General features: G+C 72.8%; 52 protein-coding genes and 1 pseudogene (1 of these 53 only partly in view). 36 read left to right on the top strand and 17 right to left on the bottom strand.

The window, feature by feature from the left end; all coding sequences use genetic code 11:
- Positions 1–80 precede the first annotated feature (80 nt).
- The 4 genes from dnaK to ACFVGS_RS04835 are packed head-to-tail and all read left to right on the top strand — an operon-like array spanning position 81 to position 4,229.
- Positions 81–1,934 (top strand): molecular chaperone DnaK, encoded by a 1,854-nt coding sequence (gene dnaK, locus ACFVGS_RS04850; RefSeq protein WP_384422468.1) that lies wholly within the window; start codon positions 81–83, stop codon positions 1,932–1,934.
- The gene (gene grpE / locus ACFVGS_RS04845; protein ID WP_384422470.1) at positions 1,934–2,560 is read left to right on the top strand and encodes a nucleotide exchange factor GrpE; all 627 of its coding nucleotides are present in this window, start codon (positions 1,934–1,936) and stop codon (positions 2,558–2,560) included. Before dnaK ends, grpE begins: the two co-directional genes overlap by 1 nt.
- 33 nt (positions 2,561–2,593) lie before the next feature.
- The gene (dnaJ, locus tag ACFVGS_RS04840; RefSeq protein WP_384422472.1) at positions 2,594–3,775 is read left to right on the top strand and encodes a molecular chaperone DnaJ; all 1,182 of its coding nucleotides are present in this window, start codon (positions 2,594–2,596) and stop codon (positions 3,773–3,775) included.
- 4 nt (positions 3,776–3,779) lie between these two features.
- Entirely contained in the window at positions 3,780–4,229 is a 450-nt protein-coding gene (locus tag ACFVGS_RS04835; RefSeq protein ID WP_384422474.1) for a heat shock protein transcriptional repressor HspR, read from the top strand.
- Between the two features lie 70 nt (positions 4,230–4,299).
- Here the strand turns inward: ACFVGS_RS04835 and ACFVGS_RS04830 are convergent, their stop codons facing one another.
- Complete coding sequence (locus ACFVGS_RS04830) at positions 4,300–5,322, bottom strand: helix-turn-helix transcriptional regulator (protein WP_384422476.1); 1,023 nt, start codon at positions 5,320–5,322, stop codon at positions 4,300–4,302.
- Positions 5,323–5,643: 321 nt separating this feature from the next.
- On the opposite strand from ACFVGS_RS04830, the gene ACFVGS_RS04825 reads away from it, so the two are divergent.
- Positions 5,644–5,979 (top strand): (2Fe-2S)-binding protein, encoded by a 336-nt coding sequence (locus ACFVGS_RS04825; protein ID WP_384422478.1) that lies wholly within the window; start codon positions 5,644–5,646, stop codon positions 5,977–5,979.
- Between the two features lie 175 nt (positions 5,980–6,154).
- Here ACFVGS_RS04825 and ACFVGS_RS04820 read toward each other — a convergent pair whose 3' ends face one another.
- The gene (locus ACFVGS_RS04820) at positions 6,155–6,568 is read right to left on the bottom strand and encodes a pyridoxamine 5'-phosphate oxidase family protein (RefSeq protein WP_384422480.1); all 414 of its coding nucleotides are present in this window, start codon (positions 6,566–6,568) and stop codon (positions 6,155–6,157) included.
- A 119-nt stretch (positions 6,569–6,687) separates the two neighbouring features.
- Here ACFVGS_RS04820 and clpB point away from each other — a divergent pair, with 119 nt between their 5' ends.
- A complete protein-coding gene (gene clpB / locus ACFVGS_RS04815) occupies positions 6,688–9,285 on the top strand; it encodes an ATP-dependent chaperone ClpB (RefSeq protein ID WP_384422482.1) in 2,598 nt (865 codons plus the stop codon).
- Between the two features lie 193 nt (positions 9,286–9,478).
- On the opposite strand, the gene ACFVGS_RS04810 is transcribed toward clpB, so the two are convergent.
- Positions 9,479–9,916: a hypothetical protein gene (locus ACFVGS_RS04810; protein WP_384422484.1), complete on the bottom strand. Its 438-nt coding sequence runs from the start codon at positions 9,914–9,916 to the stop codon at positions 9,479–9,481.
- 105 nt (positions 9,917–10,021) lie between these two features.
- Between ACFVGS_RS04810 and ACFVGS_RS04805 the strand changes: the two genes are divergently transcribed.
- Entirely contained in the window at positions 10,022–10,558 is a 537-nt protein-coding gene (locus ACFVGS_RS04805) for a YbjN domain-containing protein (RefSeq protein WP_384422486.1), read from the top strand.
- A 9-nt stretch (positions 10,559–10,567) separates the two neighbouring features.
- Here ACFVGS_RS04805 and ACFVGS_RS04800 read toward each other — a convergent pair whose 3' ends face one another.
- The 3 genes from ACFVGS_RS04800 to ACFVGS_RS04790 all read right to left on the bottom strand — a co-directional run bounded on the left by ACFVGS_RS04800 (position 10,568) and on the right by ACFVGS_RS04790 (position 14,881).
- Positions 10,568–11,620 carry a hypothetical protein gene (locus ACFVGS_RS04800; protein ID WP_384422487.1) on the bottom strand — a complete coding sequence of 351 codons (1,053 nt, stop codon included), beginning with the start codon at positions 11,618–11,620 and terminating at the stop codon, positions 10,568–10,570.
- Between the two features lie 222 nt (positions 11,621–11,842).
- The gene (locus ACFVGS_RS04795) at positions 11,843–13,591 is read right to left on the bottom strand and encodes an NlpC/P60 family protein (protein WP_385690371.1); all 1,749 of its coding nucleotides are present in this window, start codon (positions 13,589–13,591) and stop codon (positions 11,843–11,845) included.
- Positions 13,592–13,696: 105 nt separating this feature from the next.
- On the bottom strand, positions 13,697–14,881 hold the full coding sequence (locus tag ACFVGS_RS04790) for a pyridoxal phosphate-dependent aminotransferase (RefSeq protein ID WP_384422490.1): 1,185 nt from the start codon (positions 14,879–14,881) through the stop codon (positions 13,697–13,699).
- 160 nt (positions 14,882–15,041) lie between these two features.
- On the opposite strand from ACFVGS_RS04790, the gene ACFVGS_RS04785 reads away from it, so the two are divergent.
- From ACFVGS_RS04785 to ACFVGS_RS04705, 17 genes are all read left to right on the top strand, one after another.
- A complete protein-coding gene (locus ACFVGS_RS04785; RefSeq protein WP_384422492.1) occupies positions 15,042–15,251 on the top strand; it encodes a hypothetical protein in 210 nt (69 codons plus the stop codon).
- Between the two features lie 359 nt (positions 15,252–15,610).
- Positions 15,611–16,129, top strand: coding sequence for a DUF2617 family protein (locus tag ACFVGS_RS04780; protein ID WP_384422494.1), 519 nt, complete (start codon positions 15,611–15,613; stop codon positions 16,127–16,129).
- Between the two features lie 75 nt (positions 16,130–16,204).
- Positions 16,205–18,007: a spermidine synthase gene (locus ACFVGS_RS04775; RefSeq protein ID WP_385690366.1), complete on the top strand. Its 1,803-nt coding sequence runs from the start codon at positions 16,205–16,207 to the stop codon at positions 18,005–18,007.
- 143 nt (positions 18,008–18,150) lie between these two features.
- Entirely contained in the window at positions 18,151–19,101 is a 951-nt protein-coding gene (locus tag ACFVGS_RS04770) for an SRPBCC family protein (RefSeq protein WP_385690363.1), read from the top strand.
- 109 nt (positions 19,102–19,210) lie between these two features.
- Positions 19,211–20,002, top strand: coding sequence for an aldose 1-epimerase (locus ACFVGS_RS04765; RefSeq protein WP_384422500.1), 792 nt, complete (start codon positions 19,211–19,213; stop codon positions 20,000–20,002).
- Positions 20,003–20,027: 25 nt separating this feature from the next.
- Positions 20,028–20,567 carry an orotate phosphoribosyltransferase gene (gene pyrE, locus ACFVGS_RS04760; RefSeq protein WP_384422502.1) on the top strand — a complete coding sequence of 180 codons (540 nt, stop codon included), beginning with the start codon at positions 20,028–20,030 and terminating at the stop codon, positions 20,565–20,567.
- Positions 20,568–20,812: 245 nt separating this feature from the next.
- The gene (fbaA, locus tag ACFVGS_RS04755; RefSeq protein WP_384422504.1) at positions 20,813–21,835 is read left to right on the top strand and encodes a class II fructose-bisphosphate aldolase; all 1,023 of its coding nucleotides are present in this window, start codon (positions 20,813–20,815) and stop codon (positions 21,833–21,835) included.
- A 105-nt stretch (positions 21,836–21,940) separates the two neighbouring features.
- A complete protein-coding gene (locus ACFVGS_RS04750; RefSeq protein WP_384422508.1) occupies positions 21,941–23,098 on the top strand; it encodes a MalY/PatB family protein in 1,158 nt (385 codons plus the stop codon).
- A 101-nt stretch (positions 23,099–23,199) separates the two neighbouring features.
- Positions 23,200–24,777: an MFS transporter gene (locus ACFVGS_RS04745; protein ID WP_384422506.1), complete on the top strand. Its 1,578-nt coding sequence runs from the start codon at positions 23,200–23,202 to the stop codon at positions 24,775–24,777.
- A gap of 301 nt (positions 24,778–25,078) precedes the next feature.
- Positions 25,079–25,492 (top strand): DUF3151 domain-containing protein, encoded by a 414-nt coding sequence (locus tag ACFVGS_RS04740; RefSeq protein ID WP_384422322.1) that lies wholly within the window; start codon positions 25,079–25,081, stop codon positions 25,490–25,492.
- Positions 25,493–25,714: 222 nt separating this feature from the next.
- Complete coding sequence (locus ACFVGS_RS04735; RefSeq protein ID WP_384422320.1) at positions 25,715–26,575, top strand: DUF3152 domain-containing protein; 861 nt, start codon at positions 25,715–25,717, stop codon at positions 26,573–26,575.
- 108 nt (positions 26,576–26,683) lie between these two features.
- The gene (locus ACFVGS_RS04730; RefSeq protein ID WP_384422318.1) at positions 26,684–27,544 is read left to right on the top strand and encodes a tryptophan 2,3-dioxygenase family protein; all 861 of its coding nucleotides are present in this window, start codon (positions 26,684–26,686) and stop codon (positions 27,542–27,544) included.
- A complete protein-coding gene (kynU, locus tag ACFVGS_RS04725) occupies positions 27,537–28,745 on the top strand; it encodes a kynureninase (RefSeq protein ID WP_385690356.1) in 1,209 nt (402 codons plus the stop codon). Before ACFVGS_RS04730 ends, kynU begins: the two co-directional genes overlap by 8 nt.
- A gap of 109 nt (positions 28,746–28,854) precedes the next feature.
- Complete coding sequence (locus tag ACFVGS_RS04720; protein WP_384422314.1) at positions 28,855–29,724, top strand: alpha/beta hydrolase; 870 nt, start codon at positions 28,855–28,857, stop codon at positions 29,722–29,724.
- A 104-nt stretch (positions 29,725–29,828) separates the two neighbouring features.
- On the top strand, positions 29,829–31,190 hold the full coding sequence (locus ACFVGS_RS04715) for a sensor histidine kinase (RefSeq protein ID WP_384422312.1): 1,362 nt from the start codon (positions 29,829–29,831) through the stop codon (positions 31,188–31,190).
- The gene (locus ACFVGS_RS04710; RefSeq protein WP_384422310.1) at positions 31,187–31,852 is read left to right on the top strand and encodes a response regulator; all 666 of its coding nucleotides are present in this window, start codon (positions 31,187–31,189) and stop codon (positions 31,850–31,852) included. The genes ACFVGS_RS04715 and ACFVGS_RS04710 overlap by 4 nt, the downstream gene beginning before the upstream one ends.
- Before the next feature lie 48 nt (positions 31,853–31,900).
- A complete protein-coding gene (locus ACFVGS_RS04705; RefSeq protein ID WP_385690351.1) occupies positions 31,901–33,112 on the top strand; it encodes a cytochrome P450 in 1,212 nt (403 codons plus the stop codon).
- Positions 33,113–33,202: 90 nt separating this feature from the next.
- Here the strand turns inward: ACFVGS_RS04705 and ACFVGS_RS04700 are convergent, their stop codons facing one another.
- Positions 33,203–34,777, bottom strand: coding sequence for an ABC transporter permease (locus ACFVGS_RS04700; RefSeq protein ID WP_385690348.1), 1,575 nt, complete (start codon positions 34,775–34,777; stop codon positions 33,203–33,205).
- Complete coding sequence (locus tag ACFVGS_RS04695) at positions 34,774–35,718, bottom strand: ATP-binding cassette domain-containing protein (RefSeq protein ID WP_384422305.1); 945 nt, start codon at positions 35,716–35,718, stop codon at positions 34,774–34,776. Before ACFVGS_RS04695 ends, ACFVGS_RS04700 begins: the two co-directional genes overlap by 4 nt.
- A 72-nt stretch (positions 35,719–35,790) precedes the next feature.
- On the opposite strand from ACFVGS_RS04695, the gene ACFVGS_RS04690 reads away from it, so the two are divergent.
- Complete coding sequence (locus ACFVGS_RS04690) at positions 35,791–36,381, top strand: GbsR/MarR family transcriptional regulator (protein WP_384422328.1); 591 nt, start codon at positions 35,791–35,793, stop codon at positions 36,379–36,381.
- Here ACFVGS_RS04690 and ACFVGS_RS04685 read toward each other — a convergent pair.
- Both ACFVGS_RS04685 and ACFVGS_RS04680 read right to left on the bottom strand, forming a co-directional pair.
- Complete coding sequence (locus tag ACFVGS_RS04685) at positions 36,333–37,679, bottom strand: hypothetical protein (protein ID WP_385690344.1); 1,347 nt, start codon at positions 37,677–37,679, stop codon at positions 36,333–36,335. The genes ACFVGS_RS04690 and ACFVGS_RS04685 overlap by 49 nt on opposite strands.
- A 159-nt stretch (positions 37,680–37,838) precedes the next feature.
- A complete protein-coding gene (locus ACFVGS_RS04680) occupies positions 37,839–38,648 on the bottom strand; it encodes a diacylglycerol kinase (RefSeq protein ID WP_385690341.1) in 810 nt (269 codons plus the stop codon).
- 143 nt (positions 38,649–38,791) lie between these two features.
- Here ACFVGS_RS04680 and ACFVGS_RS04675 point away from each other — a divergent pair, with 143 nt between their 5' ends.
- Positions 38,792–40,075 (top strand): adenylosuccinate synthase, encoded by a 1,284-nt coding sequence (locus tag ACFVGS_RS04675; protein WP_384422299.1) that lies wholly within the window; start codon positions 38,792–38,794, stop codon positions 40,073–40,075.
- Positions 40,076–40,561: 486 nt separating this feature from the next.
- On the opposite strand, the gene ACFVGS_RS04670 is transcribed toward ACFVGS_RS04675, so the two are convergent.
- Positions 40,562–41,392 carry an oxidoreductase gene (locus tag ACFVGS_RS04670; protein ID WP_384422297.1) on the bottom strand — a complete coding sequence of 277 codons (831 nt, stop codon included), beginning with the start codon at positions 41,390–41,392 and terminating at the stop codon, positions 40,562–40,564.
- A gap of 112 nt (positions 41,393–41,504) precedes the next feature.
- On the opposite strand from ACFVGS_RS04670, the gene ACFVGS_RS04665 reads away from it, so the two are divergent.
- Positions 41,505–42,425, top strand: coding sequence for a LysR substrate-binding domain-containing protein (locus ACFVGS_RS04665; RefSeq protein ID WP_385690337.1), 921 nt, complete (start codon positions 41,505–41,507; stop codon positions 42,423–42,425).
- Between the two features lie 7 nt (positions 42,426–42,432).
- On the opposite strand, the gene ACFVGS_RS04660 is transcribed toward ACFVGS_RS04665, so the two are convergent.
- Both ACFVGS_RS04660 and ACFVGS_RS04655 read right to left on the bottom strand, forming a co-directional pair.
- On the bottom strand, positions 42,433–44,301 hold the full coding sequence (locus ACFVGS_RS04660) for a serine/threonine-protein kinase (protein WP_385690334.1): 1,869 nt from the start codon (positions 44,299–44,301) through the stop codon (positions 42,433–42,435).
- Between the two features lie 26 nt (positions 44,302–44,327).
- The gene (locus ACFVGS_RS04655; RefSeq protein ID WP_384422291.1) at positions 44,328–45,812 is read right to left on the bottom strand and encodes a substrate-binding domain-containing protein; all 1,485 of its coding nucleotides are present in this window, start codon (positions 45,810–45,812) and stop codon (positions 44,328–44,330) included.
- Positions 45,813–46,030: 218 nt separating this feature from the next.
- On the opposite strand from ACFVGS_RS04655, the gene ACFVGS_RS04650 reads away from it, so the two are divergent.
- Positions 46,031–46,984, top strand: a complete 954-nt coding sequence (locus ACFVGS_RS04650; protein ID WP_385690331.1) for an NADP-dependent oxidoreductase — start codon at positions 46,031–46,033, stop codon at positions 46,982–46,984.
- Positions 46,985–47,148: 164 nt separating this feature from the next.
- On the opposite strand, the gene ACFVGS_RS04645 is transcribed toward ACFVGS_RS04650, so the two are convergent.
- Complete coding sequence (locus ACFVGS_RS04645) at positions 47,149–47,628, bottom strand: MarR family transcriptional regulator (protein ID WP_385690328.1); 480 nt, start codon at positions 47,626–47,628, stop codon at positions 47,149–47,151.
- A gap of 159 nt (positions 47,629–47,787) precedes the next feature.
- Between ACFVGS_RS04645 and ACFVGS_RS04640 the strand changes: the two genes are divergently transcribed.
- A complete protein-coding gene (locus tag ACFVGS_RS04640) occupies positions 47,788–48,240 on the top strand; it encodes a MarR family winged helix-turn-helix transcriptional regulator (protein WP_385690626.1) in 453 nt (150 codons plus the stop codon).
- Between the two features lie 150 nt (positions 48,241–48,390).
- Here ACFVGS_RS04640 and ACFVGS_RS04635 read toward each other — a convergent pair.
- Positions 48,391–48,837: pseudogene (locus ACFVGS_RS04635) on the bottom strand (MarR family winged helix-turn-helix transcriptional regulator); the annotation flags it as partial.
- Entirely contained in the window at positions 48,834–49,436 is a 603-nt protein-coding gene (locus tag ACFVGS_RS04630; protein ID WP_384422285.1) for a DJ-1/PfpI family protein, read from the bottom strand. The pseudogene ACFVGS_RS04635 and the gene ACFVGS_RS04630, both read right to left, overlap by 4 nt.
- Positions 49,437–49,642: 206 nt before the next feature.
- Between ACFVGS_RS04630 and ACFVGS_RS04625 the strand changes: the two genes are divergently transcribed.
- The 3 genes from ACFVGS_RS04625 to ACFVGS_RS04615 all read left to right on the top strand — a co-directional run bounded on the left by ACFVGS_RS04625 (position 49,643) and on the right by ACFVGS_RS04615 (position 52,759).
- Positions 49,643–51,019 carry an aspartate aminotransferase family protein gene (locus tag ACFVGS_RS04625; RefSeq protein ID WP_384422282.1) on the top strand — a complete coding sequence of 459 codons (1,377 nt, stop codon included), beginning with the start codon at positions 49,643–49,645 and terminating at the stop codon, positions 51,017–51,019.
- A 245-nt stretch (positions 51,020–51,264) separates the two neighbouring features.
- A complete protein-coding gene (locus ACFVGS_RS04620) occupies positions 51,265–51,987 on the top strand; it encodes a GntR family transcriptional regulator (RefSeq protein ID WP_384422281.1) in 723 nt (240 codons plus the stop codon).
- A 118-nt stretch (positions 51,988–52,105) separates the two neighbouring features.
- Positions 52,106–52,759 (top strand): hypothetical protein, encoded by a 654-nt coding sequence (locus ACFVGS_RS04615; RefSeq protein ID WP_384422279.1) that lies wholly within the window; start codon positions 52,106–52,108, stop codon positions 52,757–52,759.
- Positions 52,760–52,835: 76 nt separating this feature from the next.
- Here ACFVGS_RS04615 and ACFVGS_RS04610 read toward each other — a convergent pair whose 3' ends face one another.
- Positions 52,836–53,564: an SLATT domain-containing protein gene (locus tag ACFVGS_RS04610; RefSeq protein WP_384422324.1), complete on the bottom strand. Its 729-nt coding sequence runs from the start codon at positions 53,562–53,564 to the stop codon at positions 52,836–52,838.
- A gap of 308 nt (positions 53,565–53,872) precedes the next feature.
- On the opposite strand from ACFVGS_RS04610, the gene ACFVGS_RS04605 reads away from it, so the two are divergent.
- The 4 genes from ACFVGS_RS04605 to ACFVGS_RS04590 form a co-directional block, all read left to right on the top strand.
- On the top strand, positions 53,873–54,208 hold the full coding sequence (locus ACFVGS_RS04605; protein WP_384422277.1) for a YbaB/EbfC family nucleoid-associated protein: 336 nt from the start codon (positions 53,873–53,875) through the stop codon (positions 54,206–54,208).
- 71 nt (positions 54,209–54,279) lie between these two features.
- The gene (recR, locus tag ACFVGS_RS04600; protein ID WP_384422275.1) at positions 54,280–54,879 is read left to right on the top strand and encodes a recombination mediator RecR; all 600 of its coding nucleotides are present in this window, start codon (positions 54,280–54,282) and stop codon (positions 54,877–54,879) included.
- Between the two features lie 47 nt (positions 54,880–54,926).
- Complete coding sequence (locus ACFVGS_RS04595; protein WP_384422273.1) at positions 54,927–55,592, top strand: DUF5063 domain-containing protein; 666 nt, start codon at positions 54,927–54,929, stop codon at positions 55,590–55,592.
- A gap of 363 nt (positions 55,593–55,955) precedes the next feature.
- Positions 55,956–56,440: the 5' portion of an aspartate kinase gene (locus ACFVGS_RS04590; RefSeq protein WP_384408867.1), read on the top strand. It continues 787 nt past the right edge of the window; only the first 485 of its 1,272 coding nucleotides appear in the window; the start codon lies at positions 55,956–55,958; the stop codon falls past the right edge of the window.

Here is a 56,440-nt window from a genome sequence, read left to right as displayed (position 1 = left end):
CTCAGGTCTGTTGACTCCCGTCCGGGCCTCGTGCATCCTTGAGTGAGTTCCACTCAAGTCAGTCAGCTGGAGGAATCGAAATGGCACGTGCGGTCGGCATCGACCTGGGCACGACTAACTCCGTCGTCAGCGTTCTGGAAGGCGGCGAGCCCACCGTCATCACCAACGCCGAGGGCGCCAGGACCACGCCGTCCGTCGTCGCCTTCGCCAAGAACGGCGAGGTGCTCGTCGGCGAGGTCGCCAAGCGCCAGGCGGTCACCAACGTCGACCGGACCATCCGGTCCGTGAAGCGCCACATGGGCACCGACTGGAAGATCGAGCTCGACGGGAAGAACTTCAACCCGCAGCAGATCTCCGCCTTCATCCTCCAGAAGCTGAAGCGCGACGCCGAGGCCTACCTGGGCGAGAAGGTGACCGACGCGGTCATCACCGTCCCGGCGTACTTCAACGACTCCGAGCGCCAGGCCACCAAGGAGGCCGGCGAGATCGCGGGCCTCAACGTCCTGCGCATCGTCAACGAGCCGACCGCCGCCGCCCTGGCGTACGGCCTCGACAAGGACGACCAGACCATCCTCGTCTTCGACCTCGGTGGCGGCACCTTCGACGTGTCCCTCCTGGAGATCGGCGACGGCGTCGTCGAGGTGAAGGCCACCAACGGTGACAACCACCTCGGTGGTGACGACTGGGACCAGCGTGTCGTCGACTACCTGGTGAAGCAGTTCGCCAACGGGCACGGCGTCGACCTGTCCAAGGACAAGATGGCGCTGCAGCGTCTGCGCGAGGCGGCGGAGAAGGCCAAGATCGAGCTGTCCTCCTCCACGGAGACCACGATCAACCTGCCCTACATCACGGCCTCCGCCGAGGGCCCGCTGCACCTGGACGAGAAGCTCACCCGCGCCCAGTTCCAGCAGCTGACCGCGGACCTCCTGGAGCGCTGCAAGACCCCGTTCCACAACGTCATCAAGGACGCCGGCATCCAGCTGTCCGAGATCGACCACGTGGTCCTCGTCGGCGGCTCGACCCGCATGCCGGCCGTCGCCGAGCTCGTCAAGGAGCTGACCGGCGGCAACGAGGCCAACAAGGGCGTGAACCCGGACGAGGTCGTCGCCATCGGCGCCGCCCTGCAGGCCGGTGTCCTCAAGGGCGAGGTCAAGGACGTCCTGCTCCTCGACGTCACCCCGCTGTCCCTCGGCATCGAGACCAAGGGCGGCATCATGACCAAGCTGATCGAGCGCAACACCACGATCCCGACCAAGCGCTCCGAGATCTTCACGACGGCCGAGGACAACCAGCCGTCCGTGCAGATCCAGGTCTACCAGGGCGAGCGCGAGATCGCGGCGTACAACAAGAAGCTCGGCATGTTCGAGCTGACCGGCCTTCCGCCGGCCCCGCGCGGCGTCCCGCAGATCGAGGTCGCCTTCGACATCGACGCCAACGGCATCATGCACGTGACCGCGAAGGACCTGGGCACGGGCAAGGAGCAGAAGATGACCGTCACCGGCGGCTCCTCGCTGCCGAAGGACGAGGTCAACCGGATGCGTGAGGAGGCCGAGCAGTACGCGGAGGAGGACCACCGCCGTCGCGAGGCCGCCGAGACCCGCAACCAGGGCGAGCAGCTCGTCTACCAGACCGAGAAGTTCCTCAAGGACAACGAGGACAAGGTCCCCGGTGACGTCAAGACCGAGGTCGAGGCCGCCGTCGCCGAGCTGAAGGAGAAGCTCAAGGGCGAGGACACCGCGGAGATCCGCACGGCCACCGAGAAGGTCGCCGCCGTCTCCCAGAAGCTCGGCCAGGCGATGTACGCCGACGCGCAGGCCGCGGGTGCCGCCCAGGGCGCCGCCGGCGCCGAGGGTGCCCACCAGGCCGGCGCCGACGACGACGTGGTCGACGCCGAGATCGTCGACGACGAGAAGCCGAAGGGTGGCGCTGCCTGATGTCGGAGGAGACCCCGGGCTTCGAGGAGAAGCCCGACGTCCCCGCCGACGGCACGCCCGAGGAGACCGAGGCCGCCGAGTCCGCCGCGAAGGCGGACGGGGCGGCCCCGGCCGGGGACGCTACGGACGTAGCCCTGCTGGCGCAGCTGGACCAGGCCCGTACCGCGCTCGCCGAGCGCACGGGCGACCTCCAGCGCCTCCAGGCCGAGTACCAGAACTACCGCCGCCGCGTGGAGCGGGACCGGGTCACGGTCAAGGAGATCGCCGTCGCGGGCCTCCTGACCGAGCTCCTTCCCGTGCTCGACGACATCGGCCGGGCCCGGGACCACGGCGAGCTCGTGGGCGGGTTCAAGTCGGTCGCCGAGTCGCTGGAGACCGTCGCCGCCAAGATGGGTCTGCAGCAGTTCGGCAAGGAGGGCGAGCCCTTCGACCCGACGATCCACGAGGCCCTGATGCACAGCTACGCGCCGGACGTCACCGAGACGACCTGCGTGGCGATCCTGCAGCCGGGGTACCGGATCGGCGACCGCACCATCCGCCCCGCCCGCGTGGCGGTCGCCGAGCCCCAGCCGGGTGCTCAGGGCAAGGCGGAGGAGTCGGATGACTCCGAGAAGGACAGCGAGTAAGAGCCGTACCCGCACGCGGGAGGAGGGACGTCGATGAGTACGAAGGACTTCGTCGAGAAGGACTACTACAAGGTTCTCGGCGTCCCCAAGGACGCCACCGACGCCGAGATCAAGAAGGCGTACCGGAAGCTCGCCCGCGAGAACCATCCGGACGCCAACAAGGGTGACACCAGGGCGGAGGAGCGCTTCAAGGAGATCTCCGAGGCGAACGACGTCCTCGGAGACCCGAAGAAGCGCAAGGAGTACGACGACGCCCGCGCCCTGTTCGGCAACGGAGGCTTCCGGGCCGGCGGCCCGGGTGCGGGCGGCTCGTTCAACTTCGACCTGGGCGACCTCTTCGGCGGCGCCCAGGGCGGGGCCGGTGGCGCCGGTGGCTTCGGCGGCGGTCTCGGCGACGTCTTCGGCGGACTGTTCAACCGGGGCGCGGGCGGTGCGGGCACCCGTACGCAGCCGCGCCGCGGCCAGGACATCGAGTCCGAGGTGACGCTCAGCTTCACCGAGGCCATCGAGGGCGCGACCGTGCCGCTGCGGATGTCCAGCCAGCAGCCCTGCAAGGCGTGTTCGGGCACCGGCGACAAGAACGGCACGCCCCGGGTGTGCCCGACCTGTGTCGGCACCGGGCAGGTCTCGCGCGGCAGCGGCGGCGGTTTCTCGCTGACCGACCCGTGCGTGGACTGCAAGGGCCGCGGCCTGATCGCCGAGAACCCGTGCGAGGTCTGCAAGGGCAGCGGCCGGGCCAAGTCCTCCCGCACCATGCAGGTCCGGATCCCCGCAGGCGTCTCCGACGGCCAGCGGATCCGGCTGCGCGGGAAGGGCGCGCCGGGCGAGCGCGGCGGGCCGAACGGCGACCTGTACGTGGTCGTGCACGTCGACGCCCACCCGGTGTTCGGCCGCAGGGACGACAACCTCACCGTCACGGTGCCCGTCACGTTCGACGAGGCGGCGCTCGGCGGCGAGATCAAGGTGCCCACCCTGGGCGGCCCGGCGGTCACGCTGAAGCTGCCCGCCGGCACGCCCAACGGGCGCACCATGCGCGCCCGGGGCAAGGGCGCGGTCCGCAAGGACGGAACCCGTGGCGACCTGCTGATCACGGTGGAGGTCGCGGTTCCGAAGGAGCTGGACGACAAGGCACGTGAGGCGCTGGAGACCTTCCGCGAGGCGACCGCGGGCGAGGACCCCAGGGCAGAGCTGTTCCAGGCCGCGAAGGGAGCTTGAGGAGATGGAAGGCCGCCGTCGTAATCCCTACCAGCTGACCGACGAGACCCCGGTGTACGTCATCTCGGTGGCGGCCCAGCTCTCCGGTCTGCACCCGCAGACGCTGCGTCAGTACGACCGTCTGGGTCTGGTCTCGCCGGACCGTACGGCGGGCCGTGGCCGCCGCTACTCGGCCCGGGACATCGAGTTGCTCCGTCAGGTGCAGCAGCTGTCCCAGGACGAGGGCATCAACCTGGCCGGTATCAAGCGCATCATCGAGCTGGAGAACCAGGTCGCGGCGCTGCAGGCCCGGGTGGCCGAGCTGTCGACCGCGGTCGAGGGCGCGGCGGCGGCGATGCGCCAGCGCGAGGCGCAGGTGCACGCCTCGTACCGGCGTGACCTGGTCCCGTACACCGATGTGCAGCAGGCGAGCGCCCTGGTGGTGTGGCGGCCGGGCCACAAGCGCGGCGAGTAGTCCCCTCCGGCTGACTCACGAGGCCCCCTCCGCTGCGGCGGAGGGGGCCTCGGCCGTGCTCGCGGCGCCGTCAGTCCTCGCGCTGGTCGTCCTGGTCCTGTTCGAGGATGCCGGACTGGGCGATGAGATAGCCGAGCTGGGCCCGGCTGCCGCTGCCGAGGGCGGCGGCGAGCTTGGCGATGTGGGCGCGGCAGGTGCGGACGTTCATGCCGAGGCGGCGGGCGATGGCCTCGTCGACGTGGCCCTCGACGAGGAGTTTCGCGATGGAGCGCTGGACGCCGCCTATGCCGTCCACGGAGGGCGTGTAGGGCACTTCCTCGTCCCAGGGGACGGCGTGCAGCCAGAACTGGTCGAAGACGCCGACGAGGTACTGCACGAGGCCTTCGTGGCGCAGTTCGAGCGCGACCTGGCGGTCGCTGCGGGCCGGCACGAAGGCGACCTTGCGGTCGACGATGATGAGGCGGTCGATGATCTCCTCGAGGGTGCGCAGCTCGAGCCCGTAGGGGGCCACGCGTTCCACGTAGGCCAGCGTCGCGGGGTGGTGCCGGGCGGTGTGCTGGTAGAGCGTGCGCATGCGGACGCCGCGGTCGAGCAGCGGCTCCATGCGGCGCAGGGCCTGTTCGAGGGTGTCGGGGCGGCGTCCGCTGCCGGGCTGGATGGTGAGCAGCTCTTCCGTGCAGGCGCTGATGACGTGGTCGAGCGTCGCGTTGATCGCGCCGAGGCCTTCGAGCACGGTGATCGCGCTGCCGGTGGAGGACTCCCGGGTGCTCATCGCCATGAACGGCTCGAACGTGTCGGCCAGGGCGATGGCATGCTGACGCCGGGTCTGGATCTCCTGCTCGATGGGGTGTATGAGCTGGTTGAGGGCGACGGACGGCGGCACCGGGTACAGCCACTCGACGTCGTCCGGGCCGGGGCGCAGAAGGGCCAGTTCGGTGAGGCACGGTGCGGCGTCGGCTTCGGCGCGGGCGAGGCGACCCGTGCGCAGGGCGTGTGCGTACAGCTCTTTGGCCACGTCGCACAGTTCACCGCGACTGTGGTTATGTCTGGATTCGCAGGATTCTCGCCTCATTTGCACCCCCCTCAGGGTCATGAATTACAGGAACATGATGCCCGGCGCGGCTGGTGTGGGGGGCGATCGTGGGCCATCGTTTTGGACGCGGGGGGGAGGTAGTGATCAAAAGAGGTGGAGATCGGCCATGACCAGGATGGTTCGTGCACTTGGCGCCATAGCCGTTGCGGCGGCTGCTCTTGGCGCACTCGCCCTGAACGGCGAGCCCTCGTGGGAGATCCCCCCGTCGCATTCCGTGGTGGCGGAGCCGAATGAGCCCTCGTGGGAGAGCACACCTGCGACCGTCGTCCTCGCATCTCCCGGTGAGCCGTCCTGGGAGTTCGCTCCGGCGGGCTCGGAAGCATGATCGTCCCGCCGGACGACCGGTCCTTCCGCCGGGAGATGGCTTCGGCCTACCGATCCGGGTGGCACTTCATCGATCTCGTCACGGCCATCCCCCACCGTGGTGACTCGTTGATGGTGACCCTCTTCGGAGAGCCGATCGTCGTCGCTCGTGAGCAGGACGAGGACGTCCGCGCCTACCGATGTCTTCGCCGCCCACGCGGCGCTCCTCAGCCCGTCCGCTGTGCCATCAGGTACGGCATGATCTTCGTCAATCTGGATCAGCGCGACCACCAGCTGGTCGAGTCCCCGCTGGTCGAGACCGAGACCATCACCGCCACCCCCCGCAGTGCCTGAACGATTCCCCCGTCGTTGTAGATCGTTCAGGTGCTTCCCCCACACAGCGGCGCCATCGCGGACCTGAAACGCGATGGCGCCGCTGTGCGTTCCCGTACGGTCCGGGCCGCTCCGGCCCCGGTCACCCGCGGGCCCCTCCGTGCGCCGGCCCCGGTCACGCGCGGGCCCTCCGGGCTCAGGCCCGGCCCATCGCCCGGGTGAGGGCGATCTCGATCACGACCCGGTCCGGGTTCGGCGTCGGGACCCGGTTGTAGCGGGCCGCGTAGCGGTCCACCGCGTCCGCGACCGCCTCCGCCTCGGTGCGGATCCGCGCCACGCCCTCCAGTGTGGCCCAGCGCCCCTTGTCGACCTGGCAGACCGCGACCCGCGCGCCGTCCGGGCCCGCCGCCAGGACGTTGGCGACCTTCCTGCTGTGCTTGTTGGTGATGACCCGGGCGATGCCCTTCTCGCCGCCCTCGGGGTCGTACGTGACGCCTACCGCCACCACGTGCGGGGTGCCGTCGGGGCGGGGCGTGGTCAGCGTGCACATGTGGTACTCGCGCCAGAAGGCGAGATACGAGTCGCTCGGCTTGCTCGGATCGATGGCCATGCCCCGGAAACTACTCCCGGAAGAAGTCGGGCCGATACCTTGAGCGGAATGGACTCAACTTTGTGTACGCTGGAGGAGTCATGAAGAAGGAGTCGTAGATCCGAGGAGGAGCCCCGCACGTGGACGCCGAACTGACCAACAGGAGCCGGGACGCGCTGAACGCGGCGAGCAGCCGCGCCGTGTCCCAGGGGCACGCCGACCTGACCCCCGCCCACCTGCTGCTCGCGCTGCTGGCCGGTCAGGACAACGAGAACATCACCGATCTGCTCGCCGCCGTCGACGCCGACCAGGCCGCCGTGCGCTCCGGCGCCGAGCGGCTGCTCGCCGCGCTGCCGAGCGTCACCGGGTCCACGGTCGCGCCCCCGCAGCCCAACCGCGAGCTGCTGGCCGTCATCGCCGACGCCGACGAGCGCGCGAAGAAGCTCGGTGACGAGTTCCTGTCCACCGAGCACCTCCTCATCGGCATCGCCGCCAAGGGCGGCCGGGCCGGCGAGCTGCTCGACGGCCAGGGCGCCACGGCCCGCCGCCTCCAGGACGCCTTCGAGAAGGCCCGTGGCACCCGCCGCGTCACCACCGCCGACCCGGAGGGCTCGTACAAGGCCCTGGAGAAGTTCGGCACGGACTTCACGGCCGCCGCCCGCGAGGGGAAGCTCGACCCGGTCATCGGCCGGGACCACGAGATCCGGCGCGTCGTCCAGGTCCTCTCCCGCCGCACCAAGAACAACCCGGTCCTCATCGGCGAGCCCGGCGTCGGCAAGACCGCCGTCGTCGAGGGCCTGGCCCAGCGGATCGTGAAGGGCGACGTGCCCGAGTCGCTGCGCGACAAGCGGCTGGTCTCCCTCGACCTCGGCGCGATGGTCGCCGGCGCCAAGTACCGCGGCGAGTTCGAGGAGCGGCTGAAGACCGTCCTCTCCGAGATCAAGGAGAGCGACGGGCAGATCATCACCTTCATCGACGAGCTCCACACCGTCGTCGGCGCGGGCGCCGGCGGCGACTCCGCCATGGACGCCGGCAACATGCTCAAGCCGATGCTGGCCCGCGGCGAGCTGCGCATGGTGGGCGCCACCACGCTCGACGAGTACCGCGAGCGGATCGAGAAGGACCCCGCCCTGGAGCGCCGCTTCCAGCAGGTCCTGGTCGCCGAGCCGTCCGTCGAGGACACCGTCGCCATCCTGCGCGGCCTGAAGGGGCGCTACGAGGCCCACCACAAGGTGCAGATCGCCGACTCCGCGCTCGTCGCCGCCGCGACCCTCTCCGACCGCTACATCACCTCGCGCTTCCTTCCCGACAAAGCCATCGACCTGGTCGACGAGGCCGCGTCCCGGCTGCGCATGGAGATCGACTCCTCGCCCCTGGAGATCGACGAGCTCCAGCGCACCGTCGACCGGCTGCGGATGGAGGAGCTCGCCCTCTCCAAGGAGACCGACGAGGCCAGCCGGCAGCGCCTGGAGAAGCTGCGCCGCGACCTCGCCGACCGCGAGGAGGAGCTGCGCGGCCTCACCGCCCGCTGGGAGAAGGAGAAGCAGTCCCTCAACCGGGTCGGCGAGCTGAAGGAGCAGCTCGACGAGCTGCGCGGCCGCGCCGAGCGCGCCCAGCGCGACGGCGACTTCGACACCGCGTCCAAGCTGCTCTACGGGGAGATCCCGGCCCTGGAGCGCGAGCTGGAGGCCGCGAGCGAGGCCGAGGCCCAGCAGGAGGCCTCGAAGGACACGATGGTCAAGGAGGAGGTCGGCCCGGACGACATCGCCGACGTCGTCGGCGCCTGGACCGGCATCCCCGCGGGCCGTCTCCTGGAGGGCGAGACGCAGAAGCTGCTGCGCATGGAGGACGAGCTGGGCCGCCGCCTGATCGGCCAGGGTGACGCCGTGCGGGCCGTCTCGGACGCGGTGCGCCGCACCCGCGCCGGAATCGCCGACCCGGACCGGCCCACCGGCTCCTTCCTCTTCCTCGGCCCCACCGGCGTCGGCAAGACCGAGCTCGCGAAGGCGCTTGCCGACTTCCTCTTCGACGACGAGCGGGCCATGGTCCGCATCGACATGTCGGAGTACGGGGAGAAGCACTCCGTCGCCCGCCTCGTCGGCGCGCCTCCCGGCTACGTCGGCTACGAGGAGGGCGGCCAGCTCACCGAGGCCGTCCGCCGCCGCCCGTACAGCGTCGTCCTCCTGGACGAGGTGGAGAAGGCCCACCCGGAGGTCTTCGACATCCTGCTCCAGGTCCTCGACGACGGCCGGCTCACCGACGGCCAGGGCCGCACGGTCGACTTCCGCAACACGATCCTGATCCTCACCTCCAACCTCGGCAGCCAGTTCCTGATGGAGCCGCTGACGAGCCCGGAGGAGAAGCGGCAGCAGGTCCTGGAGGTCGTCCGCGCGAGCTTCAAGCCCGAGTTCCTGAACCGGCTCGACGAGATCGTGGTCTTCTCCGCCCTGGAGCAGGACGAGCTGGCCCGGATCGCCCGGCTCCAGATCGACCGCCTGGCCCGCCGCCTCGCCGACCGCCGGCTCACCCTGGACGTCACGCCCGAGGCCCTGGCCTGGCTGGCGGAGGAGGGCAACGACCCGGCGTACGGCGCCCGGCCGCTGCGCCGGCTGATCCAGACCGCGATCGGCGACCGCCTCGCCAGGGAGATCCTGTCGGGCGAGGTCCGCGACGGGGACACGGTCAGGGTCGACCGGTTCCAGGACGGCCTGATCGTGGGCCGGGCCGAGTCCGAGTAGGGCCCGGACCGCAGCAGCCGGTCCGGCAGAAGCCGGACTGGCAGCAGCGGACGGGAGCAGCCCGACCGGCAGAAGCCGGACGGGAGCAGCCGGACCGCAGTGGTCGGACCGCAGAAGCCGGACGGGAGCAGCCGGACCGCAGCGGTCGGACCGCAGAAGCCGGACGGCAGCAGCCGACCGCAGCGGTCGGACCTCAGGAGTCGTGGGCGAAGACGCGGACCAGGGCGGTGCCACCGCCCTCGTCCGTCACGGTGACGCCCGCCTCGTACGCCTTCCCGGACACCGGGGCGAACTCGACGTGGTGGCGCCGCCCGCCCTCCGACACCGTGGCCGTCGGATAGGTCGCGGTCAGCCACCCCGCCACCTCGTCGGCGGGCATGCGGAACTCCGCCTCGACGTAGCTGTCCTGCCAGTGCGCGTACGTGCAGTGCGCGTCCCGGGCGCTGACGGGCAGCACGGCGTACGCGTACGCCAGCGCCTCGGCGCAGTCCACCGGCTGCGGCTTACCGGCCTCCGAGAACGAGTACGCGCCCCAGGCCGCGCACGACACCGGAAGCCCGCAGCACACGAACAGCCCAACCGTGATCCCGACCCACCAGCGCCGCGAGCGCTTCCTCTGCCTGGCCTCCATGGGGCGAGATCATGTCAGCCCGCAGCTGATCGCGCCGTGGGGACTTGCCACGCCCCGCCCGCCATGAGGGAGGATGGCGAGCATCCGTACGAAGGGAAGAACCCGGTGAGCATCGACCCGTCCTCGATTCCGAATTTCGGGGCCCAGCCCCAGCCTCAGGCCTCAGGACCGGCGGGCCCCGTCGTTCCCGACCAGGACCTCGTCAAGCAGCTCCTCGACCAGATGGAGCTGAAGTACGTCGTCGACGACGAGGGCGACCTCGCCGCCCCGTGGGAGGACTTCCGCACGTACTTCATGTTCCGCGGCGAGGCCGAGCAGCAGGTCTTCTCGGTGCGCACGTTCTACGACCGCCCGCACGCCGCGGACGACCGCGCCCGGATCCTCGACGCGATCGACGACTGGAACCGGCGCACCCTGTGGCCCAAGGTCTACACCCACCTGCACGAGGAGGAGGACGGCTCCGCCACCCTCCGTCTCATCGGTGAGGCCCAGATGCTGATCGGCACCGGTGTGTCGCTGGAGCACTTCGTGTCCTCCACCGTCAGCTGGGTCCGCGCCTCGATCGAGTTCGACAAGTGGATCGTCGAGCAGTTCGGCCTCGAGGCCCCGGAGGACAAGGAGCCCGGCGACTCCGCCGAGTAGTCCCCGGTCTCACAGGGCCATGCGTGCGAGCGTCAGCACGTACGGCGCGTAGGCGAAGGAGAGCCCGGCCAGGCCCGCGATCACCACGATCGCGGCGCCCGGCCGGGCTCTCGTCATCGCGCGGGCCAGCGGCAGCAGCAGCGGGAAGGCCGGCAGCAGGAAACGCGGCTTCGACTCGAAGAAGCCCGAGCCGCCGACGGTGATCAGGACCAGGACGGCGGTGTAGACGAGCACGGGCACCGGCGGGCGTTCCCCGGACAGCAGGAGCGCGAAGAGCAGCACGCCCGCCCCGGTGATCACCAGCGCCATCACGTAGCCGAACTCGGTCGGCCCGGTCACCATGCCGCGCACGAAGCGCAGCGCGCCGCGCCCGAGGTCGAAGCGGGAGGTCCAGCCGTCCTGGACGGCGAAGTAGCCGCCCAGGAGGTCGCCGCGCCGGGCGCCGACCCACAGCAGGTACGACAGCCAGCCGGCCGGCGCGAGCGCGGCGCCCGCCCACACCGGCCAGTCCGCCCGCCCGCGCCGCTGCCACAGCTCGAGCCCGGCCGCGGCCAGTACGGCGGCCGCGATGGCGACCCCGTTGGGCCGGGAGAGGCCCGCGAGCGCGGCGAGGGTGCCCGCCCACAGCCAGCGGCGGGTCAGCAGGGCGTACAGCGCCCAGGCCGCGAACGCGGTCATGAGCGGCTCGGTGTACGCCATGGACAGCACGATCGAGTGCGGCAGCAGGCCCCACAGCAGGACGGTGAGGATCGCGGCCGGCCGCCCGCACAGCCGCTCGGCGACCAGGTAGATCCCCCAGGCCGCGGCCCCGGCGGCGAGCCAGGACAGCAGCAGTCCGGCCGTCCCGTAGGCGACCGGCAGGACGGTGGCAACGGCCCGTACCAGCCCCGGGTAGAGCGGGAAGAACGCCAGGTCGGACTGGACGGCGCCGTCGGGCCAGAACAGGGTGCGCCCGTACCCGTGGGCGGCGATGCGCGTGTACCAGTCGGAGTCCCAGGACTTCGCGAGCAGCGCCCGCGGCGAGCGCCCGACGCGCCAGGCCCACAGGGCCAGCACCAGCATTCCGGTGAGCCGTGCGGCGGCGAAGAGCCCGAGGGCGGGCGCCGCCCGGTGCAGCGAGGCCCGCCAGCGGGGAACGCGCCGGGCGGACGCCGGGGCGGCGGCGGACGCCGGGCGGTCGAGAGTCTCGGCGGACAGGGGGCACCTCCGTGCACGCGAAAACCGGTCTTTACCCGACAAGTCGGTTTACCTGACCGGAGCCACGGCGCGGAGGGGGCGCGCCCGTCAGAAGCGGCGGATCACCCGCAGACTGCTCGTGTACAGATCGCTCGCCGACGCGTTGAGCACCGACTTGCCGCCCACGTCGCCGATGGTGGGGCCGTCGGGCGTCTTGCGGCTGGAGACGAACCGCTGACGGCCGTGCTGGTCGGCCCCGACGTAGATGCCGGTGTGCGAGACGGCGCCGTCCTCGTTGTCCCAGAAGAGCACGTCACCGATCCGCAGCCCGTCGAGCGGCGGCGCGGTGCCGGTCGCCCGGGCGACCACCACACCCGGGGCGGAGGCGGCCTGGTCCACCGACCTGCGGGGCAGGTAGCGGCGGGCCGGCTCGTCCGGGGCGATGCCCATCGGCACGCCCATCCAGTGGCCGTAGACCATCCGGACCAGGCCCGAGCAGTCGAGGTAGCGGCCGTGGCTCTTCAGCACGCCCGTCTCGCCGCTCGGGAAGGCCCAGCCGTCGATCCCCATGTACTCGTGGAAGTCCGCCCCCACCGCGTGCAGCCCGGTCACCGGGTCCGGCGCGCTGTAGCCGGCCGTGCCGAGCACCTGCGCGCCGCCCCGCGCCGGGTCGGTGACGGCGGGCGCGTTCGGCAGGAACATCGCCGCGTAGGCCAGGGCGTCCGGCGAGCTGTCGCCCGCCCAGGCCCGGACCCGCTGCTCCACGGCCGGCGTCCACGTGCCGTCGAAGGGCTCCGGAAGGACCCGCACCCAGGTGTCGTGCGTGATGACCGGCGGGTCGGTCCACGACGCCTCCTCGACGAGGAAGTCGTAGACCCGGGCCTCCACGCCCGTCTGCGCGCCGGGAGCCGCGTACGCCCGGACGCCGACGGCGCCCGCCCCGAGGGCCGTGTTCGCGTCGGGGTCACGCAGGCTGTGGACCCAGTCCGGCAGGTCCGCCTCGGCCACGCCGTGCTTCCACGCGCGGACGCGCAGCACGTTGCCGGTCTTCTCGGCCTGCACCCACCAGTGGTCGTACGCGGCGAAGCCGGTGCCGACCGTGACGGGCGCGCCCAGCACGCTCACGGCGTTGTCCAGCGCCTTCTCGAGGACGAGCTGCACCTCCCGGGCCGGGGTGACGACCAGGCGGGCGCGGTAGTGGGTGTCGAGGCTCGTCAGGGAGAAGGTGAGGGCCAGCGAGAGGGGCGCGCCGACGGGCACCTGGGTGAACGAGAAGCGGGCGCGGGCGCGGACGTCGCCGAGGTCCTTGTCGGAGAGGTAGGCGTGACGGCTGGAACCGGTGGCGGAGAGCGTCACGGCACCCCGGCCCCCGGTCACCTTGTAGTCCGCGACGTCGGCGTCGTCCGCGGAGCGGGGCCACCACGTGCCGCCGTTCGGGGACGTGCCCCAGCCGGCGGTGCCGTCGGTCAGTTCCCGGTCGAAGTGGTCCTCGACGCGCCGCTTCTGCTCGGTGAACCAGCGCCTCGGCCCGCGCACCGTGACCGTCCTCGCCCCGGTCGTGAGGGTCGCGAGCACACCCCTGCCGTCCGAGACCTCCAGGCCGCCGGCGATCGTACGGGTGGTCAGCGCCCCGGCCGGGTGCGCGGTGAAGTGCCAGGGATCGGTCGGGTCGATCAGCACCGGGACCCGGGCGCCGGGCACGGTCGGGGCGAACGGCTCGGCCCTCGGCAGCGCCGGGGGCGTCTCCGCCGCGGCGGCGGCCGGCGCGGCGGCCAGCGGCAGCGCGCCGCCCGCGGCCGCTCCGGCGAGGGCGAGGAGCGTCGATCTGCGGCTCGGCTGGAACGTCGGTACGGACATGCGTGGATACCCCCCACAGGAACGGCGCGTGATCGTTCGACCAGGCGAGGGGACCCTATCCGTGCCGTCCGCCGTACCGGATGCCCGGCCCGGCACCGGCCCCCGTCAGCCGGCCGTCAGCCCCTTCAGCCGCTCCACCGCCTCCTCGAGGACGTCGAACCTCTTGCAGAACGCGAAGCGGACGAAGGGCGCGCCCTCCTCGCGGTGGTCGTAGAAGACGGCGTTGGGGATGGCGACCACGCCCGCGCGTTCGGGGAGGGCGCGGCAGAAGGCGAAGCCGTCGGTCTCGCCGAGCGGGCGGATGTCGGTGGTGACGAAGTAGGTCCCGGCCGGGCGGTGGACGCCGAAGCCGGCCGCGGCCAGGCCCTCGCTCAGCAGGTCCCGCTTGGCCTGGAGCTCGGCGCGCAGGCCGTCGGTGTACGTGTCGGGGAGGCGCAGCGCCTCGGCGACCGCGTACTGGAAGGGGCCCGACGAGACGTAGGTGAGGAACTGCTTCGCCGAGCGGACGGCGCCGGTCAGCTCGGGCGTGGCGGTGATCCAGCCGACCTTCCAGCCGGTGAAGGAGTACGTCTTGCCGGCCGAGCCGATGGTCACGGTGCGCTCGCGCATGCCGGGCAGGCTCGCGATCGGCACGTGCTCGGCGCCGTCGAAGACCAGGTGCTCGTACACCTCGTCGGTGACGACCAGCAGGTCGCGCTCCTGGGCGAGTTCGGCGATCGCGGTCAGCTCGGCGCGGCCGAGCACGGTGCCGGTGGGATTGTGCGGGGTGTTGAGCAGGATCAGCCGGGTCCGCTCGGTGACCGCGGCCCGCAGCTCGTCCAGGTCGAGCGCGAAGGCGCCGTCGTGCGGGCGCAGCGTGACCGGGACCCGGGTGCCGCCGGCCATGGCGACGCAGGCGGCGTACGAGTCGTAGTACGGCTCCAGGGCGATCACCTCGTCGCCCGGTTCGACCAGCGCGAGCAGCGCGGCGGCGATGGCCTCGGTGGCGCCCGCGGTGACCAGGACCTCGCTGTCGGGGTCGTACGCGAGCCCGTAGCGGCGGAGCTGGTGCTCGGCGATCGCGGTGCGCAGCTCGGGCACGCCGGGGCCCGGCGGGTACTGGTTGCCGCGGCCCTCGCGCAGCGCGCGGACGGCGGCCTCGCGGATCTCCTCGGGGCCGTCGGTGTCGGGGAAGCCCTGGCCCAGGTTGATCGAACCGGTCCGGGTGGCGAGCGCGGACATCTCGGCGAAGATCGTGGTGCCGAACTCCGCGAGCCGTCGGTTGAGCAGCGGTCGTGTCATGCCCGCCATCCTCGGGCGAAGCTCTGGACTTGCTCAAGTGCGCTTTGGGCGCGGTCCGGGGCGGGCATCCCCCTCGCAGAGCCGACGGGGCTCACCGAGCTCACGGAGCCGGCGCGGCCGACGGGGCCGACGGGGCCGACGGGGCTCCTTCTCACCGACGGGGGACGACATGGAAGTTGTGGTGGTCATCGCACTGGTGATCCTGGTGATCATCGGTTTCTCGGCGGCGTCGGGCGGCGGATCGTCCCGCAGGCGCCGGCGGCGGCGTGGCGGCTGGGGCAGCGGGGACTCGACGGGTGGCGGCGGCTGCGGCTCCTCGTCCTGCGGCTCGTCCTCGTGCGGGGGCGGCGGCTGCGGCGGTGGTGGTGGCGGCGACTGAGCCGCGGAGCGCGGGGTACACGGGCAGGGACCGGGTGACGGCCGGGCGCGGACGGGCGGCCCGACGGGATGGTGTGCCGGGGCAACGGCCTTCGGTGACCGTTCCGTTGGGTGATTGTGGGAACCGCGCGATCGATTCCGACTGAACAGTTGAACCGTGGGGCCCCCGAGGGGATGGAAACCACGTCAAGTTGGGTAAAAACGCTGTGACCTACCCACGGTTCATGATTCCCTCGCTGTCGAGAACATCCAGCCCTCGGACCGTGTGTGGACCCGAGACGGCGATCCCCACTCCCGGTCGAAACCCTTCACCGGGACGCCCCCGGCCCACCCGTCAAACCGTGTTTGCGGAGCCGATCCATGCTCACGACCCTGAAGACCTCCTACACCGACACCCGCGCGGCCGACCTCGCCTGGGCGCTGGGGCGCGACCCGCTGCCCGCGCTCGCCGTGCTCGATCTCGAACTAGCCGGAGCCAAGCTGCAGTTGCGGCTGCTCGGCGCCTCCCATCAGGTCCTCCTCGAGGAGGAGGACCGCAGTTGCTCGGAGACCGTCGCCTGCATGCCCGGCAGCAGCACCCCGCTGCCGCTGGGCGTGTCGAAGCGGGTCGGCGAGTGGGAGTACGAGTTCGCGGCGCGCGTCGAGACCCTCACCCAGGGCTCGTTCGCGGGCCGCGCCCAGGAGTTGCTCGCGCTCGTCGCCGACCATCCGCACGGCCTCGCGGGGACCTTCCCCGGCTCGCCGCACGCCTTCACGGCGATGCTGGCGCAGCGCCACGAGGGTCAGGTGCGGTGGCGCACCTGGCACGCGTACCCGCAGGAAGGGCAGTTGGTGGTGACCCGGACCCAGATCGGGGCCCGTATGCCCGCTTCGCTCTGACGCGCCGTACACATGCCTCAGGTGCACTCGTGTGGGTGACAGGCGGCCATACGTGCGTGACGTAGCGTTACGAACATGATCGACCCGCCCGTGACCATGCCGCCGCCTCCCAAGCGGGCGGCTCGGTTGCCCGTGCGGCCGGGCGCGGTGCGGTACCCGGTCCTGGCGGTGGTCTTCGTGTGCGCCGCCTGCGGGCTGGTCTACGAGCTCGAACTGGTGGCGCTCGCCTCCTATTTGATCGGTGACTCGGTCACCCAGGCGTCCGTCGTGCTGTCCGTCATGGTCTTCGCGATGGGTGTCGGCTCACTGCTCGCCAAGCGGCTGCGCTGCCGCGCGGCGGTCGGCTTCGGACTGGTCGAGGGCGGTCTGGCGCTGATCGGCGGCTGCTCGGCGATGGTGTTGTACGCGGCCTTCGCCTGGCTCGGCGAGTCGCGCTACGTGCTGGTGGCGTTCTCGCTGGCCATCGGCGTGCTGATCGGGGCGGAGATCCCGCTGCTCATGTCCCTCATCCAGCGCGCGGAGTCGGCCCGCGGGCAGAGCGGGGCGGGCGCCGGCGGCGGCACCGCCGAGGGCCGGGACGGCGGTGGTTCCGAGGTCCGGGGCGGTGGCGGCCATGAGGTCCGGGGTGGCGGCGCCGACGGCCGGGACGGCGGCGGGTACGAGGCCCCGGGCGGCGGTCGGTCCGAGGGCCGGGGTGGCGGCGCGGCCGGAAGCCGGGGCGGCGGTGGGCGGCGGGAGGCGCACGACGCCGCCGGGACCGTCGCCGACCTGTTCGCCGCCGACTACGTCGGCGCGCTCGTCGGCGGGCTCGCCTTCCCCTTCCTGCTGCTGCCCTGGCTCGGCCAGCTGACCGGCGCGCTGGTCACCGGCGCCGTGAACGCGGTGGCCGGCGGCGGCCTCGTGCTGTGGCTGTTCCGGCACGACCTGACGGCCCGTTCGCGGACCCTGCTCGTCGGCGTCAACGTCGCCGTGCTCGCCGTCCTCGCCACCGCGACCGTGCTCGTCGACGACTTCGAGCAGGCGGCGCGCCGCGCGGTGTACGGCGACAGCGTCCGGGTCGCCGTCCACACCGAGCTCCAGGAGGTGGTGGTGACCGGCGAGCGGGGCGGCCCGCCCGACCTGTTCCTGAACGGCCGGCTGCGGGTCGGCGGCGAGGACGAGTACCGGTACCACGAGGCCCTGGTGCACCCGGCGATGAACGGCCCGCACGCGCGCGTGCTGATCCTCGGCGGCGGCGACGGGCTCGCCGCCCGCGAGGTGCTGCGCTACGGGGACGTCCGGGCCGTCACCGTCGTCGAGCTCGACCCCGGCGTCGTCCACCTCGCCCGTACCGACCCGGACCTCGCCGCGCTCAACGAGCACTCCTTCCGCGACCCGCGCGTCACCGTCGCCTACGGCGACGCCTTCACCTGGCTGCGCTCCTCCCGGCCCGTGCAGGAACGGTACGACGTGGTGATCTCCGACCTGCCCGACCCCGGGATCACCCCCAGCGCCAAGCTCTACTCGGAGGAGTTCTACGGGCTCGCCGCCGGCGCGCTCGCCGACGGCGGGCGGCTCGTCGTGCACGCCGGATCGGCCGCCGCCCGCCCCCGCACGTACTGGACGGTCGACGCGACCCTCCGCGCGGCGGGCTTCGCCACCCGGCCGTACGGGGCGGGCCGCTCCGCCGACGGCGCCGGGCCCGGCGAAGGGGAGTGGGGCTTCCTGCTCGCCGCACCCGGCGGCCGCCCGCCCGCGCTGGGCCTCGACGACGCCGCGCCCCGGCTCCGCTCGCTGACCGCGGGTGTCCTGACCGAGGGCGGGAGCCGCGTGGAGCGCAGCCGTACGGGAGCGGCCGAGGGACTGCCGCCCTCGACGCTCGTGCACCCGCGCTACTGAGCGGAACCGGGCGGACGGGCGAGGGGAGGGGCGTACGGGGAGGGGCGTACGGGAAGGCGTACGAGGATCGGCGTACGGGGAGCGGGAGCGCCGCCCGGGCACAAACAGGCGACGGGCGGGCCGGGCCTGAGTAGGCTCGGCCCATGGAGCATGAGGTGTTCGTCCCGGTCCCGGCCGAGATTCTGCGCGCCACGCTGACGGACCCCGTCCGGCTGGCGCGCTGCGTTCCCGGGTTCCAGCAGGACACCGACAAGGAGCCGGGTCCGCTCGCGGGCCGGCTGAAGATCCGCGTCGGCGGCAACACCATCACCTACCGGGGCGCCCTGCGGATCTCCCAGCGCGGCAGCCGCTTCGCCGTCGAGGGCGAGGGCATGGAGGTACGCGGCAAGGGAACGGCGGCGCTCGCCCTGACGCTCGCGCTCACCCCGGTGGCCGAGGGCACCACGATCGGCTTCAGCGGCACGGTCACGGCGGCCGGCCGGCTCGCCGACGCCGACGCGGAGGCCAGGACCGCGGCGGGCGCCCGGCTGCTCGACCGCTTCGCGGAGGCGCTGTCCGCCGTCGCGGACGTCGAGGCGGAGGTCGAGGCGGAGGCCGCGGCGGCGGAGGCGGCGGAGATCGAGCGGGCGGCGGCCGGCCGGGCCGAGCCGGACAGCGACCCCGACAGCGACGACGACGGTGTCGACGACGGCGTGGAGGAACCCGGGCGCTCCTCGGTCTTCGACACACCGGTGCCGCCGCCGTCCCTGGACCCGAGGACCGACGAGGACTTCGACCGCGACGAGGCCGACGACATCGACGGCGAGGACCTCGAGGCGGCCGCCGCGGACGCGGAGGCCATGGACGGGACCCGCGCCGGGACCGGCGACTTCATCGGCGCCGCCCAGCCGGCCGAGGCCGCGCACGCCCGGCGCACCATGATCGGACGGAGCGCGGAGGAGGTCGACCACGCCCCGCCGCGCGGCCGCTACGCGCCGGTCCCGGCCGCCGAGGCGTCCAGCACCTCCGCGACCCTGCGCTGGATCGCCCCCGCGGCGGCGCTCGCCCTCGCCTCGGCCGTCGTCGTGACCCGCGTGATGCGCCGCCGCCGCTGAACGCCCTGCGGCGGCCCGTCCCGCCATGGTCCGGAGCTCTGACTCGAAGCCCCGATCCGAAGCCCTGATGCGAAGCCCTGATCGGCCGGACAGGCCCTAGGCTCATGGCGTGAGCACTCTGACGCGACTGACGGCCGGTGACGCCGAGTTGACCATCGATCCGGAGCACGGCTGCCGGATCGACAGCCTCCGCATCGGGGGCACCGAACTGCTGCTCCAGGGAGCGCGCCACGGCTGCTTCGTCATGGCGCCGTGGGCGGGCCGGACCGAGAACGGCCGCTTCCGCAACGGCGGCGAGGTCCATCAGCTCCCCGTCAGCGAGCACTCGGCCCCGCACGCGCTGCACGGCACGGTCCGGGACGTCCCGTGGAAGACGGCCGACGTCACCGGCACGACGGCCGCCTTCGTCACCGAGCTCGCCGACCCCTGGCCGTACGCCGGCAAGGTCACCCAGACCTTCGAGCTGACCGAGGACTCCCTCACCCTCCAGCTGGGCGTCGAGACGGCCGCGGACTCCTTCCCGGCGCAGGCGGGCTGGCACCCCTGGTTCCGGAAGACGCTCGGCGGACCGGAGGTCGAGCTGGACTTCCACCCGGCCTGGCAGGAGGAGCGCGGCGAGAACCACCTCCCCACCGGACGCCGCATCGACCCCCTGCCCCGGCCCTGGGACGACTGCTTCGGCATGCCGGACGGCGTCGACGTCACCCTCACCTGGCCGGGCCGGCTGGAGCTGCGTGTCACCAGCCGCGCCGAGTGGGTCGTGATCTACGACGAGCCCGCGGACGCCGTCTGCGTGGAGCCGCAGACCGGCCCCCCGAACGGCCTCAACACCCACCCGCGCCTGGTCACCCCGATCGACCCCCTGGAGGCCGCGACGACCTGGCGCTGGCGCAGCCTGTGACCTTGCGGGCTTTAAGCTCGTGAGCATGACTGACGTACGCGCTGAGCTGCTCCAGCAGATCAAGGACAAGGCCGTGGTGCACGGCAAGGTGACCCTCTCCTCGGGTCGTGAGGCCGACTACTACATCGACCTTCGCCGGATCACGCTCGACGGCGAGGCGGCGCCGCTCGTCGGTCAGGTCATGCTCGACCTGACCAAGGACCTGGACTTCGACTGCGTCGGCGGTCTGACCCTGGGCGCCGACCCGGTCGCGACCTCGATGCTGCACGCCTCCGCCGCGCGCGGTGAGCGTCTCGACGCGTTCGTCGTCCGGAAGGCGCAGAAGGCGCACGGCATGCAGCGCCGCATCGAGGGTGCCGACGTCAAGGGCCGCCGCTGCCTGGTGGTGGAGGACACCTCCACCACCGGGGGTTCGCCGCTGACCGCCGTCGAGGCGGTGCGCGAGGCGGGCGGCGAGGTCGTCGCCGTCGCGACGATCGTCGACCGCGGTGCCGCCGACGCGATCGCCGAGGCCGGTCTGACCTACCTCACCGGCTACCAGCTGGCGGACCTGGGCCTGGCGTAACGGCGTCGGGCTAACCGGAATCATCGCCTCGAAGTCGTGACCTAGGTCCCGACGCCTGGCCCAAACCGGTCCTGACCTGCTGCTTTCTCGAAGGGCGGGGTGTTTCACGTGAAACACCCCGCCCTTCGTCGTGCCGGGCCTGTGGGAGCCCGCACAAGAGTCTGGAAGGATGGGGTCGACGATGACGTCGCCCCCCAGGTCAGGGACAGCAACGCACACACCCGCACATCACAAGGAGCGGACGAATGCCCATCGCAACCCCCGAGGTCTACAACGAGATGCTCGACCGGGCGAAGGCAGGCAAGTTCGCCTACCCGGCCATCAACGTCACCTCGTCGCAGACGCTCCACGCCGCCCTGCGCGGTTTCGCGGAGGCCGAGAGCGACGGCATCATCCAGATCTCGACCGGTGGCGCCGAGTTCCTGGGCGGCCAGCACAACAAGGACATGGTCACGGGCGCGGTCGCCCTCGCCGAGTTCGCGCACATCGTCGCCGCGAAGTACGACGTCACGGTCGCGCTGCACACCGACCACTGCCCGAAGGACAAGCTGGACGGCTACGTCCGTCCGCTGCTCGACATCTCCGCCGAGCGCGTCAAGGCCGGTCGCAACCCGCTGTTCCAGTCGCACATGTGGGACGGCTCCGCCGAGACCCTCGCCGACAACCTGGCCATCGGCCAGGAGCTGCTCGCCAAGGCCGCCGCCGCCAAGATCATCCTCGAGGTCGAGATCACCCCGACCGGTGGCGAGGAGGACGGCGTCAGCCACGAGATCAACGACGAGCTGTACACCTCCGTCGACGACGCCATCCGCACGGCCGAGGCCCTGGGCCTGGGCGAGAAGGGCCGCTACCTGCTGGCCGCCTCGTTCGGCAACGTCCACGGCGTCTACAAGCCGGGCAACGTCGTGCTCCGCCCCGAGCTGCTCAAGGACCTCCAGGCGGGCGTCTCCGAGAAGTTCGGCAAGGCCTCCCCGTTCGACTTCGTCTTCCACGGCGGCTCCGGCTCGACCGCCGAGGAGATCGCCACCGCCATCGAGAACGGCGTGGTGAAGATGAACCTCGACACCGACACGCAGTACGCCTTCACGCGTCCGGTGGCGGACCACATGTTCAAGAACTACGACGGTGTCCTGAAGGTCGACGGCGAGGTCGGCAAGAAGTCCACCTACGACCCGCGCACCTGGGGCAAGCTCGCCGAGGCCGGCATGGCCAAGCGCGTCTCCGAGGCGTGCGTGGCGCTGCGCTCGGCCGGCACCAAGCTGAAGTAAGCGCTGTTGTACGAACGGGCCCGGCGCCACGAGAGTGGTGCCGGGCCCTTCGTCGTCCGCCGGGCCCTTCGTCGTGGATCCGGCTACCTGGAGGCGTGACCCGTGGTGTTCGACTTCGACCGCGCGATAGACCGGCGCGGGACGGCATCGGTGCAGTGGGACGGTCTCTCCGACCGCTTCGGCGTCCCCGACCTGCTGCCCTTCACCATCTCCGACATGGACTTCGCCTCCCCTCCGGCCGTGCTCGACGCGCTGCGCGAGCGGATCGACCACGGGGTGTTCGGCTACACCGACTGGCGGCTCGGCGAGTTCCGCGAGGCCGTACGGGACTGGTACGCGAGCCGGCACGGCACCGCCGTCGACACCGAGGCCATGGTCTACGCGCCCTCCGTGCTCAGCCAGCTCTCCCAGCTCCTCCGGATGTGGACGGAGCCCGGCGACGGCGTCGTCGTCCACACGCCCACCTACGACGGCTTCCGCAAGGCGGTCACCGGGCTCGGGCGCGAACTCCGCGGTGTCCCCGTCGGTGACCTCGACGCCCTGGAGCGGGAGCTCGCCCGGCCGGACAGCCGGATGCTGCTGCTCTGCTCCCCGCACAACCCGACCGGCCGGGTGTGGCGCGAGGAGGAGCTGAAGGAGTTCGCGCGGCTCGCCGAGCGGCACGGTGCCGCCGTCGTCAGCGACGAGATCCACGCCGACCTCACCGGTGAGGGCCACCGCCACATTCCCTGGACGGACATCGCGGAACCCGGGCGAGGCCGGCGCTGGGCGCTCGTCACCTCCGGCACCAAGGCCTTCAACTTTCCCGCGCTCTCCGGCTCGTACGGCTTCCTCGGCGACCCGGACGAGCGGGCCGCGTTCGTCCGCCGCATGGAGACCGGTGAGGGACTGGCCTCCCCGGCGGTGCTCTCGCTCACCGCCCACATCGCCGCCTACCGGCACGGCGCGCCGTGGCTGGACGCGCTGCGCGGCTATGTCGCCGAGACCATGGACCTGGTGCGGGAACGGCTCGCCGTCGCCCTCCCGGACGTCGGCTGGGCCCCGCCGCAGGCCGGCTATCTCGCCTGGATCGACCTGCGCCCGCTGGGCGTCGACGAGGCGGCCCTCCAGGAGGAGCTGGTGACCGCCGAGAAGGTCGCGATCATGCCGGGCGGTGTCTACGGCACCCCGGGCTTCGTCCGGCTCAACCTGGGCTGTCCCCGGGCCAAGGCCGAGCGCGGCGTGGCGGCCCTGGTGAAGGCGGCCGCGCGGCTGCGGAGCTGAGGCGGCTGGGGACCTGACACGGCGGGGGAGCGGGGGCGGCTGCGGGCCGACCGGGCCGGCGCGCGGCTGCGGAGCCGATCGGTTCGCGGGACCATGCAGGCATGACCGACACGGCGGGCGCGGCACCGGGCCTGGGCATCCGGCTGGCCTCGGGGACCGGGCGGTGGGTGGTCCTCACCACCGTCCTCGGCTCGGGGATGGCGCTGCTCGACTCCACCGTCGTCAACGTGGCCCTGCCGCACATCGGTGAGGACCTGGACGCCGACCTGGCCGCCCTCCAGTGGACGGTCAACGCGTACATGCTCACCCTCGCGGGCCTGATCCTGCTGGGCGGGGCGCTCGGCGACCGCTACGGGCGGCGCCGGGTGTTCGTGATCGGCGTGGTGTGGTTCGCGGTCGCCTCGCTGCTGTGCGGGCTCGCCCCGAACGCCGGGGTGCTCGTCGCCGCCCGCGCCCTCCAGGGCGTCGGCGGGGCGCTGCTGACGCCCGGCTCGCTCGCGCTGATCCAGTCGAGCTTCCACGAGGACGACCGGGCGCGGGCGGTCGGCCTGTGGTCGGGCTTCGGCGGGGTGGGGGCGGCGATCGGCCCGTTCGTCGGCGGCTGGCTGGTGGACGGACCCGGCTGGCGGTGGGTGTTCCTGCTGAACGTGCCGCTCGCGCTGATCTGCGTGCCCGTGGCGCTGCGGCACGTCCCGGAGTCCCGGGACGAGGCCGCGCACGGCCGCTTCGACGTGCTCGGCGCGGTTCTCGGCGCGGCGGCCCTCGGGCTCGTCACGTACGCGCTGATCGCGGCTGTCTGGTGGCCGGGCGTGGTGGGCGCGGCGGTCGGCGTGGGGTTCGTGGTGGTGGAGCGGCGGCGCGGGCAGGACGCGATGATGCCGCTGTCGGTCTTCGGATCCCGGACGTTCACCGCGGTGAACCTGGTGACGCTGTGCGTGTACGCGGCGTTCAGCGGTTTCTTCTTCCTGGCCGCGCTCCAGCTCCAGGTGGTCTCCGGCTACTCGGCGCTCGCCGCCGGTACGGCGCTGCTGCCGACGACCGTGCTGATGCTGCTGCTCTCGGCGAAGTCCGGCGAACTGGGCGAGAAGACCGGGCCGAGGCTGCCGCTGACCGTGGGGCCGCTGCTGTGCGCGGCGGGGATGCTGCTGATGCTGCGGGTCGGCGAGGACGCCTCGTACCTGACGGACGTGCTGCCCGCGATGCTCGTCCTCGGGATCGGCATGACGGCCCTGGTGGCACCGCTCACCGCGACCGTGCTCGCCTCCGTGGACGTCTCCCGGGCGGGCCTGGCCAGCGGCATCAACAACGCGGCGGCCCGGGCGGCGGGCCTGATCGCGGTCGCGGCGCTGCCGCTGCTGGTGGGCATGGGCCCGGAGGCGTACCGCTCGGCGGAGGAGTTCGGCGTCACCTTCCGGCGGGCGATGCCGATCTGCGCCGGTGTCCTGGTGGCGGGCGCGATCCTGGCCTGGGCCACGCTGCGCGGCCCGGCCCGGGCGGACTGCCACCCCGACTGCCGGGTCCACTGCGGCGTGACGGCGCCGCCCCTGGACCCGGGGAGAGCGGCACAGGACGGCGACGGGAACCCAAGGCCCGACGGCACATCGGACGGCGACGAGAACGGAAGGCCCGGCGGCACACCGCACGGCGGTCCGGCGGACGGACCCGGACCGCCGGGCTAGGCCGTCTCTTCCGGATCTTGGCCGGGTCCGCGACGCCTGGCACGGCACCTCGCCGCGTTGCCGAAACGCCCCGATAGCTCCGCTATCGCGACGCTCCGGTGCCTTGCGATGCACCGCACCAGACGCCGCGGCCTATCCGGCCCTGATCCGGAAGAGACGGCCTGGGGGCCGTCCCGTCGGCCAGGCCGGACCACGTCGCCCAGGCTCACGGTCAAGGCCCCGGACAGTCCCGCAAGGCGTCCCGCCGATCACACGGGCAGGGTCCGGAAGACCTGCCCCGGGGCTGAGGCAGACTTGCCCCATGGCCATCCACGAGAACCTGCTGGGGGGACCGCCCCCCACCCACCTGCCCGACGACCCGGAGCCGCGTGAGCTCCTGGCGAGCGGGGCCGCGCCGGCCGACGTCGCGGCGAAGTACCCGACCTCCTCGCTCGTGTGGGCGCAGCTCGCCGACGACGCGTACGAGGCCGGCCGGGTGATCGAGTCCTACGCCTACGCCCGTACCGGCTACCACCGCGGCCTCGACGCCCTGCGCCGCAACGGCTGGAAGGGCCACGGCCCGGTGCCGTGGGAGCACGAGCCGAACCGCGGCTTCCTGCGCGCGCTGCACGCGCTGGCCCGGGCGGCCGGCGAGATCGGCGAGAAGGACGAGCACGAGCGGTGCACGACGTTCCTGCGGGACTCCTCGGCGACCGCGGCGGACACGCTGGGCTGACGCCCGCCGACCGGGGCGCGGTGACCGTACGTGACGCGTGCGGGACGCACCGCGCCCCGGCCGGACCCCAATGCACCCATGCTGTAACAGCTGCCCGCGGTTGTTCGAGCGCGTTCGAGACGGTGGCATACGATCCCCCGGACCGCACACCGAGCCGTCGGCGCGCAGAGGCCCCCCACGTTCCTCGCCCCCCACCCGACGTACGCAGGGGAGAAGTCTGTCTTGGGCAAGCGTGCCGCGCAGCAGGGCCGTCGACGCAGGAGGGGAAAACAGCGGGGGAGAGGCCGGCTCGTCCTGCCGGTGCTCGCGCTCGCCCTCGTGTCGCTGGGCTGCGGGGCCGCGCTCGCGCACTACGAGGGGCAGAAGGACGACACCGCCGCGCCGCCGCGGCCCGTGACCGCCCCGCCCGCCACGGAGAGGGCCACGCCCACGCCGACCGCGAAGGCCACGCCCAAGCCCACGCCCAAGCCGAAACCGAAGCCCACGCCCACCCCCTCGCCGAAGAAGACCGGTGTGCCCCAGTCCGGCGCGGGCACCTTCACCACCGCCCACGCCACCGGCGAGGCCGTCGGCACGGGCGGCCAGCTGCGCCGCTACCGCGTCCAGGTCGAGGACGGCGTCGACGTCTCCGCCCGCGAGGCCGCCGAGGAGATCCAGCGGATCCTCGCCCACCCGCGCGGCTGGGCCGCGCACGGCCGGGGGCGCTTCCAGCTGGTCACCGAGAACGCCGACTTCGTCATCCGGATCGCCACCCCGGACACCGCCGACAGGCTCTGCGCCGCCAACGGCATGAACACCCACGGCGAGCTGAACTGCGAGACCACCACGGGCGTCGTCGTGAACCTCAAGCGGTGGATGCTCGGCTCGCCGACCTTCGCCGGCCCCGCCCACGAGTACCGCCACCTGATCATCAACCACGAGGTCGGGCACGAGATCGGCATCCGGCAGCACATGGGCTGCCCGGGGCCCGGCAGGCTCGCGCCGGTCATGATGCAGCAGATCAAGGGCCTGAACGGCTGCCGTTCGAACGCCTATCCGTATGACGAAGACGGGATCTACATCGAGGGTCCGATCGTGTCATGATGCGCGTGGGTGGCGTGCGCCGAAGCATGCCTCCCGAGGGGACCGGGGCTCCGTCGTCACACGGAAGGAGCGGACCGCTACCCGGTAGTTCGTATCGAGGAGACAGAAATGTCCACCTTCCCAGGTTCTCCCGATGCCTCCGGAGCCGGTGCGGTCAACGACGCACCGAACCTCGACTTCGCGGGCACCACGCCGTACGAGGACTACGTCCAGGCGGACGTCCTCACCCACCTCCAGCACCTGCGCTCGGACGACCCCGGCGAGATGGTCTTCCTGGTCACCACCCAGGTCATGGAGCTGTGGTTCACGGTGATCGTCCACGAGTGGGAGACCGCGAGCCACGCCCTGCGCCGCGACGACCTGCCCGTCGCCATGGACGCCCTCAAGCGCTCCGTCCGCGAGCTGGAGGCGCTCAACCACTCCTGGCGTCCGCTGGCCCAGCTCACTCCCGCCCAGTTCAACGCCTACCGCGGCGCGCTGGGCGAGGGCTCCGGCTTCCAGTCGGCGATGTACCGACGCATGGAGTTCCTGCTCGGCGAGAAGTCGGCGTCCATGCTCGTGCCGCACCGCGGCGCGCCCCGCGTCCACGCCGAGCTGGAGAAGGCGCTCCAGGAGCCCAGCCTGTACGACGAGACGCTGCGGCTGCTCGCCCGGCGCGGCCTGCCCGTGCCGGCCGAGGTCCTCGGCCGCGACCTCGCGCTGCGCTACGAGCCCTCGGCCGAGGTCGAGCGGATCTGGGCCGGGATCTACGCCGACCCCGACCAGAACGCCGAACTCGTCCGCCTCGGCGAGGCGTTGAGCGACGTCGCCGAGCTGGTGTGGCGCTGGCGCAACGACCACCTGGTGGCCACCCGCCGCGCCATGGGCGCCAAGACCGGCACCGGCGGCTCGGCGGGCGTGGCCTGGCTGGAGAAGCGGGCGCAGAAGAACGTGTTCCCCGAGCTGTGGACGGCGCGCAGCCATGTCTGAGACCTTCGAGGAGCGCGCCCGGGCGCTCGACACCGCCGACGAACTCGGCAAGCACCGCGAGAAGTTCGCCCTCGACGCCACCGTCTACCTCGACGGCAACTCGCTCGGCGCGCTGCCCGCCCACGTCCCCGCCCGCATGGCCGACGTCGTCACCCGCCAGTGGGGCGAGCTGCGCATCCGGTCCTGGGAGGAGTCCGGCTGGTGGACCGCGCCCGAGCGGATCGGCGACCGGATCGCCCCGCTCGTCGGCGCCGCCGAGGGCCAGGTCGTCGTCGGCGACTCGACCAGCGTGAACGTCTTCAAGGCGGTCGTCGCGGCCACCCGGCTCGCGGGCGAGGGGCGCGACGAGATCCTCGTCGACGCGACGACCTTTCCCACGGACGGGTACATCGCCGAGTCCGCGGCGCGCCTCACCGGTCACCGGATCGTGCCCGTCGAGCCGGCCGCGATACCCGGCGCGGTCACCGACCGCACCGCGCTCGCCCTGGTCAACCACGTCGACTACCGCAGCGGCCGGCTCCAGGACCTGCCCGGCATCACCGCCGCCCTCCACGAGGCCGGGGCGCTCGCCGTCTGGGACCTGTGCCACAGCGCCGGCGCCCTGCCGGTCGGCCTGGACGCGCACGGCGTGGACCTGGCCGTCGGCTGCACGTACAAGTACCTCAACGGCGGCCCCGGCGCGCCCGCGTACCTGTACGTCGCCGAGCGCCACCAGGACCGGTTCGACTCGCCGCTGCCCGGCTGGAACTCGCACGCCGACCCGTTCGGCATGACCCCGGGCTACCGGGCCGCCGACGGCGCCGCGCGGGGCCGGGTCGGCACGCCCGACATCCTGTCCATGCTGGCCCTGGAGGCCGCGCTCGACGTGTGGGACGGCGTCCGCATCGAGGACGTACGGGCCAAGTCCCTCGCCCTCACGGACTTCTTCCTGGAGTGCGTCCGGGCCTACGCCCCCGAGGACCGGGTCACGTCGGTGACGCCCGAGGCGCACGCGGAGCGGGGCAGCCAGGTCGCGCTGCGCTGCGCCGAGGCGCCGGCCGTCATGGCGGAACTGATCCGGCGCGGCGTCGTGGGCGACCTGCGCCGCCCGGACGTGCTGCGCTTCGGTTTCACCCCGCTGTACGTCGGCTTCGCGGACACGGAGCGGGCGGCGCGGACCCTCGCGGACGTCCTGGCGGACACTCCTCCGGCGCAGGGCTGATCATCACCTGATCGCCTGATCTGCGGGGCCCGTACTCCTGGTACCGTCCCCGCAGGTCAGGCCGATGGGTTCGTCAATCGGCCCCGTCTGAGGAGAGGTTGGAAGCAGCATGCCGGACCCCGCCGCGCGCGACGCCGCCGAGGAAGCGTCGGCCTTCTCGCACCCGGCCGTCGACCCGGACGCCTCCGCCGCGTACGGCGCGCACCCCGACCAGGTCGTCGACTTCTACGCGCCGCGCGACGGCCGGACGAACGCGCCCCTGGTCATCGCCCTGCACGGCGGCGCCTGGCGGGCCCCGTACGACCGGCGGCACCTGACTCCTTTCGTGGACTTCCTGGCCCGGCGCGGCTTCGCCGTGGCCAGCGTGGAGTACCGGCGCGGCAGCGACATCCCGCGGCAGGGCGCAGCCGCCCCGGTGGCCGGGCGCTGGCCGGAGACCTTCGACGACGTCGCCGCCGCGATGGACGCGGTGCCGGAGCTGGCCGCCGCGCACCTGCCGCAGGCCGACCCGCGGCGCATCGTGCTGACCGGCCACTCCGCGGGCGGCCACCTCGCCCTGTGGGCCGCCGCCCGCCACGTCCTGCCCGCGGGATCGCCCTGGCGCCTGCCGGCCCCGCCCGCCCTGCGCGGAGTCGTGGCGCTCGCCCCGATCGCCCACTTCGACCGCGCGGTGGAACTCGGCGTGTGCGGCGGCGCGGTGACCGAACTCCTCGGCGGCGAGGCGGACTTCGCCGCGAGGGCGGCGCAGGCGGATCCGGCGCTGCTGCTGCCCACCGGCATCGCCACGACCGTCGTCCAGGGTCGTGACGACATCGTCGTCCCGTCCTCCGTCGCCGAGTCCTACGCCGAGGCCGCCGCCAAGGCGGGCGAGACGGTCGGCTGCACGTTCCTGGAGGAGGTCGGCCACTTCCCGCTGATCGACCCGGCTGCGGACGCGTGCGCGGTGGTGGCGGAGGAGATCGCCCAGCTGGCCTGGTAGCCCCGCGAAGGGCCGGGCGGGGCCGCCGTAGTCCTCAAGGCGGACCTCCGAGGATCCGCATCGAGCCGGACGACCGGTTCGCGGGGCGCCCGTACCGTGGACGCGTGACTTCGACCCGGACCACCGAAACGAGCCGCAGCCCCGAGCTCCGCCTGACGCTGAAGGCGCTCGGCGGTATGTGGGCCGACCTCTTCACCGACGCGTTCGCCTACCGCCCACTGCCCCGCCTGAACCTGACGCGTGGACCGCTCCGGCTCCTCCCGGAGCGGATACGCGACGAAGCCGGCGTGCTCCCGCACCTCGTCGTCGGCTTCCTCGCCCTCATCGTCTTCTTCATCGGGGCCGAACAGGTCCGTGATGCCTTCGGACCGTTCGTCCTCGTCTACGCCGCCGTGCCCGCCGCGATCGTGCTGCTCACCCTGATCCGCCCGGTGCTCGCCTTCTGGGCCTCGCTCGCCTCGACCCCGTTCATCGGCGTCCTGGGCGGCTTCGGCGAGGGCTGGCCGTGGCCGCCGAACTCCTTCGCCACGCACCTCTTCGTCATCGTGATCGTCGCGATGCGCACCCGGCCGCGTACCGCCGGCTGGATGTGGCTGATCACCGCCGGGTACGCGCTCTTCTTCACCTTCTTCGCCGGCTCCGGGTCCGGCACCGACGCGCTCCCGCTGCTCTTCACCGCCGGCATCGGGCTCCTGCTCGTCACGACCTTCCAGGTCCGCCGCGACGCCGCCCGCGAGGTCACCGCCCAGCAGACCGTGACCGCCGTCGAGCGCTCGAAGCGGACGCTCCTGGAGGAGCGCACCACCATCGCCCGTGAGCTGCACGACGTCGTCGCCCACCACATGTCGGTGGTCGCGATCCAGGCCGAGGCCGCGCCGTACCGGGTGGAGAACCCGCCGCCGGAGCTGGAGCAGGCCTTCGCCACCATCCGCGAGAACGCCGTCGCCGCGCTGACCGAGCTGCGCCGGGTCCTCGGGGTCGTACGGGCCGAGGACTACGAGGCGCCCGACGCGCCGCAGCCCACCCTCGCCGACCTGGACGGCCTGGTCGCCAACGTGCGCGACGCCGGCCTCGACGTGGAGAAGACGGTGACCGGCTCGGTGCGGGAGCTGCCGCAGGGCGTCGAGCTGTCCGCGTACCGCATCGTGCAGGAGGCCCTGTCGAACGTGCTGCGGCACGCACCCGGCGCCTCCGCGAAGGTCGAGGTGTCCTACGTCCTCGGCGGCCTCGGCATCCGCGTCGTCAACGGCCCGGCCCGCGGCCTGCTGAAGCCCGCCCGTCACCCGGCCACCACCCCTCAAGGGGGGCTTCGCCCGCGCGATTCGATGGGCGCCGGCCACGGCATCACCGGCATGCGGGAGCGTGTCACGATGCTGAACGGCGAGATGACCGCCGGGGCGGCCGGCGACGGCGGCTACGAGGTCGCGGTCTTCATCCCCGTGGCACGTGAGGAGGCCGCCGAATGACCATCCGGGTGCTGATCGTCGACGACCAGATGATGGTCCGCGAGGGCTTCTCGGTGCTGCTCGGCGCGATGCCGGACATCGAGGTCGTCGGCGAGGCCGTCAACGGCCGCGAGGCGGTCGCCCAGGTCGCGGCGCTCCGCCCCGACGTGGTCCTCATGGACATCCGCATGCCGGAGATGAACGGCATCGACGCGACCCGCGAGATCGTGGCCGCCGACGCCGAGGCGAAGGTGCTCGTGCTCACCACCTTCGACCTGGACGAGTACGTGTACCAGGCGCTGCGCGCCGGTGCCTCCGGCTTCCTCCTCAAGGACGCCTCGGCCCGGCAGCTCGCGGACGGCGTCCGGGTGGTCGCGGCCGGCGAGGCGCTGCTGGCGCCGACCGTGACCAAGCGGCTGATCACCGAGTTCGCCAGGTCGGCGGAGGTGTCGCCGCGCCAGCCGGCGGCGGCGCAGATCGGTGAGCTGACCGAGCGCGAGACGGAGGTCCTGGTGCTGATCGCGCAGGGCCTGTCGAACGCCGAGATCGCCGACCACCTCGTCGTCGCCGAGTCCACCATCAAGACCCATGTGAGCCGGATCCTGGTGAAGCTGGGCCTGCGCGACCGGACGCAGGCGGCGGTCTTCGCGTACGAGGCGAGGCTGGTGCAGGTCGGCGGTTGACGGCGGCCCCGGAGGTCCACGGGGGGCTGCCGGGGGTAGCGTCCGGTCATGGACGCTGCTGACGCGGCCGATGCCGCTTTCGACCCCTGGTCCCCGGATTTCGTCGCCGACCCGTATCCCGCGTACGCGCGGCTGCGCGCCACCGGCCGCGCCCACTGGTACGGGCCGACCCGCCAGTGGCTGGTCCCGCACTACGACGACGTGTCGGCGCTCCTCAGGGACCGCCGCCTGGGCCGTACCTACACGCACCGCTTCAGCCACGAGGAGTTCGGGCGGGAGGCGCCGGACGCCGCCCACGAGCCGTTCCACACGCTGAACGACCACGGGCTGCTCGACCTGGAGGGCGCCGACCACAGCCGGATCCGGCGCCTGGTGTCGAAGGCGTTCACGCCGCGGACGGTGGAGCTGCTGACGCCGACGGTACGGGAGCTGGCGGCCGGCCTGGTCGGGGACCTGGTCGCGGCGGGCGGCGGCGACCTCCAGGCGATGGTGGCCGAACCGCTGCCGGTGGCGGTCATCGCGGAGATGCTGGATATCCCACGGGAGGACGAGGAACGGGCGATGCTGCGCCCGTGGTCGGCGGCGATCTGCGGGATGTTCGAGCTGAACCCGTCCGAGGACACGGCGCGGCGGGCGGTCGCCGCCTCGATCGAATTCTCCTCCTACCTGCGGCAGTTGATCGCCCGGAGGCGCTCCGAGCCCGGCGACGACCTGATCTCGGCGCTGATCGGCGTGGCGGAGCTGACGGAGCAGGAGATGATCTCCACCTGTGTGCTGCTGCTCAACGCGGGCCACGAGGCGACCGTGAACACCACGGTCAGCGGTTGGTGGACACTGCTCCGGCACGGGGTGCGGCCGGATCCCGACCCGGAGAAGTTGTCCACAGCTGTGGAAGAACTTCTGCGCTACGACACCCCGCTGCAGATGTTCGAGCGCTGGGTCCTCGACGACATCGAGCTCGGCGGGGTCGTCATCCCGCGCGGCGCCGAGGTCGCCCTGCTCTTCGGCTCCGCCAACCGCGACCCCGCCCGCTTCGGCCCGACCGCCGGCGAGCTCGACCTCGGGCGCGCCGACAACCCGCACATCACCTTCGGAGCCGGCATCCACTACTGCCTCGGCGCTCCGCTCGCGCGCCTCGAACTCACCACGGTCTTCGCCGAGTTGCTGCGCCAGGCCCCGGGTATCCGGCTCGCGGCCGAGCCGGAGCGGAAGCCGGGCTACGTGATCCGTGGTTTCGAGGAACTGCTCGTGGAGGTGTGAGGCGCGTCGGACGCCGCCGGCGCGGACGGCCCCCCGACACCAAGTCGAGGGGCCGTTCCGTGCGGTGGCGGCAGCGGCGGCGGTGAGGGATCAGCTCACCATGTCCCGGCGACGCAGGCCCGCCAGGCCGGCCGTCGTCAGCGCCGCCGCCAGGGCGGTGAGGGCGAGGACCGGGGCCCAGGCCATCTCCTGCCCGGGCAGCTTGGGCAGGTGGCCGAAGGGCGAGAGGTCGAGGACCGCCTGCGGCAGGTCGAGCGCCGGGCCGATCCAGCCGAGGGCCAGGCACACGCCCGCCACGCCCCAGGCGGCCGGCGCGATCTTCGGGAACGCGCCCCAGAGCAGCACCGCCAGGCCCGCGAGCGTCCAGACCGCCGGCAGCTGGGCGAGCGAGGCGCCCAGGACCGCGCCGGTCTCCCTGCCGTACGAGAGGGCGAGACCGGCCCCGCTGAGGAGCATGATCAGCGCCGATCCGGCGAACGCGACCGCCAGGTGCCCGGCCGCCCAGCGCAGCCGCCCGACGGGCGCGGCGAGCAGCGGCTCGGCGCGCTGCGAGGTCTCCTCGCCGTGCAGCCGGAGCACCGAGCCGACCGCGTACAGGGCCGCGACCATGCCGAACAGGCTCACCATGGTGGCGAGGAAGGCGTCGGTGAGGGCGCTCTGGCCGCCCATCCGCTGGAAGATCTGCCGGGCCTGCTCGTTGTCGCCGACGATGTCCGCCGCGCCCTCGACCATCCCGCCGAAGACCAGTCCGCCGAGCAGGAAGCCGAGCGACCAGCCGAGCAGGGTGCCGCGCTGGAGCCGCCAGGCGAGCGCGCCGACCGTCGCGAGACCGCCGGAGGCGGGCCCGGGCCGGGTGGGCAGGAAGCTCATGCCGACGTCACGGCGGGCGGTGAGGACGTACGCGACGGCCGTCTGGAGCCCGGTCGCGGCGGCGAGCAGGAGCAGCACCCACCAGCGTTCGCCGGCGAAGGCGTGGACGTTCTCGGCCCAGCCGACCGGCGAGAGCCAGGTGAGGATGCTGCTGCCGTCGGCGGTCCCGGCGTCGCCCGCGGCGCGGAGCACGAAGGCGAGGCCGAGCAGACCCGCCGTCAGTCCCTTGGCGAGCCGGGCGCTCTCGGTGAGCTGGGCGACGATCGCGGCCATGCTCGCGAAGACCATGCCGGTCCCGCCGATCGCGAGGCCGAGCGCGAGCGCCCCGGCCGCGTCCTGCCGGGCGAGCCCGGCGGTGACGACGAGGGCGACGGCGGTGTTGGCGGTCAGCGCGGCCAGCAGCGCCGCCGTCAGCGGTGCCCGGCGGCCCACCGCGGCGGCCGAGAGGATCTCCTGACGGCCCGTCTCCTCCTCCTCGCGGGTGTGCCGGACCACGACGAGCAGGCTCATCACGGCGGCGAGCACGGCGGCGAAGGTGCCGAACCGCCAGGCCACCAGGCCGCCGAGGGAGTCGTCGAAGACCGGCCCGTAGAGCGAGCGCATCGAGCTGTTGGCGTTCATGGAGGCGGCGAGTTCGGCGCGCTGCGCCGCCGTCCCGTACAGGCCCTCCAGGGAACCGGCGCCACTGGCGACCATGCCGCCGGTGACCAGCGCCCAGACCGGCAGCATCAGCCGGTCGCGGCGCAGGGCGAGCCGGGTGAGGGACCCGGTGCCGGTCAGACTGACGGTGCTCATCGGGCGTTCGCCTCTTCGTGTGCGTCTTCGTGTGCGTCTTCGGGGGTGTCGCCGCGCGTGTCGTCGGCGTAGTGGCGGAGGAACAGCTCCTCCAGGGTGGGCGGGGTGGAGGTGAGGCTCCGTACGCCGGACTGGGTGAGCGAGCGGAGCACGGCGTCGAGCTTGTCGGTGTCGACCTGGAGCCGGACCCGGCGGCCCTGGACGTTCAGGTCGTGGACGCCGGGCAGGTGGGCGAGTCCGTCGGGCGCGCCCGCGAGTTCGGCGGAGACGCTCGTACGGGTGAGGTGCCGCAGCTCGGCGAGCGAGCCGGACTCCACGGTCCGCCCCTTGCGGATGATGCTGACCCGGTCGCAGAGGGTCTCGACCTCGCTGAGGATGTGGCTGGAGAGCAGGACCGTACGGCCCCGGTCGCGGGCCTCGGCGACGCAGTCCTGGAAGACCTCCTCCATCAGCGGGTCGAGACCGCTGGTCGGCTCGTCGAGGACGAGCAGGTCGACGTCGGAGGCGAAGGCGGCGACAAGGGCCACCTTCTGCCGGTTGCCCTTGGAGTAGGTCCGGCCCTTCTTGGTCGGGTCGAGCTCGAAGCGCTCGATCAGCTCGGCCCGCCGGGCCTTGTCGAGCCCTCCGCGCAGGCGTCCGAACAGGTCGATGACCTCGCCGCCGGAGAGGTTGCGCCAGAGGGTGACGTCACCGGGGACGTAGGCGATCCGCCGGTGCAGCTCGACGGCGTCGGACCAGGGGTCCATGCCGAGCGCCTGGACGGCGCCGGAGTCGGCGCGGAGGAGTCCGAGGAGGACCCGGATGGTGGTGGACTTCCCGGCCCCGTTGGGCCCGAGGAAGCCGTGGACCTCGCCGGCCTCGACGGCGAGGTCGAGTCCGTCCAGTGCATGCGTGCGCCCGAACGCCTTGTGGAGCCCGGCGACCGTGATTGCCTTCGTCATGCTTCAGAACGTACGCTACTTTCACAAACTTGTGAAGTTAAGGAAGCGTATAAAGTCGGAGGGGTGAGTGAGATGACGAGGAACGACGAGGTCGGCAGCGGCAACGACGGCGGCAGGAGCGAAGGCGCCGGTGCTGGTGGCGGTACCGGTGGCGGTGCCGGAAACGACGAGGCCGTCGCCCGTTTCGTGGAACGCTTCGCCGGCGAGCTGACCTCCGCCGGCATGCAGCGCATGGCCAGCCGGGTCTTCGCGGCCCTGCTGTCCTCCGAGACCGCCTCCATGACCTCGGCCGAGCTGGCCGAGCAGCTGCAGATCAGCCCGGCCGCCGTCTCCGGTGCCATCCGCTACCTCAGCCAGGTCGACATGGTCAGCCGCGAGCGCGACCCCGGCACCCGCCGGGACCGCTACGTGCTCCACAACGAGCTCTGGTACGAGACCTTCACCCGCCGCGACCAGGTCCTCAGCCGCTGGGAGAAGATCCTCCGCGAGGGCACGGACACGCTCGGCCCGGACACCCCGGCGGGCCGCCGCACCGCCGAGACGGCCGAGTTCTTCGCCTTCCTGCACGGCGAGATGGCCGGGATCATGGACCGCTGGCGCGCCCACAAATCAGCTCAGGGAGCGGAAACCCCCGGGGCCTCCGGCACCTCCGGCACCGCCTGAGGCGGCGCGAGCCGCTCCAGGTACTCGCGTGCGGCCGGATCGCCCGGCCGCAGCTCCTCGTACGGCCCGGCGGGCCACACCGGACGTCCCTCGATCCAGGGCACGACGACCGGGTCGCCCTCGGCCGTGCCCTCCCGTCGGCCGCGCAGCTCCACGGGGCCGCTCGGGGCCGACGGAAGCCCCCGCCCGGGCCGCGTCCGGGTGCCCTGCGGGAGGAGCCGGATCACACCCTCCGGCAGGTCGTCCGTCCCGTCCCCGGCCGGGAAGACCAGCAGGACGGGCCCGCCGCCGTACGGGTCGTACAGCAGCGCGTACCGCCGGGGTACGGCCTCGGCGGCCCGCGCGGCCTCGGCGAGACGCCGGGCGGCGGTGCGGCCGGAGGTGAGGAAGCGGTAGCCGGCGTAAGGGAAGAGGCCGGCGCCGAGCGCGAGGACCGCGTACGCCTGGACGTCCGAGCCCTCCGGCCGGAGCAGCGCCGCACTGCCGGTCGCGAGGGCGATCAGGCCGCCGGCCGCCATCGGCAGGCCCGCCACCCGGCGCAGCGAGCGCACCCGCCACCACGGCACGGCACGCACGTCGGCCTCGGGGCGACGGCGCCCGGAGCGCGGCACGGCCTGGCGCGCGGCGGCGGCGGTGAGCGTCGCGTACGTCAGCGGGGGACGGGCCGCGCCGTCGACGGGGCCGACCCGGGGAGCGGGCGCGCCCGTCACCACGGGAGCCTCCGGGCCGCGCCGCAGGCCCACCCGCCGACGCGAGGCCGGCGGGGCCTCCGGCCGGGCGGCGGGGCCCTGCGGCTGTACCGGCGCCGGCCGGTCGAGCAGCCCCGCGGCCGCCGCGAGACCGACGGTCCGGTGCCGGGTGTGGTGGCCCCGTACCGCCTTCGCCCAGACCAGCTCCGCACCGCCGGGCGGAGCGATCACGCCGCCGCTGCCCGGGTCGCCGCACCACCACAGGACGGCGTCGGGGCCCGGTCGGACCTGCTCGAACCGCTGCTTCGTCGCCGCCACGACCAGCGGCCACGCCTGCCCGTCGTGCGGGGAGCTCAGGACGACCGACGCGGGAGTCATGCCGCCGCGGACGACCGCCACGGCGGGGTGCGCCGACCACCGGCCCGCCGCCAGCGTCCGCCGCATCAGCCCCGCGGTGCGCAGGGCACTGAGGCCGACGAGCAGCACGATCAGACCGCTGGTACCCAGGCCGGCGGCCACGTTCGCCGCCCAGGTGCCGCCGACGGGCAGGAAGCCGAAGACGAGGGCGAGCCCCACCAGGGCCGCGCCGGCCGCCGTTCCCTGCGTCACCCGCCGCCGGTACCGCCCGAGCGCCCGCGCGGTCGCCTCCCGGTCCAAAGCGCACTCCACCACAGGACCCCCCGTCCCTCTGTCCTCCTGTGCCACCGCGAGGCTAGGGCATGAACGGCGGATCCGGGCGGGGTGGCGGGACAGCCCGAGGCGCCGGCGTCAGACCCGGCTGCCGTCCCGGGGGACCGTCAGCCCCCACGCCCCCGCCCGTACCGTCCAGGTCCGCCGCCGGACCGGGCCCGAGACCGTCGTGTCGGCTCGGTAGCGGAAGTCGGGGCCGGCCACCGTCAGGGTGCGGGCCGTGGTGTGGACGGGCGCGGCGCCGGCGGGCACCAGGGTCAGGGACAGCGTGCCCGCGAGGGCGCGGGCGGTGAGGCCCTCGACCGGGGTGTCGAGGTCGGTGAGCAGCACGCCGTCCGCCTCCACCCGCAGCCGGTGCGCGCGGTCCGCCAGGGCCGTGGGGGCGGGCCTGACCAGGGTGCGGACCAGGGAGCGGCAGGTGTCCCAGACGGTGGCGGGCGCGGCGGCGAGGGCGCGCGCCGCGGGCACGTCGAGGTGGTCGAGGACGACGCCGTCGCTGTCGTCCACGAGCAGGTCGAGCCGGCGCACCGCCCCGTCGAGGACCGCCCGGGACGCGGCGACCGTGCCGGGCGGCACGCCGAGCGCGTGGGCCGTCGCCACCCGGTCGGGCGCGCCGATCGGGACGAGCGAGAGCGTCCCGCCGCCCGCCTCCCGCTCGCGGTGCAGCAGGGTCACGGTGCGGAGCAGCGCGCGGTCGTCGCCGAGGACCACAGGGCGCCGGGAGCCGCGCCGGGCAAGGGCGCGGGCGAATTCCTCGGGATCGTCCGGCAGGCAGATCTTCGTTTCCGCGCCCGCCGACAACACATCTTTCGCGATCCGCACGGACTCGCCGTCACTTCGGCGGGCGACCGGGTCGATGATGACCAGCAGCTGGTCGTGAGCCGACACCTCGGTCCTTCCTCGGGTAGTCTCTTTGTGCAAGAGCCCCTTGCGCTATTGCGCCAGGGGCTTCGTCTATTCCGGGGCACACCGGTGAGGCGGCGTCGGCCCCCTGACCTTGGACATGCCCCGCCCGGAAGGGGTGTACGCCTGTGCCCGCACTTGTGCTGCTCGGTGCTCAGTGGGGTGACGAGGGCAAGGGAAAGGCCACCGACCTGCTCGGTGGGTCCGTTGACTACGTGGTGCGTTACCAGGGCGGCAACAACGCCGGCCACACGGTCGTCGTCGGCGACCAGAAGTACGCGCTGCACCTTCTCCCTTCCGGAATCCTCTCCCCGGGGTGCACCCCGGTCATCGGAAACGGCGTCGTCGTCGACCCGGCGGTCCTGCTCTCCGAGCTGAGCGGGCTGAACGAGCGCGGCGTCGACACCTCGAAGCTGCTGATCAGCGGCAACGCCCACCTGATCACGCCGTACAACGTCACCCTCGACAAGGTGACGGAACGGTTCCTCGGCAAGCGCAAGATCGGCACCACCGGCCGTGGCATCGGTCCGACCTACGCCGACAAGATCAACCGCGTCGGCATCCGGGTCCAGGACCTCTACGACGAGTCGATCCTCACCCAGAAGGTCGAAGCGGCGCTGGAAGGCAAGAACCAGCTGCTCGCCAAGCTCTACAACCGGCGCGCGATCGACGCCGCGCAGATCGTCGAGGAGATGCTCCAGTACGCGGAGCAGATCAAGCCGTTCGTCGCGGACACCACCCTGATCCTCAACCAGGCGCTCGACGACGACAAGGTCGTGCTCTTCGAGGGCGGCCAGGGCACCCTGCTCGACGTCGACCACGGCACGTACCCCTTCGTCACCTCCTCGAACCCGACCGCCGGCGGTGCCTGCACCGGCGCGGGCGTGGGCCCGACGAAGATCAGCCGGGTCATCGGCATCCTCAAGGCGTACACCACCCGCGTCGGCGCCGGCCCGTTCCCGACCGAGCTCTTCGACGAGGACGGCGAGGCGCTGCGCCGGATCGGCGGCGAGCGCGGTGTGACCACCGGCCGTGACCGCCGCTGCGGCTGGTTCGACGCGGTCATCGCCCGCTACGCGACCCGCGTCAACGGCCTCACCGACTTCTTCCTGACCAAGCTCGACGTGCTGACCGGCTGGGAGCAGATCCCGGTCTGCGTCGCGTACGAGATCGACGGAAAGCGCGTCGAGGAGCTGCCGTACTCGCAGACCGACTTCCACCACGCGAAGCCGGTCTACGAGATGCTGCCGGGCTGGTCCGAGGACATCACCAAGGCCAAGACCTTCGGCGACCTGCCGAAGAACGCCCAGGCGTACGTGAAGGCCCTGGAGGAGATGTCCGGCGCCCCGATCTCCGCGATCGGCGTGGGCCCGGGCCGCGACGAGACGATCGAGATCAACTCGTTCCTGTAGGCCTCGCGCGCGAGCGCCCGAAGGGCCCGCACCTCGGCCGACCGGCCTGGGGCGCGGGCCCTTCCGCTTCCGGCGGGGCTGCTTCGTACGGCTGTGTACGGCGGCCCGCCGCCGTTTCCCCGGCTGCGTACGGCCGAGCGGCGAGAACGGCTTGTTCGAGCCTTGTGGGCCCCGGAAGACCTCCGCTTGTCTCGTCGTCTCCGTCACCGAGGCCTCAGGGGGAAGCATGACCACACCCGACAAGCCGTCCGCGCCGCCACCGGAGCCGGCGTCCGTCCCGTCACCGGCGCGGCCGTCCGTGCCGCCGCGGTCCGCGCCGTCCTGGGCCTGCTGGGCGCCTGAGGCGCCCCGGCACCGGACCAGGGCCTGTCCGGCGGATCTTGGCCGGGTCCGCGGCCTGCCCGGCCATCCGCCGGACAGGCCCGAGGTGCCGGGGGCGTCGAGACCCGGCCCCGCGGGCGGGCTTCGACGCTTCCGCCGTTCCGGCTACTGCTCCAGCCGGGTGTCGCGGCCGACCTTCTCCCAGGCGGCGAGGTCGCCCCGTACCTGCTCCAGGTGCTGGTAGATCGTGTCGATGGAGTCGTCGCCGAGCGCCAGCCGCAGCGGCGGCTCCTCGGCGTTCAGGGCGGCCAGGACGGCCGCCGCGGCCTTCGCCGGGTCGCCGGCCTGGCCGCCGTCGCCGCCTTCCACGTAGGCGCGGGTGGCCCCGACCGTGTCCGCGTAGTCGGCGATCGTGTCCACGCTGAGGCTGCCGTTGCCGAACAGGCTGGTGCGGAAGGCGCCGGGTTCGACGATCAGGACGTGGATGCCGAGCGGGTTCACCTCGGCGGCCAGCGCCTCCGACATGCCCTCCAGGGCGAACTTCGTCGCGCTGTACGCGCCGAAGCCGGCCATCGACATCTGCCCGCCGACGCTGCTGAGCTGCACGATCGCTCCGGAGCGGCGCTCCCGCATGTACGGCAGGACGGCGCGGGTCAGCGCGGCCGGACCGAAGACGTGCACGTCGAACAGCGAGCGCAGCTCGGCGTCGTCGGTCTCCTCGACCGAGCCGACGTGGGTGCGGCCCGCGTTGTTGACCAGGACGTCGATGCGTCCGTGGCGTTCGGCGACCTCGCGCACGACCCGGTCGACCGCGGCGTGGTCGGTGACGTCCAGGGTGACGGCCTCGACCTGGTCGGGGTGGGCGGCGACCAGCTCGTCCAGGCTGCCCGCGCGGCGGGCAGCGGCGACCACGACGTCCCCGGCCGCGACCGCTGCCTCGGTGAAGGCGCGTCCGAAGCCGCTGTTGGCACCGGTGATCAGCCAGACCTTGCTCATGACGGTGTTCCCCCTCGTGGGCTGCCCGCCGATCGGCTCGGCGGTGGCGACACAACGAGCATGCGGGCCAAGGGCGTTGCCCGTCCAAGATCCGTCGTGATAGCCCATGGTTATGACCACGGACGTGCACGGGCGGGATCTGCGGTACTTCCTCGCGGTCGCGGAGGAACTCCACTTCACCCGGGCCGCGGAACGGCTCTACGTCTCCCAGCCCGCGCTCAGCAAGCAGATCCGGGCCCTGGAACGGCAGCTCGGCGCACCGCTCTTCGACCGTGACCGGCACGGCGTCCGCCTCACCGACGTCGGTACGGCCCTGCTGCCGCACGCCCGCGCGGTGCTCGCCGCGTGGGACGAGGCGGAGGGCGCGGTGCGCGCGGCCCGGGAGGAGGCGCGCGGCACCCTGGTCGTCGGGATGAGCACCAGCCCCGGCCGCGGCGGGCTGCTGCCCGCGATCCGCTCCCGCTTCACCGAGGCCCACCCACGGGCCCGGACCCGGCTGCGGCAGATCGGCTGGGAGGACCCGACGGCGGGGCTCGCGGACGGCAGCAGCGACGTGGCCTTCGTCTGGCTGCCGCTGGCCGGCGCGGAACGCTTCCGCTGGGTCGTCGTGGCCACCGAGCCGCGCCTCGTCGCCCTGCCGGAGGACCATCCGCTGGCCGCCCGCGAACGGATCGCCTTCGCCGAACTCCTCGACGAACCCTTCCTCGCCCTGCCGGACACCGGCCCCGAACTCCGCGACTACTGGCTGGCCCTGGACGCCCGGGACGGCCGCCCGCCGGTCGTCGGCGCCGAGATCGCCAGCGCCGACGAGACGTACGAGGCCCTGGTCGGCGGCCTCGGGATCTGCCTGGTCGCCACCGGCAACGCCCCGCTGCTCACCCGCGGCGGCGTCGTCACCCGCCCCGTCGAGGGCGTCTCGGAGTCCCGCCTCGCCCTCGCCTGGCGCGCCGACGACACCCGCCTCCTGGTCCGCGACTACGCACGAGCGGCGGCCGCCGTCGCCCCGTCCGCGTCGTCCCGGGCCGCTCCCTAGGACATGTCTAGCTGCGGACGAACTCGCCCGGCTCGCCGTCCGAGGCCATGGAGTAGAGGTGCAGCAGCTCCTTGCCCTGGTAGCGGATGATCCGCAGGGTGCTGGAGCCGTTCTCGGCGCACTCGGGGTCCCAGGTCTCCAGGTCGCGGGTCTCGGGTCCGATGACGAGGAGGTTGCCCGCGCCGCCGACGACGGCGGTGGCGACGCAGCGGACGTCCTCGGAGGTGGGGTTGCCCTCCTTGTCGGTGCGTGGGAAGGACTGGTCGAAGCGGACCAGGGGCGCGCCGACCGGGCCCTGGGTGACGGTGAGCTCGTACGTGTAGCGGTCGGCGTCGGGCTGGGTCACCTGGTCCGGGTTCTGCAGCCAGGTGCCGACGAGCGCGGCGGGCACCACGGCCGCGCCGGACGGCACCCGCTGGAAGGTGGTCTTCGCGACGCCGGAGCTCCACTCGACGACGTCGGTGGAGCGCAGCCGCAGGGTCTGGCGGGCGACCGGGGTGCAGCGCTGGGCGGGGACGCTCGCGGTGATCTCTGAGTCGCCGAGGACGAGTTCGTTCTCGGTGGCGGACAGCAGCACCGCCCGGCCGATGCACAGCCGCTCGCCGGTGACATGGGTGTAGACGACGCTCCGGGAGCCCGCCGCGCCCTGCGTCACCTCGATCCGGCTGGTCTCGTACGGGGCGTTCGCCGTGCCCTTGAGGACGCCCTCCCAGGCGCCGAGGAACGCGGCCGGGACGATCCCGGAGGGCCGGGCGGGGGCCGACGCCGTACCGGTGCCGCCGCGCGCCTTGCCGTTCTGACCGCCACCGCCCGAACCGAGGCCGGCCAGCGGCCCGTAGACGTACGCGAGGCCGGCGGCGGCCGCCACGACGAGGGCGGTGGCGGCGGCGAACAGGCCCTTGCGGCGGCGCCGGGGGCCGGGCCCGGGACCGCCGGTCGGCGGCAGCGGGGTGGCGGGCGTGGGATCGCCGGCCTCGGCGCCGCCCGCGCTCTCGGCCTCCAGGAGCCGGGCGGCGTGCCGGCCGAGCCGGGCGAGGACGTCGGCGGGCAGCCAGGGGTCGGTGACCTGGAGGGTGTCGACGAGCTCGGTGGCCGAGGGCCGGGCCTCCGGGTCCTTCGCGAGACAGGCCCGGATCAGCCCGGTGAGCTCGGGCGCGAGCCCGGTCAGCTCCGGCTCGTCGTGGGCGATCCGGAACATGGTGGCGTGCACGCCGCTGTCGGACCCGCCGAAGGGCGAATGGCCGGTCGCCGCGTACACGAGGACCGAACCCAGGCAGAAGATGTCCGACGCCGGGGTGAGCTTCTCGCCGCGCACCTGCTCGGGCGACATGAAGCCGGGCGAGCCGACGACGGCGCCGGTGCTGGTCAGCCCGCCGTCGGTGACGGTGTCGAGGGCGCGGGCGATGCCGAAGTCGATGATCTGCGGGCCGTCGACGGTCAGCAGCACGTTGGACGGCTTCAGGTCCCGGTGGACCAGGCCGGCGGCGTGGATGTGGGTGAGGGCGCGGGCGAGCCCGGCGGCGAGGGTGCGCACGCTCTCGGGCGGCAGCGGCCCGTGCTCGTCGCCGACGACGGTGCGCAGCGAAGGCCCGGGAACGTATCCGACGGCCACCCAGGGGAGCTCGGCCCCCGTGTCGGCGCCGAGCACGGGCGCGGTTCCGGTGCCGCCGACCCGTTCCAGGGCGGAGACCTCCCGGGCGAAGCGGCGCCGGAACTCGTCCTGGGCCGCCAGCTCGGGGTGCACGACCTTCACCGCGACGGCGCGTCCGCCCGCCGAACGGGCCAGGTACACCCGGCCCATGCCGCCCACGCCGAGCCGGCCGAGCAGCCGGAACGGCCCTATGGTGACCGGGTCTTCCGCGTTCAAGGGATCCACGTCGAAAGAGGATGCCAGACCCGCCGTCATCCCTCTCCGCAGATCCGCAGGCCCTTGGGCGTGGCGCAGGGCAGATGACCGTGTCCGCTGACCACCTCCTGACCGCCGCCGCGCCCCAGGTAGACGAGGAAACTGGAGGTCAGCGAGCCGGGCGCGGGCTGTCCCCACGTATACGCGTACTCGATCTCCCGGTACGGGTAGGGCGAGCTGCCCAGCTCGTCGACCTGCGGTCTTCGGCCGTCGACGGCTATCCGGTGCAGGCCCTTCAGGCCGGTGCCGGAGCGCAGTTCGCTGTAGCCGAGCGCACCGGGCAGGCTCGCGACGGTGGACAGGACCTGTGCGGTGCTGTCGAGTTCGCAGCGGATGACCGCGGCCTCGGGATCGTCCTTGGCGGCGCAGTTACGTGACGAGTTGGCGGGCTCGTTTCGCCCGAGGACCCGGCGCTGGAACACCTCGCGCGTACCGGAGTCGGCGTCCCGGCTGACCAGCCGGACAGGCAGGTCGGGGCCGCCGAGGCTGCGCCAGTTGGTGATGTCGCCGCGGTAGAGGGCGCGCACGTTCTCCAGGGTGAGGTTGTCGAGGGGTATCCCGTCGTTGACCACGAGGGTGAAGAGGGAGACGGCGATCCTGGTGTCGCGCAGCTGCGGGTAGCCGTCGGGCTTGGGGCCGTCGGAGAGGGCGACGAGGGCGGGGGAGCCCTTGCCGTGCTTGGCGCCCGCGTCGGCGAGCGCCCGTATGCCGGCGGTGGAGCCGCGCGCGTCGACGACCACCGTGGCGCCCTCGCAGTCCCGCTCGTACTGCCGGGCGACGTCGCTGAGGACGGGCTCGAAGGCGGTGGAGCCGGTGACGGTGAGCGTGCCGCGGGCGCAGCCGATGGGCGGCGGGACCTCGCCGCGCAACACGATGATCGAGGCGAGCGCGACGACACAGACGGTGAGGGCGATGGTGAGACGGCGGGCCACCGCGCTGAACCGGGGCGGCTTGTCGTCGAAGGTGGCGCTGTGGTTGACGTGGACGCCGCCGTCGCCGCCGCCGTCCCGGATCGGGCCGGTCACCGTGATCTCGTCCTTGGCCGCGCCGCCGGTGAGCAGGACGAGCACTTTGAAGAAGTCGCCCGGGTTGAGCGGCACCTTGGGCAGCTTGATCTCGCTGTCCGTGGTCACCAGGGCGTCGCTGTCGAAGGGCGCCTGGGAGGCGGCGGCGACCTCCACCTTCCGTCGGGCGAACCGGACCGTCAGGCCGTGGTTCTCCTGGTGGTAGTCCTCACGGCCGATCGAGACACCGCCGTCGTTCTCGATCCGCAGGAGGACGAGCGTCGCGTCGGCCATGTCGGCCCGGCCGTTGAACAGCCGCGTCACCCGGTCACCCACCGGCGTGTCCAGCTGCACGCGGTAGCCGACGCGCTTGCGGCGCGGCACCCGGCGCTCGATGGCGAGCACGGCGAAGGTGACGACCACACCGAGCAGCGCGGTGAGGACGGCGATGACGTTCTCGGGGCTGACCCAGTCCACGCGCGCCACCGTACGGACATGTGTGCGGTCCGCGGCCGGACCCACCACACCGCCATCTGAAGTTCCTCCTTCCGTCAGCTTCTCCTTACTGCTCCCGGCTTCGTGCCGGGCGTCACCCGGGTTCGTCCGGGCGTCACCCGGGCCTCCTTCAGCTGTTGCCGGGCATGGCGGGCGTGGGTCTAATGGCCACGAGGGGGCTTCCGCAGGAGGAGAACCCCATGCGTGTCGTCGAAGTGACCGCCTTTGGCGGACCCGAGGTGCTGAGCATGGCCCGCCGTCCCGAACCGGAGGCCGGCGAGGTGCCCGGCAAGGTGCGGGTGCGGCTGAAGGCCGCCGGTGTGACCGTGGCGGACCTCCGGATCCGTGCCGGCCTGTATGTCGCCCATATGGGGATGCTGCGGCCCCCGTTCGTCCTCGGCACCGACTTCGCGGGTCGCCTCCTCGACTCGGCTTCCGGCCCGCAGGGCACCCTGCCCGCCGGCACCCGCGTGGCGGGCTCGATTCCCTGGTCCGTCGAGCTGACCGGCCACGGCAGCTACGCGGAGGTCATCTGGGCCGACCCCGAGTGGCTGGCCCCCATTCCCGAGGACGTCGACTTCACCACGGCGGCCTCCGTCCCGCTCGGCGCCCTCACCGCTGCCCAGGGCCTCGACCAGCTGGGCCTCCCGCCGGGCTCGACACTGCTCGTCACGGGCGCCAGCGGTGTCGTGGGCCGCTTCGCGGTCCAGATCGCCGCGGCGGCCGGACTGGACGTGATCGCCGTCTCGTACGAGGGCGACGAGAGCGAACTGAAGCTCCTGGGCGCCAAGGAATGCGTCCCCCGCGGCGAACCGGTGAACGTGCTCCGCGCCGTGGGCGAGATCGCCCCGGGCGGCGTGGACGGCATCTTCGACGGAGCCCTGATCGGCACCCCGATGCTGGCCGCCCTCCAGAACGGCGGTGTCTTCGTCGCCATCGCCCCGGACCGCGTCCCGGTCACCGAGCGGGGCATCCGCGTCGAGTTCGACCGAGCCCGCCCGGACGCAGCCCGCCTGACGGAGATCCTGCAGAAGGTGGCCGACCGCGAGCTGGTCACCCGTGTGGCCGACGTCCTCCCCCTGGAAGAGGCCGCCGAGGCCCACCGCCGCGCCGAGGCCGGCCGCCGGCCCGGCCGGATCGTCCTGATGATCTGAGCCGCCGCCCCGGCCCGGAGCGGTGCACCGGCCTGGTGCGATGCGCCGGCCCGCTGCGGTGCGCCGGGTCACCCGCGCCATCGCCGTGGCGCGGCGGGTCCGTGCGCCACTTGCGCCACCGCGCCATCTGTGCCGCCGGCGTCGCCCCTCAGGCGGTCATGCGGTCATGCGGTCAGCGCCGCGAGCTCCGCGTTCGCACGGGCGGTCACCAGGGCGAGGACGCGCCCGGCTGCGGCCAGGTCCTCGGCGGGTATGCCGTCCCAGACACGGGCCGAGAGGGGAGCGGTCTCGGCCGCGACGGCGGCCAGCAGCTCGCGGCCCGCGTCCGTGGGGAGGAGATGAGGCCCGTCCGTGACGAGCAGTCCCCGGTGCAGCAGCTCGTCGAGCGTGGCGCGGACCTCTGCCGGATCGGCCTTGAGGGAGGACCGGATGCTTCCCACGAGCTGGTCGGGTGTCTGTGCCGTCCCGGCGGTGACGGCCGCGCGCAGAGCGATCTGCTGCTGGAAGGTGACGCCGTGCCGGGCCAGGACGTGCTCCAGAACGCCCCGGGCGGCGTAGTGGGCGAGGCCGAGGGCACGGGAGTCGGCGCCGGGGGCGGAGGCGGGAGTGCCGGCCGTGATGTGGGTGGTCTGGGTCTCGGACATGCTCGTTCACTCCTCTAACGTTCATTCGTCTAACGTTCGTGGCACTAACGACAGTAGATCGTTCGGGCCACTAACGCAAGGGGTAATCTGCACGGCATGAGTGAGCGCCGCGAAAGTGCCGAGAGTGTCGAGGGTGCCGAGAGTGCCGAAAGCGCCGCGATGGACGAGATGGACCATGCGGACGAGCGGCAGGCCCCCGACCGTCTTCGCGGGCTGCCCAGCCGTCTCCTCGCGATGACCTCCGCCCGGGCGGACCGCATGGTCAGCGAACGCCTGGCCGCCGAGGACGCCCGGAAGTGGCATTACGCGGTCCTCGTCTCCCTCGACGAGTTCGGCCCGACCAGCCAGGCCGGCCTCAGCCGCCGCACCGGCATCTACCGCAGCGATCTCGTCTCCGTCATCAACGAGTTGGAGGAGCGCGGGCATGTCGCCCGAACTCCCGACCCGGACGACCGCCGCCGCAACGTCGTCACCCTCACCGCGCAGGGCCGCAGGCAGCTCAAGCGCCTCGACAAGGTCCTGGCGGACGCGCAGGACGAGTTGATGGCGCCGCTGTCGGTCGCCGAACGCGCGCTGCTCGTCAGCTTGTTGGAGCGAGTTCTCTCTCGCTGAGGTCTGTCGGGCCGCCCTCGGAGGAAAGGACGGCTCCGGAAATCAGCCGCTCTGCTCGTCGCCGCTGTCCGGCGAGTCTGCCGAGCCCCGCGCCTCCGGCGAGCCGAGCGCCTCCAGCGCACCCGGCGAGTCGAGCGCGTCCCCCGCACCCGGCGAGCCGAGCGCATCCAGCGCCCGCGACAGTCGTTCCAGCACCCGGACCGTCTCCTCGAAGGCCTCCTGCCCGCCGAGTTCGCGCATCAGACGGTCCGCCAGTTCCGCGTGGCCCGGGTCGATGCGGCGGATCGCGGCCCTGCCGGCCTCGGTCGGGGTGAGGAGCTTGGCGCGGCGGTGGGCCGGGTTGGGTTCGTAGACGGCCAGGCCCTCCCGTACGAGCAGGTCGGCGATCCGCTGCACGCTCTGGCGGGTGATGCCCATGACACGGGCGATCCCGGCGACGGGCAGCGGGCCCGGCAGCACCGCGCCGAGGACCTGCCACCAGGCGGCGGTCAGCCCCGCCGGTTCGGCCAGTTTCTCGGAGACGGCGAGGAACTGGCCGTTGAGGCGGAAGACGCTCAGCGCGGTGCGGGACAGGGCCTCCTGCTGCCGGCGGCTCATCCGGCCAGCTCGGCGAAGGCCGCCGGGTCGGAGTCGTGGAACAGGCGGAACCAGGCGTCCCGCTTCCCCTCGTACGCGCCGAGGCGGGCGAAGATCTCGCGCGCGAAGGCGACCGGCTCGGTCGGCCCCGCCGTGATCAGGTCGCCGTCCGTCACGGCGTCGGCCTCGACGTAGTGGCCGCCGCCCTTGTAGCCGGTGGCCGCCAGGTAGAAGGAGGCGGCGCTGGTGTGCGGGCGGTCGTCGAGCAGGCCCTCCTTCGCCAGGCCCGCCGTGGCGCCGCAGATCGCGGCGACCGGGACGCCCGCGTCGAGGAAGGCGCGGGCCTTGGCGGTGAAGGGCGCGAGCTCGTCGCCCTCGTCGTACTTCTCGGCGCCGGGAAGGATCAGCAGCGCGCTGTCCGCCGGGTCGAGGTCGGCGAGCGCGAGGTCCGGAACGATGCGGATGCCCGCGATCGTGGTGACGGGCTCCCCGGCGGCCGGGCCGACGGTCCGGACGGTGAATCCCGCGCGGGCGAGCCAGGCGGTGGCGTGGCCCGTCTCCCAGTCGGCGAGCGTGTCGTAGACGGCGAGATGGACGGTGGTACGGGCGGTGCTGGTCATGGCGGCCTCCCCGGCTGCGGAGGAGCGCCGCTCTCGGCGCTGCTCCCGACGCTTCTCTCGGCTTCCTCGCTATGACAGCAGGCTGTCATAGCGACAGCATGCTGTCAATGTATCCACGGTTCCCGGCAACCTGTCTCGTCCGCCCCGGTCTCGGTGGACAAGATGGCCATGGCCCGCCCCACCTGCGCTTCCTTACCCTCGGAGCCATGACCCCTCATGTCGCGACCCCTCAGGTCGAGCCCGATCCCCAGGCCGGCGCGGCCGTCAAGGCCGCCGACCGCGCGCACGTGTTCCACTCCTGGTCCGCCCAGGGCCTGATCGACCCGCTCGCCGTCGCCGGCGCCGAGGGCTCGTACTTCTGGGACTACGACGGCAACCGCTACCTCGACTTCACCAGCGGCCTCGTCTACACCAACATCGGCTACCAGCACCCCAAGGTCGTCGCCGCGATCCAGGAGCAGGCGGGGAAGCTCACGACCTTCGCGCCCGCCTTCGCCGTGGACGTCCGCTCCGAGGCCGCACGCCTCATCGCCGAGCGCACCCCGGGCGACCTGGACAAGATCTTCTTCACCAACGGCGGTGCCGAGGCCGTGGAGAACGCCGTCCGCATGGCCCGGCTGCACACGGGCCGTACGAAGCTTCTCTCGGCCTACCGCTCGTACCACGGCGCCACCTCCACCGCGATCAACCTGACCGGTGACCCGCGCCGCTGGGCCTCCGACACCGCTTCCGCCGGTGTCGTGCACTTCTGGGCGCCGTTCCTCTACCGCTCGCCGTTCTACGCCACCACCGAGGCGGAGGAGTGCGGCCGCGCCCTCCAGCACCTCGAGGACACCATCGCCTTCGAGGGCCCGCACACGATCGCCGCGATCATCCTGGAGACCGTCCCGGGCACCGCCGGCATCATGACCCCGCCGCCCGGCTACCTCGCCGGTGTCCGCGAGATCTGCGACAAGTACGGCATCGTCTTCATCCTCGACGAGGTCATGGCCGGCTTCGGCCGCACCGGCAGGTGGTTCGCCGCCGAGCACTTCGACGTCGTGCCCGACCTGCTGACCTTCGCCAAGGGCGTCAACTCCGGTTACGTGCCGCTCGGTGGCGTCGCCATCAGCGAGAAGATCGCCGCCACCTTCGAGACCCGCCCGTACCCCGGCGGCCTCACCTACTCCGGCCACCCGCTGGCCTGCGCCGCCGCCGTCGCCACCATCCAGGTCATGGAGGACGAGAAGGTCGTCGAGCACGCCGCCCACATCGGCGAGACCGTTCTCGGCCCCGGCCTGCGCGAGCTGGCCGAGCGCCACCCGTCCGTCGGCGAGGTGCGCGGTCTCGGCGTCTTCTGGGCGCTCGACCTGGTCAGGAACAAGGAGACCCGCGAGCCGCTGGTGCCGTACAACGCGGCGGGCGAGGCCAACGCGCCCATGGCCGCCTTCGCCGCCGCGGCGAAGAAGAACGGCCTGTGGCCCTTCGTGAACATGAACCGCACCCACGCGGTCCCCGCCTGCAACATCACCGAGGCGGAGGCGAAGGAGGGCCTGGCGGCCCTGGACGCGGCCCTGTCCGTCGCCGACGAGCACACGGTCTGACGACGAGCACAAGGTCCGACGACGAGCACACGGTCTGACGACGAGCACAAGGTCTGACGGCGACGGCACGGTCCGACGACGAGCGCGCTGTCCGACGACGAGCTCAGAGTCTGAAGGCGAGCACACGGTCCGACGACGAGCGCGCGGTCCGAGGAGGGCCGCGCCTCTCACGCCGCGTGACGTGACCGGCCCCCTCCGTGGCCTGGACTAGGGTGTCCGGAAGTCATAGGAGGGGGCCGAGGACCATGCCCGCCAGTGGAGCAGTCACCCGCAACACCCTTCGTCGGCAGATCGCGGACGCGCTGCGTGACGAAGTCCTCGCGGGGCGTCTCCAGCCGGGCGAGGAGTTCACGGTCAAGCAGATCGCCGAGCAGTACGGCGTGTCCGCGACGCCCGTCCGCGAGGCCCTGGTCGACCTCTGCGCCCAGGGGCTCCTCGACTCCGACCAGCACCGCGGCTTCCGGGTGCACCAGTTCTCCGTCGACGACTACCGGGGCATGGTCGAGGCCCGGATGCTCGTCGTGGACGGCATCTTCCGCCGCCAGGCCCCGCAGACCACGCCCGCCGACCCCGAGGTCTCCGTCGGGGTGGCGCTCGTCTCGATACGGCGTCGCGGCGAGGCCGCCGCCCGCGCGGCCCGGGCCGGTGACCTGGACGTCCTCATCGGCTACGACATCCGCTACTGGCGCGAGCTGGGCCGTCTCGTCGCCGCCAACGACTACATCGCCGACTTCCTGCACCGGCTCCGCGTGCAGGCCTGGGTCTTCTCGGTGCCCTATCTGCGCTCCGACCGCGATCTGCTGGGCTGGCTGTGGAGCGGGCACGTCGACCTGGTCGACGCGATCACCCGCGGTGACGCGGAGGGCGCGGTCTCGGTCGTACGGGCGTACAACGCGAGGTCGCTGGAGTGGGCCGACCGGCTGGACGCGCGCACCGGCGGCGCCGGCCGGCCGGACGCCACGGGTTGAGGCGGGTCTTCCGGGGGCAGGCACCCCGACAGGTGGTCCACAGGTAGTCGTGGTCCGAGGCCCCGACTACCCTGGCGGTCCCTGAAATTGACGGCGACTGACGGAGAGCGAGCCTGTCTTGGCCTGTGACCTGTGGCTGGTCCCCCTCGTCGACGTGCTGTGCCACAGCGCCGACAACCCCTTCGCGGAAGAGATCGCGACCTACGACCACGCCCTGACCGCGGCCGGCCTGCCCACCGTGCCCGTCTACGCGTACATGCCGGGTCTTTCCGGTGACGTCGCCCCCATCGCCGGATTCGACTACGAGGCCCTGCACTTCCTGCGCCGCGCCTATCTGCTCCAGATGTGCGGGCTTCCCGTCGAACCGGTCGGCGAGCTCGGCGGGGACTACGAGCAGCTCCTGGAGATGTTCGAGGCGACGGCCCAGCAGTCCCACCTGGTGTGGCACTACGACCACGCCGGCGCGTACGTGCCGGTCGACTTCCCCGTGCCGCTGTCGAACGACGAGCTGCTGGCGGGCGGCGGACCGCTCGGCTCCTCGCAGGGGCTGCTGCGGGAGCTGGAGTTCGTGGCGCCGGCGATCGGCATCGACCCCGCCAACCCGCCGGCCGCACCGCGGCCCCCGGACCGGCCCACCGCCCTGGAGGAGCCCGCCGCCCCCGTCCCGTACCAGGACGACAGCCCCTTCGCCCGCGAGCGGCACGTGTGGCTGGGACTCCACGCGGCGGCGACCCGGAGCCTGGGCCAGGGCTCGATGATCATCCTGAGCTAGGGCGTCGACCCCCTCCTGCGCGGGTACGACTACGGCCAGGGGCCCACCGCCCCCCTACGGGCCTCCCTCTACGGCCTCAGCGCGGCTCCGGCGGCCGCTGGCGCGGCATGTTCGGGCGGGTGCCCGGCGGCAGCGGGAAGCGGCCGGACGGGTGGCCGCTCTCGGGGCGGGCCGGGGTGGTGCCGACGGACTGCAGGGCCAGCGGCGCCGGGCCCGAGCGGAACTCGACCATCCAGTCGGCGGTCTCCGCCCGTACGAGTTCGGTGATGTCCTCCGAGAAGCGGCGCAGGATGCCCAGACAGCGCTCGGCGGCCTCGCTGGCGGTGCCCTCGGTGGGGCCGAGGACCTCGCGCACGCTCTCCGAGGCCCAGTCGAACTGGAGCGCCTGGAGGCGGCGCTGCACGGCCTGGGCCGTGGCCACGTTCCTTATCCAGCCCGAGGTCAGGCCGAAGTAGCGGTCGCAGGCCAGGCAGGCGGCGGCCAGCAGCAGCGACAGATAGCCCCAGCCGGCCGTTCCCTCGGCCACCCCGGTCAGGTCGAGCAGCGGCAGCGCGGCGCCCGCGATCACGCCGAGGGCCGTGCCGACGCGCAGCGCGCGGGCGCAGCGGCGCTTCCAGACGCGGTCGGAGAGGTACCACTCGGCGGTGCGCAGCGCGTTGGACTCGACCCAGCGGTAGAGCTCGTCGAGGCGTTCGGCGGGCTCGCCCCAGTCGCCCAGCGGGAAGGGCGATCCGGTCAGATCTCGGTCCGCGGCCGGACGTCCGGGCTTGCCCGGGCCTTCGGGGTTCCCCGGCTGTGGCTGCATGTCCGGCTGCTGGCTCACCGGGGAACTCCTCTGTTCAGCTCAGCGCTCGTGTCCTTCTGTGACGTGCGGTGCACGTGGTGCCTGCCCTTCCTACCGCCGAATGGTGGGCTGTGGGCCCGGAATCCCGGGATTTCCGCCCGCAAGAGGGTGTTGATCAGGTAGAGGAGCCCGCAGTTTCTCACTCGAAAGAGTTGCTTCGGCGTGGGGGTCGGGGACCACGTAGGCTCGGTTTACCGAGCACGCGGAGCTTGCCGAGCTCGCCGAGCTCGCCAGTTCGGTTTACCGCGTTCCAGACCTGAGGAGTGACCGTGATCCCCGGTGGTGGCCAGCCCAATATGCAGCAGCTCCTCCAGCAGGCCCAGAAGATGCAGCAGGACCTCGCCCGCGCCCAGGCCGAGCTCGCCGCGACCGAGGTCGACGGCCAGGCCGGCGGCGGCCTCGTCAAGGCCACCGTGACAGGCTCCGGTGAGCTGCGCGGCCTGGTCATCGACCCCAAGGCGGTCGACCCGGAGGACACCGAGACCCTGGCCGACCTGATCGTGGCCGCCGTGCAGGCCGCCAACGAGAACGCGCAGCAGCTCCAGCAGACCAAGCTGGGCCCGCTGGCGCAGGGCCTGGGCGGGATGCCGGGCCTGGGCTTCTGAGCCGTACACCTTCTGTGGCCGGTTTCCAGCCACTACCGTAAGAATCAAGCACTCCCAAGAAGGGCGCTGAGTTGTACGAAGGCGTGGTTCAGGACCTCATCGACGAACTGGGCAGACTGCCCGGCGTCGGTCCCAAGAGCGCCCAGCGGATCGCCTTCCACATCCTCCAGGCCGAGCCGACCGACGTGCGGCGGCTCGCGCAGGCGCTCATGGAGGTCAAGGAGAAGGTCAGGTTCTGCGCGGTCTGCGGCAACGTGGCGCAGCAGGAGCAGTGCAACATCTGCCGTGACCCGCGCCGGGACCAGACCGTCATCTGTGTGGTCGAGGAGCCGAAGGACGTCGTCGCCATCGAGCGGACTCGCGAGTTCCGCGGGCGCTACCACGTGCTCGGCGGCGCGATCAGCCCCATCGAGGGCGTCGGACCGGACGACCTGCGGATTCGCGAGTTGCTGGCCCGCCTCGCGGACGGCACGGTCACCGAGCTGATCCTGGCCACCGACCCCAATCTGGAGGGCGAGGCCACCGCGACGTACCTGGCGCGGATGATCAAGCCCATGGGCCTCAAGGTGACCCGGCTGGCCAGCGGCCTGCCGGTCGGCGGTGACCTGGAGTACGCCGACGAGGTCACCCTGGGGCGTGCCTTCGAGGGGCGGCGGCTGCTAGATGTATGACGACAGGCCCGGTGCGCTCTCAGGGACCCGAGCAGGAAGGCTCCTCGATGTCTGACGCCACGCTGCACTCCGTCACGCAGGACCCGGACGACTTCGCCGTCCAGATCGCGGACTCGATCGAGAGCTTCATCGTCGCGACGACCGAGGTCGCGAAGGGCGACGAGCCGGACAGTGCCGTGCCCTTCCTGCTCCTGGAGGTCTCGCAGCTGCTGCTGGCCGGCGGCCGGCTCGGCGCGCACGAGGACATCGTTCCCGACGAGCGTTACGAGCCCGACGCGGGCCCGGACATGGACGTGGACGAGCTGCGCGAGCGGTTCGCGACGATGCTCGAGCCGGTGGACGTGTTCTCCGAGGTCTTCGACCCGTACGAGCCGCGCAAGGCGCCGGTGCCGGCCCGGATCTCCGACAACCTCGCCGACATCGTCACCGACCTGCGGCACGGCCTCGCCCACTACCGGGCCGGACGGACCAGCGAGGCGCTGTGGTGGTGGCAGTTCTCGTACTTCTCCAACTGGGGTCCGACGGCCTCCGCGACCCTGCGCGCCCTGCAGTCCCTGGTCGCCCATGTGCGCCTCGACCAGCCGCTCGCCGAGCTGGACGGGCTCGACACGGACGAGGACATGACCGAGGACGACCTGGCGGAGGAGGCGGGCCGCGTGATGCTCCAGGAGATCGCGGGCCCGCTGGGTCTCCGCGGCCGCCGCAAGGTCTGAGGCAGGTATGACGCGGGTCTGACGGGCGGGCGGCAGCTCTCCCGCCCGCGGCCGGCCCGCCGCCCAGGCGCTCGGCCCGCCGCCCCCCCGGCAGCCGGCCCGCCCCACGCCCTCGGCCCCCCCGCAGCCGGCCCGCCGCCACGCTCTCGGCCCGCCGCCCCCGCTCCCGGAGAGGCTCCCGGAGAGGAAGCGGCGGGCCGTTCGTGCGCGATCACGCGCAAAGCACCCCTCCACTCGTGGCGCGTGATCACTCTTCGAGCGCCGTATCTCACCATTCGGTATACCGGTGGCGTTTCTGCCTCGCTCGTTAGACTGAACCGACCGCAGTGCCAAGCTGTGGCAAGGACTGAGCGAGGAGCGCACGTGGGCCTTGTCGTGCAGAAGTACGGAGGCTCCTCCGTTGCCGATGCCGAAGGCATCAAGCGCGTCGCCAAGCGGATCGTGGAAGCCAAGAAGAACGGCCACCAGGTGGTCGTCGTGGTCTCCGCGATGGGCGACACGACGGACGAGTTGATCGATCTCGCCGAGCAGGTATCCCCGATGCCGGCCGGCCGTGAGTTCGACATGCTGCTGACCGCCGGAGAGCGGATCTCCATGGCCCTGCTGGCCATGGCGATCAAAAACCTGGGCCACGAGGCCCAGTCGTTCACGGGCAGCCAGGCCGGTGTCATCACCGACTCGGTCCACAACAAAGCGCGCATCATCGATGTCACGCCGGGCCGGATCCGCACCGCGCTCGACGAGGGCAACATCGCCATCGTGGCCGGCTTCCAGGGTGTGTCCGCCGACAAGAAGGACATCACCACGCTGGGCCGCGGCGGCTCGGACACGACCGCCGTCGCCCTGGC

The sequence above is a fragment of the Streptomyces sp. NPDC127114 genome, assembly GCF_042677525.1.
Lineage (GTDB): Bacteria > Actinomycetota > Actinomycetes > Streptomycetales > Streptomycetaceae > Streptomyces.
This window is presented reverse-complemented; position numbering and strand designations above follow the sequence as displayed.

Coding starts and splice junctions, on each gene's coding strand:
- dnaK (WP_384422468.1), top strand. CDS start 81: ATGGCACGTGCGGTCGGCATCGACCTGGGCACGACTAACTCCGTCGTC.
- grpE (WP_384422470.1), top strand. CDS start 1,934: ATGTCGGAGGAGACCCCGGGCTTCGAGGAGAAGCCCGACGTCCCCGCC.
- dnaJ (WP_384422472.1), top strand. CDS start 2,594: ATGAGTACGAAGGACTTCGTCGAGAAGGACTACTACAAGGTTCTCGGC.
- ACFVGS_RS04835 (WP_384422474.1), top strand. CDS start 3,780: ATGGAAGGCCGCCGTCGTAATCCCTACCAGCTGACCGACGAGACCCCG.
- ACFVGS_RS04830 (WP_384422476.1), bottom strand. CDS start 5,322: ATGACCCTGAGGGGGGTGCAAATGAGGCGAGAATCCTGCGAATCCAGA.
- ACFVGS_RS04825 (WP_384422478.1), top strand. CDS start 5,644: ATGATCGTCCCGCCGGACGACCGGTCCTTCCGCCGGGAGATGGCTTCG.
- ACFVGS_RS04820 (WP_384422480.1), bottom strand. CDS start 6,568: ATGGCCATCGATCCGAGCAAGCCGAGCGACTCGTATCTCGCCTTCTGG.
- ACFVGS_RS04810 (WP_384422484.1), bottom strand. CDS start 9,916: ATGGAGGCCAGGCAGAGGAAGCGCTCGCGGCGCTGGTGGGTCGGGATC.
- ACFVGS_RS04800 (WP_384422487.1), bottom strand. CDS start 11,620: ATGCTGGTGCTGGCCCTGTGGGCCTGGCGCGTCGGGCGCTCGCCGCGG.
- ACFVGS_RS04795 (WP_385690371.1), bottom strand. CDS start 13,591: ATGTCCGTACCGACGTTCCAGCCGAGCCGCAGATCGACGCTCCTCGCC.
- ACFVGS_RS04790 (WP_384422490.1), bottom strand. CDS start 14,881: ATGGCGGGCATGACACGACCGCTGCTCAACCGACGGCTCGCGGAGTTC.
- ACFVGS_RS04785 (WP_384422492.1), top strand. CDS start 15,042: ATGGAAGTTGTGGTGGTCATCGCACTGGTGATCCTGGTGATCATCGGT.
- ACFVGS_RS04780 (WP_384422494.1), top strand. CDS start 15,611: ATGCTCACGACCCTGAAGACCTCCTACACCGACACCCGCGCGGCCGAC.
- ACFVGS_RS04775 (WP_385690366.1), top strand. CDS start 16,205: ATGATCGACCCGCCCGTGACCATGCCGCCGCCTCCCAAGCGGGCGGCT.
- ACFVGS_RS04770 (WP_385690363.1), top strand. CDS start 18,151: ATGGAGCATGAGGTGTTCGTCCCGGTCCCGGCCGAGATTCTGCGCGCC.
- pyrE (WP_384422502.1), top strand. CDS start 20,028: ATGACTGACGTACGCGCTGAGCTGCTCCAGCAGATCAAGGACAAGGCC.
- fbaA (WP_384422504.1), top strand. CDS start 20,813: ATGCCCATCGCAACCCCCGAGGTCTACAACGAGATGCTCGACCGGGCG.
- ACFVGS_RS04745 (WP_384422506.1), top strand. CDS start 23,200: ATGACCGACACGGCGGGCGCGGCACCGGGCCTGGGCATCCGGCTGGCC.
- ACFVGS_RS04740 (WP_384422322.1), top strand. CDS start 25,079: ATGGCCATCCACGAGAACCTGCTGGGGGGACCGCCCCCCACCCACCTG.
- ACFVGS_RS04730 (WP_384422318.1), top strand. CDS start 26,684: ATGTCCACCTTCCCAGGTTCTCCCGATGCCTCCGGAGCCGGTGCGGTC.
- kynU (WP_385690356.1), top strand. CDS start 27,537: ATGTCTGAGACCTTCGAGGAGCGCGCCCGGGCGCTCGACACCGCCGAC.
- ACFVGS_RS04720 (WP_384422314.1), top strand. CDS start 28,855: ATGCCGGACCCCGCCGCGCGCGACGCCGCCGAGGAAGCGTCGGCCTTC.
- ACFVGS_RS04710 (WP_384422310.1), top strand. CDS start 31,187: ATGACCATCCGGGTGCTGATCGTCGACGACCAGATGATGGTCCGCGAG.
- ACFVGS_RS04705 (WP_385690351.1), top strand. CDS start 31,901: ATGGACGCTGCTGACGCGGCCGATGCCGCTTTCGACCCCTGGTCCCCG.
- ACFVGS_RS04700 (WP_385690348.1), bottom strand. CDS start 34,777: ATGAGCACCGTCAGTCTGACCGGCACCGGGTCCCTCACCCGGCTCGCC.
- ACFVGS_RS04695 (WP_384422305.1), bottom strand. CDS start 35,718: ATGACGAAGGCAATCACGGTCGCCGGGCTCCACAAGGCGTTCGGGCGC.
- ACFVGS_RS04690 (WP_384422328.1), top strand. CDS start 35,791: ATGACGAGGAACGACGAGGTCGGCAGCGGCAACGACGGCGGCAGGAGC.
- ACFVGS_RS04670 (WP_384422297.1), bottom strand. CDS start 41,392: ATGAGCAAGGTCTGGCTGATCACCGGTGCCAACAGCGGCTTCGGACGC.
- ACFVGS_RS04665 (WP_385690337.1), top strand. CDS start 41,505: ATGACCACGGACGTGCACGGGCGGGATCTGCGGTACTTCCTCGCGGTC.
- ACFVGS_RS04650 (WP_385690331.1), top strand. CDS start 46,031: ATGCGTGTCGTCGAAGTGACCGCCTTTGGCGGACCCGAGGTGCTGAGC.
- ACFVGS_RS04645 (WP_385690328.1), bottom strand. CDS start 47,628: ATGTCCGAGACCCAGACCACCCACATCACGGCCGGCACTCCCGCCTCC.
- ACFVGS_RS04640 (WP_385690626.1), top strand. CDS start 47,788: ATGGACGAGATGGACCATGCGGACGAGCGGCAGGCCCCCGACCGTCTT.
- ACFVGS_RS04630 (WP_384422285.1), bottom strand. CDS start 49,436: ATGACCAGCACCGCCCGTACCACCGTCCATCTCGCCGTCTACGACACG.
- ACFVGS_RS04625 (WP_384422282.1), top strand. CDS start 49,643: ATGACCCCTCATGTCGCGACCCCTCAGGTCGAGCCCGATCCCCAGGCC.
- ACFVGS_RS04620 (WP_384422281.1), top strand. CDS start 51,265: ATGCCCGCCAGTGGAGCAGTCACCCGCAACACCCTTCGTCGGCAGATC.
- ACFVGS_RS04610 (WP_384422324.1), bottom strand. CDS start 53,564: ATGCAGCCACAGCCGGGGAACCCCGAAGGCCCGGGCAAGCCCGGACGT.
- ACFVGS_RS04595 (WP_384422273.1), top strand. CDS start 54,927: ATGTCTGACGCCACGCTGCACTCCGTCACGCAGGACCCGGACGACTTC.